Genomic DNA, 56996 nt, shown 5'->3' with positions numbered 1-56996 from the left:
TGCCTGAGCTCGTCGGTGAGCTCCAGTGCGGGAAGTGGGCGATCGCGCGGTGGAAGCACCTCGGCCCGGACGAAGACCTCACCCACTGGCAGGCCGCCGTACGCGAGGCCTGCACCGCCGACATCGACCCGCTGTTCCTCGACATCCCGCGCCGCAGCCTCACCATCGTGCTCAACACGGCCCTTCCCGCACCCGACGATGAGCAGATCCACCTCTCCATCGCCGCCGTCGAAGCCAGCCGCTTCACGGGGCGCCCGATCCGCCCGAAACACGACCGCGACTGTTGAACTGCCACCTAAGGTGGGCGGGGCGAAGCCTGCACGAACAGCGTGGTGAGCATGCAGCTGAGCCACACCAAGCACCGTTGCCGAACTGCCCTCGCTCCGACGTGTGCGTCGCTACTTGAGCACGCTGACCGCGCGGGCGATGACCAGCAGCTACGTCAGCAGCGCCGCGACGCTCTGCACGGCCATCAGCACTTTCGCGCGGGAGGACAGCGGCATCTTGTCGGTGGGGCTGAACGCCGTCGAGTTGGTCACCGACACGTACAGGTAGTCCACCAGCGTCGGCACCCAGTCGGACTTGACGCTGGAGCCCTCGGCGACCTCCTCGACGGTGTCGGCGTTCTCGTCCTGCGAAAACCGGAAGTCGGCCAGCGGCAGGTCGGCACGGCCGGACTGGGTGCGCTTGACCGGGCCACCGCGGTCCAGCTCCCAGTAGGCCAGGCCGAACGCGATCACGTTGGTCAGCCACACCTGGAGCGCCCCCAGCAGCAGCGCCTGTCCGCTGTCGGCCGCGCCGGCGATCAAGTCGTGGATGAGCAGCACCAACGCTCCGAGGTTGGTGACCGCGATGACCAGCACCAGCGTCAAGGACAGGACACGGGAGAGGCGGGTCTTGGGCGAGTGCGCGAAACCACCGGATCAGCTGACCGCTCGACGAGCCGGATCATTGGTGACTGCACAAGGACTTGCTGCACTGTGGTTGCGCGCCTGGTCTGGAGAGAGGTCGATCGCAGCCCAGACGGTCTTGCCAGTGGAGCGCTGCTCCTGCCCCCACGACACGCTCATCGCCGCGACCATCTTGAGCCCGTGTCCGCCGCTGACCGAAGGCGGCCGCGGGCACGCCGGGTCGACGCACGTGTCGTCGACCTCGACACTCAACCAGCCGCGTTTACGCAGCAATCGGGCTTGGCGCGGCGGTTCACCGTGCCGGAGCGCGTTCGACGTGAGCTTGTCGACCACCACGAGCATGTCCATCCGCTGCTCTCCGGTCAGGTCTTGCAGCAACTGGTTCGCCCATGCCCGCACCCTGGACAACTCACTGAGGTCGTCAGCCAGCTCGAGGGCGACCACCCGCAATTGGTCGTCGAGCTGAGTCGTCCAGTGTTCGGTCGGCGTGAAGACCGCCCTTGTCCTCCGCGACGGCCGAGGAGCCTGCTGGTGAGAGGCGGTTACCCGCCCGCCGAGCGACGAACCTTCATCGGCATCACTCACCCTGTCGTGTCGAGTACTGGCTGACTGTCCTCAGCGACGAGAGTGTCCCCAGCGAGGGAGACAACGGCCAGCGTGCGCGATTTCTCGTCACCGCGCGCTTTCGATCGCGGATTCCGCGTTCTTCACCGCCGCGCGGGTGTCACCCATCGCCCTCTACGACCCGGCGGCCTCAAACAGGACGTCCACGGCTATCGACAAAATCCAGCTGACTCAACGCGACAGTGGTGACCATCCGAAAGTACTGGACAAAAGCAGGTCAACCCACCCCGCGTGCGATGTGCATCTTGCACTCGGCACCACCGCGTGCTTACCGTGACTAGGTCGCTACGGGGAGGGACACCATGGGGTTTCGCACGGTACCGGAGGCACTGCGCGCCGCACGAAGATCAGCCGCCGACGCGGTCGCCGAGCTGCGAGCTGTCGACTGCGGAGAGCCCGTCTGCACGCTGGCCGCGGCTATGCCGGGCGGTACGACCGCTGGGTCAGCCCCATCGATGGGCGGGTCGTGGACGACAGCGTTCAAGTCCTGGTGCGTCGACGCCGAAGCCCAAGCCGACAACCTGGCCACCGCAGCCGAGCGTTACCAGGCCACCGACCGCGCCGGCAGCGACGACCTGACCGCTGCCGGATCGTTGCGGGGCCCGCGCTGATGGTGTCGCTCTCCGACGTGAAGCGGTGGAACACCGGCCAGCTCGACGAGATTTATACCGCCATCCGCCGCCAGCTCGATATCCTGGTCCATTCCGGCGACGACTACGGCAAAGCCGTCCCCGTGGACGGCTGGTCCGGGCCTGCCGCCGACACCGCGGCCTCGGCGCACCGGGCGTTGATGGCTCGCATCGACAAGCTCGCCGCCGGGGCCAGCATCGTCGGCAAGGCGATCGCTCAAGCCTCCGACGCCATCACCGGCGTGCAACGCGCGGTCACCAATGCCGAGGAATACGCCCGCAGGTACGGCTACCGCATCTCCGACACCGGCGCGGTCAGCGACATCTTCCCCACCTGCCAGCCGCCGCCGGAGTTCGACCCCGGCGACCGAGCCCGAGCTCACCAGCAGGTCGTCGACGACATCACCCAGGCACTCCGCACGGCCGACGACATCGACCAGGACCTCGCCTCGGTCCTCAAGCGCGCTGAGGAAGGCGAATTCGGCACCGGCGATGAGACGACCGTCGCCGCAGCAGCCGCGGCCGGCACCCTCGACCCCGGCCTCACCCTGCCCGAACCGCCACCGAACGCCACCCCGTCTCAGACCGCGGCGTGGTGGGCCAGCCTCTCCCCCGCCGGCCAAGCGATCCTCCTGCACGACCGCCCGGCCGCGCTCGGCGTCCTGGACGGCCTGCCCGCCGAGGTCCGCGACAAAGCCAACCGGACGATCTTCACCCAGCAATACGCCGACCTGCAACGCCAGCGACAAGAGTTGCGGAACCGGATGGACGCACTCGACCAGTCCGACCCCACACAGCAGAGCGAGTACTTCGACCTCGAGCGCGACGCAGCGGCCATGGACACCAAGCTCCACGGCCTGGACGCGATCAACGAGCGGCTCACCCAGCCCTACCCCGGCCAGCCATCGGCGTTCCTACTGGGCATCGACACCGCCAACGCCGGCCACGCCATCATCGCCATCGGCAACCCCGACCACGCCCAGAACGTCGCCACCTACGTGCCCGGCACCGGAAGCGGGCTCGACGGCTTCGCCACCGACATCCAGCGAGCCGACCTGATGAACCAGACGGCGACCATCCTCAACCCGGTCCCGACCTCGGTCATCACCTGGGCCGGCTACGACGCCCCCCAAAGCGTCATCCCCGACGCCGCCAGCACCAGCTTCGCCGACCACGCCGAACCCGGACTACGGCGGTTCCAGGACGGGCTCGGCGCCAGCCACGACCCGATCCCGGTCAACTCCACCGTGATCGGCCACAGCTACGGCACCACCGTCATCGGCCAGACCGCACGCGACCTCGGACTCCCCGTGGACAACCTGGTCATGGTCGCCAGCCCCGGCATCGGCGTTCAACACGCCACCGACCTGCACCTTGACGGCGTCGCGCCGGACCAGATGACCCACCACGTCTACGCCACCAAATCGGCGATGGATCCAGTTCCCGCGCTGACGAACTTCTACCAGCCAGGCTTGGAAAGCATCGACCCCCTCGGACCGGATCCGACCACGAACTGGTTCGGCGGACATCCGTTCGACTCTGACTTCGCCGCCGGCCACACCGAGTACTGGGATCCCAACTCGGAGTCGCTGCAAGGGATGGCGAAGTTGATAGCAGGTGCATCGCCGCCGTGACCGCGAAGACGCGAGGATACGGGGAGGCTCCGACGACGCTTCGGTGGCTCCTGGTCCTCGTAGTCCTGCTGGCCACCACCGCCGGATGCGGAGACGACCACCCTATGGAACCCTCCCTCAGCCTCGCCGAAGCCCAGCAGGCAGCCGCGAACCAGATCCGCGAAGCCGCCGCCGGAACGTTCCCGCCCGGCTTCACACTGGAAGAGCTCCCGCCGCAGCCGCTGAACTGCACCGACTCCTCCGGCAAACCCACCGGCCAAGTCCTGCTCGGCGTGACCTTCTGGGTAAACGATCTTCCCGGCACCGACAACAACGCCTACTTCGGCGCCCTCAAGGCCTGGTGGGCAGGCCACGGCTGGACGCTCAGCACCGACAGCCGACCGGAGGACATGTTCATCAACGCCACCCGCGACGGCTACCTGATGAGCTTGCGAGCCAACGTCAACCAGCGCCTCGCCATCGGCAACAGCACACCGTGCGTCTGGCGCAACCGCACGCCGGGCACTTCATCTTGATGGCCAGCCCGCTTGAACACAAGCGCGAGCCCGCCTCAACAGCGCTAACTGTCGCCGCACTGGCAGATGCCGCCGCCCCCTCACCGGGCACCGTGCGTCTATCGCTCGCCGCACGTGGTCCATCTTTCGTCATCTGGGAGTTAGGCAGAGGGCAGCTATAGTGGGCAAGACGGCCGATATGACTTGGAAGTCACATAATGACTCCTTTTCCCGACACCTCCCCTACTGCGGCAGCCTCAATGCGCCACGACCTTTCGAGCTAACGGGGCGTGAAACTGCGATTACGGGAGCCCAACGCTGCCACTTCCAACACTCCAACGAAGGCAAACTTACGTATGGCGAGGATTAAATCTGCGCTACAAAATCTCGACACACGAGGACTTCATATGGGATTCGACGTATGCATTGTTACTTTCAAAAACACAGCAGACCGCATTATCAAGTCAATTCGAAATGATGACAGGGTTTATATTCATGACAACAGTCTGAATAATTACGGATTCGCCAAGGGTGCCAATCTGTGCGCACGGCAAGGGACCGGTCCATTGATCTTGTTCATAAATCCTGACGGAGACTTGGCGTCAGGCGTACTCGAAGCATTAGAGCGCGAATTTTCGCAGCCCAACGTTGCAGCCGTAGCCGCACACCAAGGTCCAGCTAGAGAGAAAGCCATTGATAGGATGCGCCGACTCACCAAAGGGATAGAGTGGGTCCCAGCCGCCTGCCTGGCCGTCCGTCGAGAATTATTTGAGGCTGTAGATGGATTCGACGAAAGACTTTTTATGTACGGCGAAGATATCGAAGTTTGCGCAAGACTCGCGAGATTTGGTCTCGTATACACTCACGGAAATGCCATGTTTCACCACGATGCCGACAACCCCCATCGATACACATATCGCATGCAGCACCTGAACTACAGGAATCTACTTACAGTAGGAAATTGGCACACACGCGCGAACTTAATCGGCGTACTATCAGAGATGAAGTCACACGTTCAGAATCGGAAGCTCTTACGCGCAGCTGCTTGCCTAACAGGTATTGCTGCGTTCATCACACGCACCAGACGCTGGAGCATGCGCCCCGTCGAGCAACACCGTGGTTGCGACCGCACAGAGGCCGACCTAAAATGAGACATGACTAGCATCCTTCCCGTCGTCGGCGCCACCGCCGGAATCGTGGCAATCTCGAAGGCTATCTACGATTTCAGAACCAGGGTTCGCAGGACTGTCATTTTTGCGATCGTTCGAACGTCGAAGCTAGGCGATCCGATTGGACTTGCCGTGAAGCTCGTGGCATCGGTCGACATTTTTAACGTGCAAGCCGTGACAGACTGGGTTTTGAGCCGCGGCGGTGTCGCTTCTGGAATAAATGACGCCGACTCCCTGAGCCCGGGCGACACTATAGACATTTTCGTCCCACACAGTCCACGATCAGCCATAGCCCCGATATATGAAGAAGTTGTCAGTGACTACGATGATCTGATCGTTAAAGTGATCTACTCAAAACATGTATCCAGTCACCATAAGGAGACTACGATCATCCGGCCAGGTCTGACTTTCATGGGAGTTAATTAAAGGCAGGAGTCGTGGCATGTTTACCGATAGACAAGATTGCCTCAAAGCGACGGCATCGACAGAATCCGCCATTGCCCAAGTTGAGCGCGGATTAAATTACCCTTCTGCCTATTTCATATTATCTAGAGCGTTACGAGTTATTGAAGGATCAAAATACGCAAGACGTCCGGCTACACAGCATCTCTTGACACGAGGAACACTTGCACTAGCGCGCACCTCTAGACAACTCGACCGAATGCCGAGCGTCACCGCCGGCCATTATCGACTAGCAGCCAAGCTTGCATACCGACTGGGCGATTATCAGATCACCGCGCCAGCACTCTTGGGTCAAGCTCTTACTTGGCAAGAGTCAGATCCAGGCAGAGCCAAGAAAATACTTCTAGACGTAGAACACTTCATCTCAAACCACGCCATCTACGATCAAAGAGTTTCTTGGCGAGTTCGAGTGGCGGGCGTGATGAGAAATTTCGGACAGTTTGATGACGCAGTCCGATACCACCGAAATCAGGTCAATCCACTATTGCACTCCGGACACTTGAATTCCCTGGAATTCTATATTCAACAAAATTCATGGGCGGCGACCCTTATTGAACAAGGAAAATATTTAGATGAAGCATACTATGCCATTGGCGACATCGGACAGCCGATAGACACATTGGCCCTACACGATAGGAATATTCAACTTGTGCGCCTCTACGCGAAAAGCAGAGACTGGCAGCTCGCCGAGCATCACTATCAGTTGGCCTTCAAACTGAACCAGCAAAACACCTATGACGCAACCAAGATAATCGAGTCGCGCCTACTCCTTGAGAAGTCGATCTGATGGGTGATGAGGTAGCGAGCGGCGCTGCGGCCGCAGTTGCACTGCACGCCGATGCGACGGCACATGCCAATGCGTGTCAAAGCCGGAGACGCCTCTCGAACCAGGGCACCACCCTATGGAAGACACGCGTTCTCATGCCGCGCCGTTGCAGGTTGCGGGCGGCCTGGCTCTCGCGGGCGCGATGGTGTGTGCCAGTCAAGACCAGCCGGCCGTCGCCGGTTGAACTCGCGCCCTCGAAAGTACAGTTCGGACGCGTTTCCACAGGGAGGTGCTCGAGCCAGTGCGGTGCGAGCGCGTACCGCAACGGCCCAGGTACTCCGATTCCCCCGGGGGCGACCAAGAGGCTGACGAACTGCGCCAGCAAGCCCGCGCTGACGCTAGCCGATAGCAGCGCGACGTTTTGGCGCTCTTGAGCGGGGTTCCCGCCGCTGTTTCGGATGTAGCGCTCGTCATCGAGGAGTCCGAGCTTGTCCTTCTGCACCGCGGCCGGGTCGAGCTGGCCGTTGCAGACCAGGCACGGTTGTCCGGGCATGATGGCGTGCGTTCGCCAGGTCGCGCCGCGCATGGTGCCGTCGTCGAACGAGTCGATTCCGATGCCGCCGTCCAGTACGGGAATCAAGTCGGCGTAGGCGATCGTGTTGAGGACTCCACGAGCCCAGGGCCGGTCGACGCAACTGATGATCACGTCGTAGTCGAGCGCCGCAGCCAAGCCTTCCGGTTCACAGACACTCGCGTCGAGCTGCGCGAAGTCCGGGCTTTCCGTTGTGGCGGCTCGCATCATGAGGCGATGCGCGACCTCCACCTTGCTGCGCGCGAGCAGAACGTCACCTCGGGTCGCGCCGATCATGCGGTCGAGGTTGACGATCTCGAGGCTGTCGAAGTCCATCACCGCGATGTTCACCAGACCGGTGGCGGCGAGCCGCAGAGCGACGTCGAGCCCGACGCTGCCGACGCCGACCACCAGGACTCGTGTCCGAGCCAGACCGGCTTGGACGGTCTCACCCCAGGACGAGACGGTGCGCTCCTGGCTGGCCGTCGCCAAGGGCGCGGGACGAATCCGGTCATTCCAGGTGATCCGCAAGCTGTCCCCGACCACCCGCACGGATTCCCCGTAGGTCAGGTCGCCCGCGGACGTCCACTGACGACAGGACCAGTCCCCGTTTCCGGCCAGCGTCATGCCGACCAGCGGCAGACCGGTCATCTCGTGCACGAGATGGGCGTACGAACGCTCGGTTTCATAGTCCGGCTGCGACAGTCCTTGCCAGCCGCTGCCACCGGGATGCGAGTGAAGCAGAACGAGGCCGCCGCCAGCGGCGGCGGCTTCGGCCGCGCCCCGCACGATGTAGTCCCCGGTGAAGGACGCGTTTACGTGAACACTTCGCTCGCCGGGCTGGGGCAGCAGGGGCGCCGCGACCAACGCGGTCGTCCGTGTTCGCCCGGTCGAGCGGCGGTAGACAGCGAGACACACGTCTTCCTGGCCGTCTTCACGAAGGAGGTGGCGCTGCAACTTGTGATCAGTCGCAGCGACCATCGCCGCGGATACGCTCACAGCGCCTCCTGCAGGACCGAGCGCACATGAGCAAGCCACGCTTGAGCGGGCTCCGTGGCGTTGCCCCAGTTCTGAATGTCTCGGGAATGGCGAGTCCATCCCGGCAGGGTCTCCGTGGCGTCCGCGTTCGTTCGGGTAAGCTGGATGCCGACCGGCAGGTGCACCCAGTGCGGGGGCACCCCTGGCCAGGCCTGAAGCTCCGCCGCGGCAACACCCGTCCGGACGACCTTCCGCCCCGAGCGAGTCACAGCTTCGACTGAAAACGTGACGACGCCTCCCTCGCGAGCAGCCTCGACTCCACAACGGCCGAGTCCAGCGATGAAGGCGTCGACACCGACAGCCGGGATCGTGGCGGTCATCAGGCGACCGGAGCGACCTGGCGGATCGACACGAACTTCTCGTTCGGATGGACGGCCACGACCTTCGAGTCCTCGAACTTCTCGAGGTTGCCGTGTCCGTGGACCTCCGCGAGGTCGTAGCCGTTCGGATCGAGCCCCGCCAGCCGCAGCAGCTCCGCGGCGGTGACGGGCTGGTTCTGCTCGACCTCGAACGGACGACCATCGATGGAGATCCGGATCTTGCGGTGGGGACGGTCTTCGTCGGCCATCTCGCACCCCTTCCAGTTGTATCAGCAAAGCGACACTAACGAACTAGCACGCTCAGCGTGACACGGAGATCGACACTACGCAAGGTCAACTCGCGACCGGTCGTGTTGCAGCAAAGCTGCGATAGTGGTGTACAATCTGGCTATGGCACCCACGCGCGCGCAAAACACACGTGGCTAGTCCCGGCGAACAGGCAGCGACACCCCCTGAACGTCTGGATGTCGGACAGCTCGCCACTCTGGTCCGGCAGCACCGCGGGAATCAGTCACTCCGGCAGGCCGCGGCTGACGCAGGCGTCAGCTTCAGCACCCTCTCCCGTGTCGAGGCCGGCGCGCAGCCGGACCTCGCGTCCTTCACGGCGATCTGCGCATGGATCGGCGTCCCGCCCAGCCGCTTCTTCACGCCGGTCACCGAACGCTGGGACACCCCGCTCGAAGAGGCCATCTCGCACCTGAACACCGACCCACGGCTCAAGCCGGAAGCCGCGTCCAGCATCGCCGCCGTCATCCGGCAGATGTACGACGTGCTGGCAGAAGAGGTGGAGCCACCCAAAGCCCTCGTCGCATGCCATCTCCGGGCAGCGCCCACCATGCGTCCCGGAGTACCGGACCGGCTGGGGCCGCTCTTGGTCGACATGCACGACGGGCTCCGGAAGCTCGTCGAGGCAGGTGACGTGTGAGCCTGCCGCGCGGTTTCAAGGCCAACGCAGAACGCGAAGCCGCTCGGGTGCGCAAGGAGATGGGGCTGCCCGGAAACGCGGCCGTGGACATCGAGCAGGTTGCCGAGCACCTGCAGATGAAGGTCGTCAGCGCAGACAGGCTCATCGACATCGAGCGCCTCTACGAGCTCGAGCGCATCCAGGCCTTCGCGTTCTCGGCCGCGACCTTCGAGATCGAAGGCCGCTTCTTCATCGTGTCGAACCCCATCCGGACGCCGGGCCGCCTTGCCAGCGACATCGCGCATGAGGTCGCGCACCGCCTGCTCGACCACCAGCTGTCCGAAGTGCGCGAGATCGACGGCATCCCGTTCCGGACCTGCAAGCCGGACGAAGAGGAGCAGGCCACCGCTTTCGGCGGCACGCTCCTGCTCCCCCGCCCGCTGCTCACCGCCGCCGCTTACCGAGGCTGGGGACCCGACGAAATAGCCAAGCAGTACAACGTGACTGTGGAGATGGCCCGGTACCGTTACAACGCGACAGGCGTCGCGAGGCAGGTCAAAGCCAGGTCCGTGTGACCAACGGCCACGTCAAGATCCGTCCGCGCAGGAGTTCGAGCAGCTCCGGCTTCACGACCGTCATGCTCACATTCCGCGGCAGGGACCTGGCATTCGCAGGCGCGTGGCGGTCGCGTAGTTCAAGCACGGCATCGAGTGGCCGGCTTCAGTCGACCTTGCGCGGCCGTCCGCCGCCGGCCCCTTGACCAGGCCGAGCCGCTTCCCACTGCTCGATTTCGGCCCTGCGGTCAGCCGACCAGCCGGGCGTCCGACCAATGACGACGTCTGGCTCCGGAAACGGGTGTGAATCGGCGTAGCGGGAGCGCCAGTTCGCCACGGCGCGGTGGCCGACATCGAACCAAGAACCGATCTCGACCATGTCGGCGTAGCGGAAGGTCGTGCCGGACGGCGCGGCTGGCCCGGTCGCGATCTGCCGCTCGCCGTGTTCCACTCGGCGAAGCTAGCAGGGACGATCGGATGAGCCCGGCCATTCGATCGTCGCGGCGCGTCGGAGTGCCGGCTCAAAGCCTCCGGAGAAAGTCCAGGAGCTTGACACCGTCGTTCACGCTATCGACCCGCCTCAAGAACGCCGCTCGACCTCGAAGTGCTTCCTCGGGCCAATGCGGGTGGGTGAGGACGTCCCCGACGTACAGGACAACCTCGGGACCCAAGCCCCAGAGCAGACTGTTGATCGCGGCGGCTGCGACAGCGAGCTCGTCGGTATCCGCGCCGAACCAGAGCATGCCGGCCGGGTCGTGGCCACGGTCGCGGACGATCTGCGCCGCCGCTCGGAGGAGTCCGCCGGTGCCGACGGTGTCGTCGCAAAAGGACTGCCCGGCCTTGACGTCGCTTACGGCGACCGCAGTCAGGGCGCACGCGACGTCTCCAGGCGTGTACATCTGGGCGTTGACCTTCATCGCCGTCCGCGACCGGAGTGCGCCGAGTACCGGACCGAACAGGTCACAGTCGAACCGGCGCTTGGTGGCCGTCAGCTCGAGCTGACCGGCCCGCAGCGCGGCGTCAGCAGTCCGCTTTATCCGCTGGATCGCCGATTCGCCGGAGTCCGCGAACAGCCAGCCGAGCAGCGGATGGACCCACAACGTCAGATCCGGGCGACGCATCAGCGCGACGACCCAGACCCGGCGGGCGAGGTCGACGAACCTGGCCGGCGACAGCGAGAGCATCACGTGGGCGAGTCGATCGGGGCCATCGATCTGCAGCCCGGCCGCCGCGATCGTCGCGACGACTCCCATGGGAACTCTCGGCTCCCCCGGGTCACCGTCCTTGTGCCAGGCCGAGGCAACCTCGACGGCAACCTTCAGGGCATGCGCTTCCGCGTTGATCGGACCACCTGCGCACCCCCCGCTTGGGCGATGCTTTCCAGCCGTCATCTCGACAGCCTCCGATTCTTGTTGACTTAGTTCTCAAAGTTTGCTTACCGTAAACCATGAGCACTCAGTACACAAGGTTGAGGGGTGAGCCGCGATGACGCCGGAATCCGCGGCTTGGTCTCCCCCGACGCCACGCCAGCTGCCCGCGCTGCGCGAGCACCTGGCCGACCATTTGATGACGTGGCCTGCGCACCTCTACGTCGAGGAGGCCCTACGTCAGGGACGTGGGACACTGCGGCCGATAACCGGTCCGAAGGTCGGAGCCAGCCTGCTGCTGGAGGACGAGCACCGGCGGTTGAGCGGGGCGCAGCTGTTCTACGTCACCGCCGACATCACCCGGCTCGTGCGCCAGGCCGCGCCGAGCCTGCGGGACAAGTGGGACATCCAGCCGTATGACCTCCCGGCGCCGACGGGCTTCATGCTCTTCGCCGAGCCGATGGCCGAGTACATCCGCGAGGACGGCAAGCGCATCGACATCGTCGCCGTCTCCTGGGGCGGGACCGAGCTGATCACCTCCGACACCGGAGGGCTTTGGGTGACGTTCTGGAGCGTCACCGACTTCGCCGCCATCACACGCCTCGGCCGTGCCGCCGGGGCGCGCGCAGCGGAAGCCGAGCTGTTGGCGCGTCAGCAGAATGCGGAACTGACGTGGGACAACGAGCTCTACATGCCCTGGGGATCCACTTCGGTGACGGTCGCTCCCGGCCCAACCGGACTGGCGATCGATCCGACGAACATCGCGGCCGCCGAGACGACGATCGACTGGCTGCAGACCGTGCACGCGGGCTGGATCTTCTGCACACCGAACACCCTGACGGAGACCTCCGAGGAGCACCTCCCTCGAACCCAACGCGTCCGCGCCGAACGAGCTGGGTACCGCGCTTCACCCGTCAGAGTCGTGTCCGTCAGCCGGAAAACGACGCCGGTAGCTGCTCGCAGCGGTGAGCCGTCCGGGCGAAGAGTGAGCGTCCGCTTCCCGGTCGCGCCGTTCATCCGGCGGCAGGCTTACGGACCCGGGCGTCGGCTCCGCCGGTTGACGCCGGTCGCGGGTCACTGGCGCGGGCCAGCTGATGCACCGGTGCAGATCACGAAGAAGGTCAACCTCGTCGACGCTCCGCCGAAGCCTCGGTCTATATGAGCCGCGATGGGTCACCCGGCTCCGGGCGTATTGGCGGGGCGCAAGGCACCCACGGGGCGGTGATCCGCAGGTCCGCGCGGGCGGCATACACGAAGACGTCTATCGCGCGGTCGAGCTGCCGTCGTCCGGACTCGTCATCGTCGTCGAAACCTTTGTCGACCCGGCCACCGAATCCCGGCCGACTCGCCGCGTGGATCTGCCGGATGGTCTCGACCCGCGCTTGCACCGCAGCGCGCAGCTGAATTAGCGTGGCGTTGAGCTGCTCGTCGCAGAAGAACGCGAGCTGCAGGATGGCGTCGTCGATCACCTCCGATACCGGAGACGGGTCGACGGCTTCGCGATCCCGCCAGACCGGCAGGCTGCTCAGCCTGCAGGCGGCGGCCACGACGGCCGGGAACAGCTGGCTCTTGCGCTGCAGCACGACGTACTGATCGGCGCTGTCATCAGCGGTCACGGGAGGTCGTAGCCGAGGTTGCCGGCCACGTCCTCGACGAAGTCCTCGCCGTCGACGTCGGGATCACGGTCCTGAACATCCCACGCGGCGTCGTCGATCGCGTCCCCGCCGTCGCCGGGTGCCGTCGCGACGATGTCCACCAGCTCACGAGCTTCTACGTCGTCGAGATCGAACCGCCGCGCCGCCGAAGTCGCGGCCTGGTCGAGGTCGTGGTCGGAGTACTCGTTCACCATCTGCTCCCATCACACTGGCGTAGCCCGGTCGCAGAAGTCACGGCTTCGCCGCCCCGCGTTGATTCAGAGCTGGGCCAGTGTGCCCATGATCAGCACCGCGGCGACCATCGACGGTCCCATCGGCACCTGTCCCTCACGAAGCCGATACCGGCCGGCGGCGACGCTGACCAGGCCGGCTACGGCGGTCAGCAGGTACGCCGCGACGAGGCCGCCGAGTAGCCACGGCCAGCCGAACCAGCCCAGCAGTGCACCCATGCTCGGCGCCAGCTTGACGTCACCCGGCCCAGGCTGGCCGGTCGCCACGAAGGACAGCAGCAAATGACCGCCCCACACTGAGGCACCGACCAGCGCACGCACGCCGTTTGCGCTGTCCGCCGCAATGAACGACGCGGCGGCGAGCGAGGCAGCTGTCGCGCCGGCCAGCGGGAGGCTGAGCCGATTCGGAATCCTGTGCTCTACGAAATCGACCGCGGCTGCAGGAACGGCCAACAGGCAAAAACAGACACCCACGGGAACCAACGTCAGCGACCAGGTCCCCACTACAGCCGCAGCCGCGCAGGTAGCGAGAACGCACGGAATCCAGGCCAGCGACGGCAAGGGCGCCGTCGTGTTACAGCGCATGAGCATCCATGTGAGGGGCGAACACACCATCGCAACGGCGACGCCCACCAGGTGGATCATCGCGGCGCCTGCTCAAGTGTGAGGCGCACCTCAGCACCTCGGAACGCCGCGCTGTCGCCGGCGGCCGCTCGCCGGTAGTGCCACGCCGGGTGGTTCGAGCACGCCAGCGAACGCCAGCACCGACAGGGCTCAGCCCGCCACCAGCCGGCATGCAGGATCCGCGGCCGAAACCGCAGCCCGGCCGGTGAACGGTCACCGATCGCCGCCTGGGCTCTGACAGCGATTTCGGCGAGCGTCGTGCCGTGCACCAGAAGGTGACCATGAGCTTCCAGGTGGTCAGTGACCCACTCCACGTCCTCGATCTGTTGAGCCTCGGATTCGTGCCGCATGTTTCCCACCTGACCTGCTTCCGATACAACGAAGACAAGCACGAGGGCGGGCCTCACAGATACAGACACGACCGTCGCGTAGCGCACCAGATGCCTCAGCAGCGTCGACCGACCGTTAAGGAATGGCATTGCCAGTCGGACAACGCGCAGAGGTCCTGCTGGTGTCGCCAGCTACGACCAACGAGCTAATCGATCCATACTCGTAGGATTGCAGCCAGAATCGCAAGGACCGCACCAGTTACCACCGCGCTTCTCACAAAGGAGCGCAATTGCATAACGAACACCATACGAGGCGATCTTGTCCGATACTTGGCGGCGGGCAAGAACTGCGCATGCGGAATGGGAGCATTGTCTGCAACAGCTGCGATAAGTTCAACCAGATGATCAATAACGATCGGCCGACGCCGTCGATCCGAAGGGTTCTCCGCAAACCAGAGCAATAATTCCCCAAGCGTTTCACCGGCAGTAAATGGGCGACCAGCACAACGTGAGGTATCCCGAGTAAGAGCCCAAGCAACGCGCGCTACGCGCCGACGCCGTCGTACAACAAGCCTACGCAGCATCAAAAAGCGCTCAGCCGCAACCTTTTCGCGGCCTTCAGATAGATCAGGCCCCAGTTCGAGCAGCAACTCCACACAGAAAAAGGCTGAGGCTAGTAGTCGTCGCCTCGGCCCAAATCGCCAAGCAGCCAGAAACATGCCGACCGCAAGAACTGCCACTGCCAGATTCATCACAGAGAAGATCGGGTTATTAAGGACAGACCCCAACGGCAGTCCGACCAGGAATTTAGGGTCCCGTAAAGCGTAGACTGAGAAGTAAGAGACTATCACCACGAGGAGAGCGTAAAAAATCGACCACGCCATGCCTTCTTTGACCGCATTGGACACTCGCTCCAACTGATGGGGCTCGAGACCGCACGCGAGCAAGTATCGTTCCTCTCGATATAGTCCGTCCTGGCAAGACCTCCGACTGGCCATGACTAATACTTGCCAGCACGCGACAGTTCAAGCATGAACGTTTCCACCCTTCACCATGGAAAGTGATGGCCAACACCTTTCAAGATCGTCTACATCACTTCTCGTCCGCCCGGCACGCGAACCAGACTCACGCATATTGCACCGCGCAGGAGCAGATCACAACGATGACCGCTACGCGTGATCGACGACAACCCAGACCCAGGCCACTTTAGCATCACCAATACATAATTTTGGACGTTACACAACAGCCGTTCGGGCGAATCCGGTGTTACGTTACAGATGTCAGTCGTGTTCGAGCCCCTCGATGTCAAGACGCTGGTTACGCACGAGGGTGAGTATCCACGTGTCGAAATCCTGCAGCACCGCCAGCCGATCAGCGCGCGCGGGCTCGATCCGCGCGCGCTGGCCGCTGACCAGATCAAGGGTCAGACAGTCGTCGTCGATTCCCGCGTCGGCGACATGAAGCGCGCGGCGGCGCACGACTGCGACGTCAAACGTCGCGAGTCCACTTTGCATGGTCGAAAGCGCAACGAGCGGGCGGATCCAGACGACCGCGGGATCGTCGCGGTCACGCCGAGCGTGCCGTGCCAGTGCGGCGCGGAATACCTCGTACCCTCCGTCAACCACGACCAGCTCAGCGCCAGGAAGGTCATCACCGGCCTTTTGCCCGCGACCTGCGAGCAGATCGTTGAACTTGATCCAGTACTCGTGTTTCACAGCGTCACAACCTCCTCGATCGGTTTTCCGGCGATGCTGCTGATGCCCTTGGCGTGCAGAAGCGCCTTGATCTCGTTGCGCTGCGCCGCGTTCTTGCAGAGGATGCGGCTCGGTCCCTCGGCGCCGAGCAGATCGATGCCATCCCCGAACATCACTTCGTTGCTCGCACTGCCGAACTTGGCGATCTTGAACGGATTCCGCGTCAACGGCGCTTTGGCGTACGCGCCGACTTTGGCCGGGTTGATCACGCCGAAAGTGTCGGCGTTGGCGCCGTAATAGTCGGCTCGGGCGAGCAGCCGCTCAGGCTGGTCCCAGACCAGGGCGGGATCGTTCTTGAGCGACGAGGTCTGCCGCACCCGCAGGAACACCGAGCTCGCGCCACCGGTGAGCTTGTCCGAGTCCTCGCTCTTGCCGAGGCCAGTGCCGGTTCCCATCGTCGCGCGCCGCTCGGTGGACGCCAGGACGCCGGTCGTCAGCATCGCCTTCAGCCCGTCGAAGGATGTCGAGTGCGCCAGCGACCGCCCAGCGAGCGCGGCGCCGAGCTGGCCGGCGGAGTTGCCGACGTCGAAGCGCGTCCAGGCGAGCCAGCCCGCCGAGCGCCGGGGCGCGGGGTCGTAGCCGGGGCTCGCGGCGAGCGCGGCGCCGTTGGCGTGGCCGGTGGCCTTGGCGACGGCGTCGCGCAACACCTGCACCTTGGCCGGCAGCGCGCGGGTGTGGGCCTCGAGCTGGATGTCCTTGGCGAACTTGGCCAGCTGCAGGTCGTCCATGCCGACGGCATGGTGGGCGCGTTCGTGGAAGATCTCCTGCCTGACCATGTCTTCGAGGTGGTCTCCGGTGGCGGCCGCGGCCGCCACCTCGGCGTGGCTGCCCAGGCTCTGCGCCGTGACGTTGGCGGCGAGGTAGCTGTACTCGCCCTCATCGCGCGTCATCGGGCGGTTGGCGAGGTTCAGCTGCCCGAGCCGACGAACGAGCTCGGGCCCGTGGCCCTCCCCTGCGGGTGCGATGACCTCGAGCCGGCCGCGCAGGCTGTACTCGGACTTCGCCGGGTCGTTGACGCCGTAGGGGCGGTAGACAGCTTGGTAGCCCTCGCCCAGGTCGATCGCGTACTCCTGGCCGAGGACGTTGGTAGACCGCGCCCCGTCCCAGCTGGCCTGCCCAGTTCCGGCGTCCAAGCTCGGCTTGATCCGCGTCGCGCCGCGCAGTACAGCCACCGCGGCGCCGCCGAACGCCTCGGGAGGCAGCGCCGGGACCATGACGGTGACCAGCTCGGTGCCTTCGTGCAGGAACGGTTTGACATGGTCAAGTGGCACCCCGGCGGAGACCGCGTGCTGCACGGCCTGGAATTGCGCGACGTAGTGCTCGAGCATCGTCTGCTCGACTGGTGACGCGTCGCCGAGGACTTCTGCCAGACCTTCGATGGCCGATTCCGCCGCGCCGATCTTCGCCGCCGTCGTCCCGGGCGTTGCGCCGCCGGCGGTGAGGGTGCCGTTCGCGATGTGGTGGTTGACGCTCTTCGCCGCCGTGATGATCTTCTCGGCGATGTTGTGCTGCTCGTCAAGCGGCAGCCGGCCGACGACATTCTGTTCGACCTGTGCGGGCACCATCTCCGGGCTGATGTTCAGCGCCTCCAGGAGCTTCGCCTCGGCGCCTTCGTCGACGCGGGCGTGCAACACAATGCGAGGACCTTGATCGCCGAGATAGCTGACCAGGGTCGCGGTCGAGGCGAGCAGGTCGGAGCCACCCACCAGGACCGGTTCGCCGTACGCGTGTCCGACGTCCGGCGTCAGTGGAATCGGCGTCACCGGGAGCTGCCCGGGCTCGACAGCTTCCGGCTCGTCGACGACTGGGAGCACCGGCTCGCCGATGTCGACGTCGTTATACACCGGGTCGATCAGATGCTCGGCGCCGCCGGCAGGTGCGATGGCGTACGGGGTGTGCGCCGTCTTGGCGTTGGTGCCCATCAGGTCTTGCCGAGGTGCTGCAGAGCCGAGGCGGAGGCGATCTTCAAGTCGTCGGTGAAGAACCCGACGAAGTCGCGGCGCAGGTTCTGCTTTCGTTCGACGGCGTGGTCCAGGAACGCCTCGGCGATCTGGCCGGTGGTCACGGCGGACTCGGCGACGCGGTGTGTCTTCGCCGCCCGTGTCCGCATCGGCGCGACCCACGGCAGGTTCTGCCCGGCACCGGTGTGGGCGACGGTGTGCAGCGTGGCTCGCCATTCGGCGTCGGGGACAGCTTCGAGCCGCCGGATGACCGAGTGCGCGGCGGCGGGGCTGACCTGCACGCCTTTGCCGAGGTGGCCGGCGAGGTGGGCGTCGTAGACCTGGTGGTAGACGGCCGTCGTGCTGGGCCGGTACCCGAGCTTCAGCGTGTCGTGGCCGAAGTTCTTGAACGCCTGGCCTTGGTCGATCGGCACGAGCCCGCCGGAGCTGGTCCGCAGGACGTTGTCGTGGTGGGCGTCGTGGTTGCCCAGCGCCCAGCTGGTGACGTGCAGCCGGACGATTTCGTCGACGTCGGCCTGCGACCAGCTCGACGCGCTGCCCGACATCGGCTTCGCGCCCGCCAGCAGCGGCTGGACGCTGACCGGCTGGCCGTCGACCTTCGTCGCGTAGACCGGGACGACGGGTAGCCCGGCTCGTGCGGCGAGCCGCGAGGCCGCGGCCTCGGTCTGGGTGACCGCGCCGCCGTACGGTTTGCCTTCGCGTTTGGCGATCCAGGTCGTGCCGTCGGGTCCGGTGTGGAGGGTCTTGGGATGGGTGCCGCCGAGGTTCGCCGGCGTGCCCGGTCCGAAGTCCCACGCCGCGACCGCAGCGGCGTCCATCGGCTTGGGGATGGCGGCGTGGGCGGCCTTGGCTTGCTGCAGGGCGGCGACGAGCTGAGCGTGCTGCATCCCGAACCGGCTGGCCGGTTTGGCGGCCGGCGCGGGACTCGCCGGTTTCGGAGGCGTCGGCGCAGCTGCCTTGGGGCTCTTCGCCGCAGATTTGACCGGGAGTTCCTTCTTGATCGCGTTCACTGCCGCGGGTGAGGCGTTCAGGTGGCCGTGCAGCAGCTTGCCGAGCGTGGACTTGGTGGCCATGGCGGCTTCCGCGGACGTCGCGATGCCCGTGTCGCTGATGAACTTGCGCAGGTCACCGACCTTCTGCTCGGCGGCCCACACGAGGACCTTCGCCTGGCCGGCCTGCATCACGGCCTGATTCAGCGGAGCCGCGACGAACGTCTCCCACGTCGCAGCAGCTGCGTGGACCTCCGCGATCGCCCGGAGCTCTTGGACCAGCGCTCCCGCGTTCGACACGTCGACCGTCCCGGCCTCGAGCACGGCGCTGACGCTGGCGGCGCACGTGGCCGAGCTGGCTAGCAGGGCCGATCGCTCCGCGACCGTGCTGACGAGCTCCTGGCGTTCGACGGCCAGCGTCGACGCGCGCATGAGCTGCAGGACCTGGTGCGCGTCGAGCGTCTGCAGCTGCGCGTCGGTGATCTGTCCCTGGTGCTTCGCTGCGTCCACCGCGGTGCTCAGCTGGACGGCCGTGACGGCACCGAGCAGCTCATCGACGTGGTGGCGTGCCGCCGCCGTGGCCTCGCCGAAGCTGCCGCCCGACTCGAAGTCCTGTGCGGTCGCGATCCGGTTTTCCCACTTCAGCAGCTGCGCGATGTGCTCGGGCTGCGCGCCTCCGGCGTGCTGGGCGACGACGGCCGCGACGGTGTCGAAGTCGTCCTGCACCTCGGCGAGGTCGGCTTCGGTGGCTTGCCAGCTCTCAAACCCTTCCGGCAGCGTCGGCGAAGTCGTCGCGAGGTCCCACTGCCCGAACGTCTTCCCGTTGATCTCCTGGCCGGCGCATAAGGCGTCGTGGCGAGCCTGCGCAAGAGCCTGGATCTTCTTCTTGGCCTCGGCATCGCCCGGGACGGACGGGTCCAGCCACACCGCGAGCGGGTGTGGCGCGTTCCCGGTGAACCCGACCAGCTCCGGGTTCTCGAACCCGGATGCCGCGGCGACCACCTCGAGCTCCTCGGGCGTGAGGCCGGCCAGATATTCGGCGCTGAGCGTTTGCAGCTGCTGTTGGTACGGCTCGGCCGCGGTGTCGGACAGCTGGCTCTCGGCGGCGAGCGCGGTGGCGACGGCGGCGGAGAACACGCCGTAGCCCTCGACCGGGTTCTCCGGCAGGTCGATGGCCGGCGGCCCGTGCGGGTCGCTGGGGTCGATGCCTCCGGCGACGATGCCGGCTACGAACTTGAGGTTCTCTTCCGCGGCGTTCGCGGCGTCCTCGGCGTGCCCGCAGACGGCGGCGAGGTGCTGCAGGAGGGCGTCATCGGTCGATGCGGGCGCGTCACCGGACGCACCGCTGGGGGCGACTGCGTAGGCGGCGTGCCCGGCCTTGGCGTTCGTTCCCATGCCCGCCGCCGGTCAGCGCGCCGATCCGAGGACGTCGTCGACCTGCGCCCGCACCGCGTCGGCGAGCACGCCGCCGAGTGGCTCCACGCTAGCCGCCGGCGCGACCGGCGTCTCGGCCCAGCCGGCGATGCGCTTTGCTACCTCCGCAGGAGACGAACCGCCCAGCCGCTCACGCCAGACCCGGCCGGCTGCGTGCTCCCGCGGGATCCACTCCACGAAGAGCTCGGACTCGTCGATGCCCAGAACACCGACGGGCGAGCACGCGAGCCCGTGCTGCGGTGACCAGCCCAGCAAGACCCAGGTGTGCCGCGACATCACGCACCTCCGGGAGCGACGGTGCCGTGTGGCAGCAACGAGGCCATGAACCGGATCGAGCGGGCGAAAGCGTCGGGAATGCGGGCGTGGATGTCCTGACGTCCGTCCTCGGTCATCACCGCGCCGTGCAGGGCGTACTGCGCCGGGTTCTGGCTGATCACCACGAGTCGCTCGCCGAACAGGTCGAGGGCGGTTTCGATGCGGTCGCGCCGGGACAGTCCGTTCAGGATCACGACGAGGCCGGGCGGGATGTTCTCGGCCAGCCAGGACAGGCCGGGCAGCGCCCAGCTCTGCCAGTTGCTGTTCTCTCGCACGGTCTGGACGTTGACCGCGACCCCGGCCGGCCCGGTCTCGAGGACCCAGTCGGCCAGGCGGCGCAGGTCTTCGAGGCGGTACCAGTAGAGGTTGGGCACGGTCGGGATCCCCGCCGCGGCGAACTCGGCGGCGATGATCAGCGAGCGGCGCATGTTGATGAGGTGCTCGGCGCGGGGCCAGTTGCCGTAGATCGAGTAGTTCGGCGCCAGCACGAGCCCGAACCGCAGGGCGGCGATCCGGGCGACCAGGTCGTCACGGTGGCGAGCGGTCCAGAACGCTTCCACGAGCGGGTCTTCCCCGTATCCACTGAAGACGGTCAGCGTCGTCGATGGCACCTCGAGGATCTCGGTGGCGGTCCGGCCATCACTCCAGCGCGGGTAGAGGGTGTGAGTGCGAGGAGAAAACACCCGCCGTAGCCCGACCGCATACGCCGGCCACTGCACCACCGCGTTCAGCTCGGCGACACTGGAGCCGTCGACCTGCGGGACGAAGGACGGGATCGGCGCCGGCAGCGGCGCGGCGACGGTGAGGTCGTCGAACTCGAGCGTGCCGCCGACGTCACGCATCCACGCGTCGATGTCGGTGCGCGAGCCGCAGCGGATCGGGCACGCCCGGCAGTCCGAGCGTGCACAGCCGCAATAGGCGCAGTCGGAGTTGCAGCCGGAGCACAGCGGCGCGATGGCGACCGCAGGCTCGGCGTCGACGTACCAGGGGCAGCGTCGGCAGTCACACCGCGCGGCCGGCGCGTTGGGCATGCCGAGGAAGGTGCTCATGAGAGTGCTCCCTTGTGGATGACGTCGCCGAGCTGGTCCAGCAGCAGTGCGAGCGAGCCGCGGTCGTGCTCGCCCAGCTCGGCGCCCTGGACGAGCGCGAGAAGCAACTGGCGCAGGGCGGCGAGCGCGCGTTCGACGAGCCGGGCGTCGACGTCGGCGACCGGCGCCTCGGGCTTCGCGCGGAGCTTGTCGGCGCGAGCGGCGTCGGCTTGCTCCTGGACGCGCTCGGCTTCGTCCAGGGCTTGCTCCGCGCTCAGCTCGCTGTCGGCAGTCGCGGCAGCGAGCGCGGAGGGCAGAAGGCGGGTGCGGCCGGTGTTCTTGACCGCAGCCCAGATGTCGGCGGCGGCTTGCTCCCGGCCGCGGCGCAGCTCGACGAACCGGATGCGCGTGTGCAGGGACACCTTCGCCTCGTCCATCTCCTCGGCGACCTCGCGGGGCATCTCGGCAAAGGCGCGCACGAGCTCGCGAGCTTTGCGCGGACTCAGCTGCAGACCCAGCCGGGTCAGGACCTCGGCCCAGGGTGCGGCGCAGCGCTTGTCGGTCCCGCGGATGCGTTCCATCGCCGTGAAGCGGGCGATCGGGTCGTCGATCGCATAGACCTCGGCCGGGACGGCGTGGCCGCCGGCGAGCAGCTTGCCCAGCAGGACGGCGCAGCGGTCGAGCACCAGCGCGGCGGCGAGCTCGCCGGGGCGCAGGCTCTCCCGGGCGAGGTTCTCGACCAGCTGCCAGATCCGCCGTTCCTCATCCGACAACGGCCCCGGGCAGACCACCGCGGGCAGCGCGGCGAAGTGCGGGTTGTCCGGCCGGTTCACTGCACCCCACCGGCACGCGCGCAACCGCCGCTCCCCAGCAGCCAGCTTCATCGCCGGATGCGACCCGTCGCCGGCATCGATCTCCTCGACCAGCACCGGCTGCAGTACCCCGACGTTGGCGATCGAGGAGATCAGGTCCGCGAGGTCGGCCGGCGTGGTGGCATCGCCCGGCAGCCGGCCCTGCAGGTCGGTGAACGGCGTGCCCTCGCCGCGCAACGGCAGCAGCGCGAACCGGCGTTGCCGCAGCCGCGGCGACAGCCCGAACTGCTGCACGACCTCCGTCGGCGCTTCGGTCATGACAGCCTGCCGAACACGCCCACCCACCGCGGGTCACCGAGCAGCGGCACCGCCACCGGCTTCAGCGGGCCGTCGGCCAGCAGCCGGGGCAAGGTCGTCGCGACCAGGTCGACCCGTCCCGCGGCTGTGCTCACCAGCGGCATGGCTTGGGCGTGGGCACGCAGGTCGGCGAGTCGGCGCTCGAGGACAGGGCGCTCCGCGCCGGACAGGACAATGAGGACTCGCGGGAATCGCGGATACCGCTCCCGCCACGCGGGCCGCCGGCTGGATCCGGCCGGCGTGTGGTCGTGGTAGCGGATGTAGCCGGCGAGCTTGCGAGCCAGCCGGGCAACCGGCATCGTCGCGCGGTCCAGCTCGACGAACAGCGTCCGCTGGGTCCGCCGGCGTGCCTCGTCGACGACGTAGTGCAGGACGGCGTCGGCGATCACGACGCCGCGCCGATCCCCCGCACGGTCGCGGAACTGGTGGGCGACCTCCGGTGTCCAGGACAGCGGCCCGCACTCGTCGCCGCGCTCCCGTGCTGTCTCGACGAACGCGAGACCGGTCTCGACGACGTCGAGCGTGTGCTCCTGCAGCAGGTGCGCGACCGCGGTGCCCGGCAGCCGGTACGCGCGGGCGTCGACCGTCCCGGCTGCCTCGACGGCCTCGGCGCCGGTCGGGGTGACGTGCCAGGTGCGGGGCCGGTGTTCCCGGGCGATCCGGTCAGCGAGGCCGGCGCGCCGCAGACCGGCGAGCTTCGCCCGGACGGTGACCGGAGACAGCATCGGAGCGACCAGCCGCCGGACTTGCTCCGTGGACATCAGCCGGTGCCAGTAGAGGACGGTCAGGGCGTCACGCTGGACGACGTCGAGGTTCATGCCGGTCACTCCACGGTCGAGGTCAGGTCGATCCCGGCGCCGCTGCCCCGCGTCGGCGGACGTCCGCGTCGCGGCTGCGGAGCTGGCCGCTCGGCCTGCAGGACATCGAGAATCCGGTCGTCCAGGTCCTCGAGCTCGTCGAGCACGTCACCGATCGGGCGGCGGGCGAGGTTGGCGTCGAGGGCTTGGTCGACGTCGTCGTTCCACTCGGGGTGGAAGTGCTCGGCGAACTCGTCGTCGACGTGCAGGCCGCGGATCTTGAATGGCGTCGTGCGCTGGCCGCCCAGGGTCATGGTGACGACATGGTGGAACTGCTCCAGCTCAGTCACCGTCGCCGGCTGCACCAAGCCGCCGAACTCGCGCGCGACGGTGCGAGCGCCGTCGATCGCGGCGGCCGAGGTCATCAGCAGCGACTGGTTCTGCAGCAGCGCCCGCCGGGTCTCGGCGGCGAGCCGGTCCGGCATCTGGTTCATCGCGTGCAGCGCGACCCGGTACTTACGCAGCTGCTCGAGGATCGCCGCGAGGTAGCCGCGGGAAGCGCCGTCGACCGCCGCGAGCTCGTCGACGAACGCGTCGCACCTGCGCCGCTGCTCCACCGGCGTATCGGCGCGGGAGCGGCCGGCCCGGAACAGGTCGTAGATCATGAACGAAGTGATCAGCTTGTTCGTCTCGCCGGTGCCGCTGGTGCAGACGAACACGATCCGGCCGGTGTCCATCGCGCGGCGGACGTCATAGGTGGTCACCGAGGAGCCGAGGAACGCCGAGAGGGTCGGGCTGGTCCGCAGCCGGTTGATGATGTTGGTGACGACCGTCGTCGCGTCCGGCGCCAGCTTCGGGAACGAGTCCGTCCAGTACCTGCGCACGCTCGGCTTGAGCGCCGGCAGGACCGACTCTCGCCACGCCTCGTCGTCCAGCAGCGTCGGGATCTGGAAGATCGTCGGCGCGCAGTCCGCCGGAAGCCGCATCGCGAGGTAGCAGAGAGCTTCGCAAGCCTTGGTCAGGATCGACTTCGCCCGTGGAGCGGCGTCGCCCCAGCCCAGCGCCGCGGCGAACGAGGTCACGACCGCGTCGACCCGGTCCTCGATGTCGGACTCGGTGAAGTCCTGCATGCTCAGCGGGTTCCAGCCCGGCAAGCGCTTGCTCCGGCCGCGGACGTCGAGGTTGACCTCCCACAGCCGGCCTCGTAGCGCCGGGTCGGAGAGGTAGGGCTTGGCGCGTTGCCAGCCGTCGGCGTGCGGGTCGAGGAACCACACCCCACCGCCGAGCCGGGCGATCTCGATCGCCTGCGCCAGGGCCTCTTCGGTCTTGCCGAAGCCGGCCTTGCCGAAGCGGGCGGAGAACAGGAGCTCGCGCAGGGGCACACCGACCAAGCGCTCGTCGCCGTTGACGTCGGTGACGTAGCCGAGCCGCACCAGCCCCGTCCCCGGCCGGTACGTGGGCACCTCGCGCGGCGCCGGAAGCACCCAACCGCGGCTGCGGGCGATCGCCGGCGACTGGCAACGTCCGGACGGCGGCTTCAGCAGGCCGGCGATCTCGCTGGTCGTCACGAGCGACCCGGGCCGTGACTTCGCCAACCCGGTCCGGAACCGCCGGTCGAACAGCCGACGAAACAGGACGGTGTCCGCACCGAAGTGCCAGCCCAGGATCCGCGGGCCGCGGACTCGCCAGTAGTTCTCGCCGCGGAAGACGTCGAACGCCCCGATCACGCTCCGCAGGTGCGCTTGAGCCCGCCCCGGGATTTCCGAGACACACCGGATCAGGACCTGAACAGCGAATACCGGCTCATCGGTCACGAACTTGTTCGTCACTCGTTCAGGGGCGCGTGTCGCATTTCGTGAACGACCCCCGGCCTGCGCTCGCGCGATCGGCAGGAACTCCCCCAGCAGTTCTGACGCAACATCGGCTACTACGCCGAACGGCCTCACACCGTTTCGGCCGGAATGAGGTTGGACGCGGCGAGCCAGGTGCCGGATACGCGCCGGCGTCAATGGGATCAAGTCGAGACAGACCTGCACGGATTCGCCGAGGTCCACGCGGACGTCACCGAGCGCGTTCGCCAGCGTCTGGAGTGGATCGTCCGGTCGGACTGGCAAGGCACGCAACGGAAGATGTCCCGGGCGCGCGAGCACGAGCTCGGCGCGAGCCACATGCAGGTCCGGCGAAGACGGCTGACGATGCACGGCGGGTTCTCCTCCCACGACGGCGGGATTGAACGGGTTTCAACCTCAGTCACGGGTATGCGTCAACCGTTTTGATGCGCTCGACGAGGGGGTGAAATTTCCTTTCCAGCCGAGTCGTGGATACACTCACCGGCGGAGCGCCGCGCATTGTGAGCCGCCTCTTAGTCGCACATCTACCCCCGAGGAGTACTTCAATGGCCCAGAAAGTCCTCGTCGAGATCCTCGACGACATCGACGGCAGCGCCGCCGCCCAGACGATTCAGTTCGGTCTGGACGGGGTGAGCTACGAGATCGACCTCGCCGATGAGAACGCCGCCGCCCTGCGCGACGAACTCGCCCGGTTCGTCGGTGCCGCACGTCGCGTCGGCGGTCGGAAGGTCCGCGTCGCGACCGGCCAGTCGACCGCGCCCACCGCGTCCGATCGCCAGCGCAATCAACAGATCCGTGCGTGGGCGAACGCGAACGGCTACGAGGTCTCCGAGCGAGGACGTCTCTCCTCCGAGGTGGTCTCCGCTTACGAGCAGGCCCAGGTCGCAGTGCCCGAAGCTCCCGCGCCGCGAAAGCGCTCTCCGCGCAAGAAGGCCGCCGCCTGACGCGGCAAGCGTGGCCAGCAGATCACTGGGGAGAGATCACCGCTGTTGTCCCGTCGGCGGCGAGGAGACATCACCCTCGCCGCCGACAGAGGACGTTTCACCCTCGGACGTCGCCCGCCGGATCTCGACGTCGGGGTAGATGAGCTTGTTGAGCACGCCGGTCACCGACTCGCGCCCCTCCACGCTCATCACCAGCTTCCCGAACTCGGGCTCGGTCCCGAACCGCACCCGCACCCCGACGACCGACTTCGGCACCCACCCGTGCACGGGCCGCACCCGCCCGAGCTGGTGCGCGAACGCGAGCACCGCTTGAGGCGAGGGATCGAAGCCGGCGGTCGGCAGCAGATCGAACCGGACACGGGAGCGGAGGTGGTGGGAACGAAGGTGTCGGTGGAGGACGAATACCGCGATCAGGATCGCGGCCACGGCGGTGGTCACCCACCAGAACGCGCCGCTCGCGACGAGGTCGCCCAGACGGAGCGCCTTCGGCGCGCTGTGTTCCAACATGTCCTGGCGGCCATGCGTGGCGGGGAACATGTCGGCATTCGGGGCCAGCCCCAAATCTCCCGCGCAACCAGCGCGAACCGTATCGCTAGCCAGCCGCGCGGACGCGCTGCCAACGCAAGGGCCAACGATCATTCCGCTCCGGTTTGTCGACATCATCGTCGCTTCGCCTTTCCGCTTGCTCCTGTCATGAGATCAAGACAGGTCGTTCATTCACGTACTTCCATGCAGCGGCGCGAGGCACCGCGACCCGTTGCATCGAGTCGAGTAACTTTTCCGGCAAGATACGGCCATGAAATTTCCTCGGCTGGCTCGTGGCGTTCGCGCTCAGGTGCGACGTCCATGGCTGATCGCAGCAGCTTCCCTGATCGGCGCAGTCGGTTTTGTGCTGCTCGTCCTCGGCCCGCTGTCGTGGTGGCTGACCACCGGCGAAGCACGCGGCCTGCGGGGCAAGGAGCAAGCTGATGCGGTCAACGCCGTCCGGCAGACGGTTCTACTGGCTTTCGCCGGCGCAGCAACCTTGAGCGGCGCGGCCTTCACGGCAAGGTCCTTTGCCTTGACCCGCCGCGGGCAGGTCACAGAACGGTTCCACAAAGCCACTGCACAGCTCGGAGCTTCGACGCTAGAAGAGCGATTAGGTGGCATCTACGCACTCGAGCAAGTGATGAAAGAGTCCCCCAGGGACCACGCCGCAGTCCTCGAGTTGTTGTGCACCTTTGTCCGAGCGCGCTCGTCAGCGCGGACTTTCGCCGACGACGCCGAGCCCGACCCACCATGGCAACGATCAGATGAGCCGCCGTACCCGCCCGAACCGAAAGCTCTGGTCATAGACATCCAGGCCATCATCATCGTCATCGCGCGGCGCCCCGACCGGCCAGAACATCATCGGCCGATGCTGCTCGGCGCCGCACTTCCCCGCCTTTGGGCACGCCATCACGAATTCGAACACCCACCTCGGCTCTCCTGGGTGTATCTGACCCAAGCCGATCTCCGCCGCGCCGATCTGAGGGGCGCCGATCTCACCACGAGCATGCTCAACTACGCAGACCTCCGGGGTGCGATGCTCGGAGATGCTCAACTTCAGAACGCCCACTTGTACCGCGCAGATCTACGCAAAGCCGTCCTTGAACGCGCCGATCTGACCGGTACCACTCTGTCCGGCGCGAACCTTCTGGACGCGGAAGGCATCAGCGCCGAACAGCTTGCTCGTGCGGTGATCGACGCCGACACCGTCTTACCGGCAGAGCTGCAGGACGACCCGTGGGTCGCAGCTCGCCTACGTGTATGTGTGGCAGCACAGGAGGCTGGAGGCCGAACGATACGTCCGGCCCCCACACCGAAGCCGCTTGCCCCGGCGGATTGAATCGCCGTTGACGTCCCGGCCGCCTTCGATCAGCTCTAGGGCGAGACGTAGATCGACTCGTATGGGGAGAGTCCGGTGCCCTCGAAACCGTAGACGACGTACGGTGTCTCGATTTGGTTGTCCGGCGGGAAGACGAGGTAGGCGTTCTCCGGGACCTTGACGAGTCCGCTGCCCGCGGTCGCGATGTATTCGACGACCAGAGTCGTGCCCGACGCGTCGACGTAGTGGGCCGGGAAGCCCCACTGGTTGGTCGCCGCGTTGATCGCGGTCATGAAGGCTGAGGCGTCTCCGGTGAACTGAACAGCGGCGTACCGCTGCGGTGTCTTGACGTAATAGCTCGTCATCTCCGCTCCGATCCTCTTGAGGTAACCGGAGTCGCCGGCAGCCCGGGGCCTGTTACGGGATCGGGCGAGGCGCTGGCATCGCCAGCGGAACCCCCGGGTTCATCACCGCGCGGGCCGGGTGGCGCCGAACGCCTTTCCGATGCTGTCCACCCGAACGGGTTTGCCGAAGTCCGGCGCGTTGATCATCGAACCGTTCGAGACGACGAGCCCGACGTGAGTGATGTGGCTCGGACTGCTCCCGAAGAAGACGAGATCCCCTGGCTGCGCACGATCTGTCGCGATTCGTGGTCCCGCGACGTACTGGGTCTGCGCGGTACGCGGCAGATCGATGCCAGCCGAGGCGTAGGCCGCCTTGGTCAGCCCCGAGCAGTCGAAGCCCCGATCGCCGTTGGCCGGACCGTCACCGCCCCAGACGTAGGGCAGGCCGAGCTGGTCGCACGCGAAGGCGATCGCAAGCTGCGCCGCGTGGTTCGGTGCCTGCACGGCACCGCAGTTGTAGCGCTGCGCCTGTGCGAGCACCTTCTGGACGTACCACTCGGCGTGGTTGTAGGCGAAGATCGCGCCGTGGAGATCCCGGCCGTCGCGGGCTCCGGAGTCGCAGAGGTAGGCCGCGGCGGTGTAGATCGCGTCGTGCGGGTTGTACCGCGACGGCGGACGCGCTCCGCCGGGCGCGATCGGGTGCCGGGCGACGACGCTGTCGAAGGTGGACTGCAGGAACTGCATCGGACCGCCGGCTCCGGCGCTGTTGCTGCCGCTGTGGATGCCGGGCAGCTTGGCACGGCCATGATCGGTTTCGATCTTGCCGATGGCGGCGAGGATCGACCAGTCGAGCCCTGGGCAAGTCTGTGCGGCCTGGCGATAAAGGACAAGGTAGTCAGCCGGAATGTCCGCGACCAGACCGGTCGTGGGCGCGGCTGCGGAGCTAGTGTCGCCTGGCCCGGCGAGCGAGGTCAGCAGGACGACGACGATCAGCACGCAGACCGCGGGCGGCCCGAACAGAAGCAGCGCGGCGAGACAGCCCCAGCGGCCGGGGTGTTCACGGACCTGACCTCGCGCGATCTCGGCCGCCCGCAGGGCGAGTAGCGGGTTCATCGCCCGCTTCCCGGGCTACTGAGCCGATCACGTAGTCGCTGTGCCCACGGCGCGGGCGGCGGGAGCATCCCAGGAGGCAAGGATTCAGCCGCCGGTACGGACGGCTTCGCAGGTCGGCGACTGCCGACCGCGGCCGCCAGATCGGTGCCGGTGAACTCCGGTGCCCGGCTGACCGGCGACGGTGTCGCGGCGGCGACCTCAGCGTCGAGGTACGTCGGCGGCCCCTGCCGCTGCCGGTCTGGGCGGTCGCTGAGCGCGGATAGCGCAGTGGTGGCGGCCTGCCACGCCGGCACTGCACCCGTCGCCGTGCCGAGGTTGCCGGCGTAGACGGCCGAGTAGGCCTTCGCGGCGTCGGCGCGGCGAGCCAGCGTGGCTTTTGCGACACCGGCCTTCGCAGTAAGGGCCGTCTGCGCACGCTGAGCGGCTTGGGGCCACGAGACCGGCGCCCCCACGGTGTACTTGAGCACCTTCCCGCCGGCCTGCCCACCGGCGCGGCCCGCAGTGACCAGGCGATCCTTTAAGCGCCCGACCGGGGCGAAGGTCTCCGCGAACGCCGAGGTCCCGGCCTTCACCGTCCGAGCGAGTCGAGCCGGGCCGGCGGGGACGACCGGCGTCGGCAACGCCTTCGGAGCCCGGCCGGGCTGGCCCAGTCGCTGCAACCGGGAGCTGACCTGGCCCCGGACACGCTGAAGGTTCGCGGCGAGGCGTTTGCGGAACAGGAAGCCGGAGAAGACGACCAGGTCGATCACCGCGAACCGGACGAGCTGGGGACCGAGGTCGGCCAGCATGAGGGTCCGCAGCAGCACGGTCATGACGGCGAGGAAGGCCATGCTGGCCAGGAGCTTGGCGATGGTGGCGGCGACCGAGCTGACCCGGTAGGCAAGCTGGTGCTGCATCGAGGGCACCAACGCGGCGACCAGCGCAAGTGCAAGCAGCAGCCCCTCGAACAGCAGCAGGTACGGGGCGACGACCTGGACGGCGTTCAGGCAGATCACCAAGATCGCGAACAGCAGCATCGCGATCGCATACAGCCAAGCCCCGAGCGCGCGATCGCCGTCGGCGACCTCGTTGTACTTGCCGTAGTCCCCCGGGCAGCCGTCGAGCTCCCGGGCCTTGGTGCTGTCGTCCTTGCCGGACCAGGGCCCGTCGTCGAGGACCTTCTTGACCGAGTACTGACAGGCCCCGGCGATGCCTTTGACGCGGCTGATCGGCGTGCCGTAGTTGAGCGTCTCCCACGGCGTGATCAGCAGGTTGTCGATGAACGCCTGCCCGATCGGCGCGGCCGGATTCCCGGTGCCGCCGGGTTCCTGGCCCATGATGACGCTGGAGACGTCGGCTCCGAGCTCTCGGCTGAGCGAGAGGACGCCGTCGTCGCCGATGAGGACGTCGACGGGGTGGGTGAGGATCGCGATGGCGAGGACGTTGACCGCGATGGCGGACGCGGTTTCCCGCCATGCTCGTGTGGTGAGACCACGGAAGAACAGCAGGCCGAGGTAGCAGGTGGCGATGAGCATCGCGATCTCGCGTAGCTTCAGCTCGCCGATGACCGAGGTCTGCCAGATGCCTTCGAGATCGCGGGCCGGTGCTTTGATCCAGTCGAAGACCTGGGTGGAGGCGGCCCATTCGGTGAACCAGACCGAGAACCCGACCGCGTATTTGCCGACGGCGAAGCCGATGTTGCCCAGCCACAGCCAGATCGCCGGCATCGGGTTGTCCAGCAGCGATGGCAAGTTGGCGAAGAGGTCGTAGTTGTGCAGGTCGCGGCCGTACCCGTCGTCGATGCTGAAGATGCCGCCAAGGTGAACGTGATGACCGGGGTCGTCCTGCAGCGGCAGCGGCGGCGCGTCCGGATCCGGCTGCGGCGACGTTGGCTGATTGCCGGGTACCCACAGGCACGTCGGATACGGCTCGCACGGGTCCTGCGGGCGCGGCGTGGTCGGAAACGGCGGTGAACCCGGCGGATTCGGCGGCAACGGAAGCGTTTGCGCCATCCCGACGTGCGGCAAAAGCAGTCCGATGAGGACGATCACCGTGACGAGTGTGAGCACGCGGGTTCCGCCAGTCGTGCGCTTCATCGCCAGTCGCCTCCAGTCGCTGTGTCCTGTTGAGACACGGCGCGCGGAGCGACGTTCAATGCGCCTGGTGGCCCCGGGTGACGGTCGGCGTCGTCAGGACGGCGTCCGGCAGCGCGCGGTACGGCTGGGTGAGGACCTTGACCTTGCCGACGCGGCCGGCGTGGTCACGCACGAGGAACTCTCCCGCCCGGGCTCGGCGCTCGTCTTCGCCGCCGGCTGGGTTCAGCGGGGCCAGGTCCTTGGTGACGATCTCGTGATAGCGGGCGTCAGCGGGGTCGACGCCGAGCCAGGCCAGGCCGTTGCGGGCGAGTCCGTTGTCGCGGTGGCGGCCGAGGAACCGCACGGCGATCAGGCCGCGCAGGACGTCGTCGCCGAGGTCCTGCGGTGCATGCGACCCGAAGGCGGCGTCGGCGCCGTGCTTGCGGCCATCGCGGACGAACTCGAGTGCGATCTGCTGGCCCTCCGGGGTGCCGGTGACGTTGTAGGCCTCGTCGCAGATGAACTCGCCCCAGCGTCCAGGCGTAAAGCAGATCTCCTTGGCGATTGCGGCGATCAGAAGGTGGAAGGCACGGCCGAACAGCTTGCGCGGCGGGATCCTGGCAGCCATCCGCTCGTTGCTCATCTCCAGCGCGCTCGGCAGCGGGATCTCGTTGGTGCAGAACACGACCATGTCCGCATCGAACAGGTCCACCGGCGCGAGATCGGGGTCGAAGATCGGGCGGGTGATCGGGTCGCGCCGTAGCCGCTCGAGCCGGTCAGCCAGTGCGCGGGCCGCCGGGTCGCGGCCGCCATGCTTTCGGAGCGTGTCGACAAGTCGGTTACTGGAGGCGCCGGGCTGGCCGCTGACGTCGTCGAGGCCGCGGCCGAGGGCGTCCCGCTCGGCGGAGTTGGACTCCAGGTCGAGCCAGGACGCGAAGAAGGTCTCGGCGATGCCGGTGCTGGACTTGCCTGCGGTGCGGAAGACGCGCAGCGGGTCGCACGAGTGTCGGAGCTCAGCCGCGGCAGGGCGGTCGTCGAGGCTGGGGTCGATGATGTCGACGATCTGTGCATTCCCCGGCAGCGCGCCGGCGACCGGCACCCATTCACGACTGCGGGTCCGATCGATGACAATGACGCGGCCATCGAGCATCAGCCGCACGACCGCGGCGACGTTCTTCAACACGACCGACTTGCCGGCGCCGAGCTCGCCGATCACGGCGATGCCGCCAGAGGAGTCATGCGTCGGCCCGTAGGTCGGATCGAGCAGGAACGGGGCGATGGCGCCGCCGTCGACGGTCAGCCCGAACAGCGCGCCAGCCGGATCCCCGAAGTCGGTCGCCGACACCGGCAGCAGCATCGCGGCGTCGGTGGCGAGGAGGTTCTGGCTGCATTCGCGCACCACCATCGGCGTCCGGCTGCCCGGCAGCAGCGCCTGATACAGCTGCCGCTGGCCGCCGAGCGGACGTTCCCACCGGTACTCCCCGCCCAGGAACGCCTGCCGCAGCGCTTTGGCGCGGGCGTCGGCATCGCGGGCGGTGGCGCCCCAGACGCACGCGACGACGCCGACTTCGAGGTCAATCTCGGTGGAGCTGGCGCCGAGGCGGGCGTTCTTGTGCTGGATCTCCTCCTGCGCCGAGACGACGTCCGCCGGGACGCCCGCGGTGTCGCCGGCGTGCTCCTCATCCTGGCTCATCAGATCCCGGGTCCGCCGCCGGTTGACCGCCCGAGCGTCCTCGTTGGAGCGGGCGGTGATCCGCAACGCGTAGTCAACGCCGAAGCCGATGTCGGCCAGCCGCGCGAGGATCTCGTGGCCGGGGAAGGTGAACGCGCGCGGCATCTCCGCCAGGACGAGGTAGGCCTGGTAGCTGGTGATGGCGCCGTCGTCGTGCGGGGTCACGCACTTGACGAACCGGCGGTTCAGCAGCCCGAGCGGTCCCCAGCCCTGCCGGTCCGCGGGCGGGTCGGTGCGGCCGCCCTCGTCGAACACACATGAGCGCAAGGTCGTGATCCGGGCGCGGCCACTCCCCCGTCGCACGGTCGCGCCGGTGTTGTGCACTGCGGCCGCGCGGTCGAGCTCTGGCTCGTCGACGCCGCGGACCGGTGCGCGGCAGAGCCACCACAGCAGCTCGGCCTCTGTTGCCGGCCGCATCGGGATCGCGCCCCCCAGCTCCTGCGCCGCTACCCGAGCCCGCTCTCGACCGGCTGCGACCGCGGCTGCTGACGCCGGTCGAGCTGGAAGACCGAGCTGGTCGCCCAGCGCTGCGCTCGTCGCGCGGAGCATGGCCTGGGTGGCTTCTTTCCAGCCGTGCCCGGACAGGGGCTTGGCGAGCCAGTAGCTGCAGCCGAGGACGTCAAGGGTGTCGAGCTGGTCCCAGGCGTTGTGGACGGTCTCGGCCCAGTGCGGGTTCGCGTCGAGGTTAATGCCTTGGAGGCAGCGTTGGACGATCGCGTGGGCGTGGACTTGCTCGCACAGCGAGGCGATCATGACCTCGCCCCGTAGGGACTTCATCAGCGTGACGGTGCGGTCGTAGAGCTCGCGCAGCTGGCGGCCGGTGGAGCGGGCGCTTTCGTGCGGCAGCAGCCGCCACACCGCCCACGTCGAGCCATCGACGCAGAACAGCAAGTTGCCCGCCACATCGGTCACCGGCCTTTCCATCACCGCTCCCGGGCCTGGGCCAGCACCAACTGCAACGGCGAGGCCGGTGTCTGCTCCACATCCCTGTCCGGCAAGTGCACGTACAGGCTGGTGCGGGTCCGTTCGGGTCGTGCCGGCCGATACGGACGACGGCCGAGCGTGCCGGCCCTTGGCGCGAGCAGGTGGGCGCCGAGCCCGACCAGCCAGCCCAGCGGCGTCCGCGACTCGATCCGGGCGCGCCGGAGGAACACTGCCGACAGCGGCAGTCCCCAGCGGGCCGGACCGAGCCAGTCCAGCAGCGGCAGCTTCCACACCACGACCAGCAGAACGAGGAACAGCGCGCCTTGGGTGACGGTGTAGGGGCCGCCGGGGAGGTAGCCGCCGTCGCGGCCGGGCATCCGCCCGAACATCCTCGGAAACCGCCGCGACCGTGTGTAGGAGCGGCCGACCAGCACGTCGCCGCGGCTCTTCGGCGCGCTCAATGGGTGAACCAGGCGCCGAACATGCCGGCGACCCCGTCGAGGTTGAGCAGGATGCCGAGGAAGATCGCGGCGATTACCCCGTACTTGATCGCTCGGGTGAAGTTCCCGCGGGTACCGATCAGCAGCCCGATCCCGCCGACGATCGCCGCCAGCAGGATCAGCCGGCGGACGGACTGGTCACCCCAGGCCAGGTTGGTGTCGACCCAGGACTTCACGTCCGCAGCAAGCACGATCATCAGACGTTCTCCTCGGCCTCAGCGGCCCGCGATCAGCGGCGCCGGATCGATGCGATTGATCTCCCACCGGCCCGCCCGCGCGATCAGCGTCAGCGCGTAGTCGACCGGGGTGTTCTGGCCGGTGGCGTCCCATCCCCGGGCATGAGTGAGGCTGTGGATAACCGTCCCGTCGACCGGCCGAGCGGCCTGACCCGGCTCGAACTTCTCGTGCGTGCGCACCTCGGCCACCTGCACCGCGGCAAACGGCGCCGGCTTCGGCAGCCCGAGGCTTGCTCCAGGGCTGACGAACCGGTCGAGCTGGCCTTGCCCCGCCAGGTAGGCGCCCAGAAACCCCGCGACCGACTGTCCGATCGGACCAGCCGGATCGGTGACCTCGTCGTAGGCGAGCACAGCAACGCCGAGCGTGCCGGGGCACGCGACTGGCGAGGGCAGCGAGGTGGCGACGTAGGCATCGCCGGTCCCGGCCATCGCGACCTGCGCGCACAGCAGCGACGCCCTGCGCTTGCCGTCCGGCTGCAGCACCAGCACGTCCCCCACCACCACGACCGACCACACACCAGGCGCCGGGGACGTCGCCGAGACGACCGCGGTGTCGACCGGAACCTGCGTTCCTGCCGCACGCTGGGACTTCATCCCCGGCGGGTAGAAGACCTCCAGCTCGGCGGAGTCGTCTCGGGTCGCCGAGAGCCAAGCGCGCACGTACATCTCCGCCCAGCCCTCCGGCGAAGCGGCCGGCGCGGGTGCGCCGCCGTCCCGCAGCGGCGGCACACCCGCTGGCTGGAGAACGACCAGTCCGGCGATGGTCAGCAGCGGACTGGCCAGCACGGCCAGCCACGCCACGACCCGGCCGACCCGGCGAGTCGCGCCACGGATCGCGGACTCGGCATCTGCGTCCGGCAACAGCTCATCCAGCACTCCTCCGCCAGAGCGGCCGCGACGACCAAGCACGACACGACCTCCTCCGCCGGTTCCGGTTGCTGCTCGAAGGCATGCACGCCGGGCCGCGGTCTGATTCAGCCGGCCCGAGGAAGCTCGTGGCCTGGGTACTCCGCCGCGGCTTCGGCCAGCTTCTCGAAGGCGCGGCGGCGGTGAAGGGTGATCGTCGGTTGGCTGAGGCCGATCAGCGTGCCGATCTGGCGGTCGGTGGCCACGCCGTCGCGGCCGGCCGGATCACCGAAGTAGCGGGTAATCAGGATGGCAGCGGAGTGCTCGTCGAGCCGCTCCTGCTCGACCGCCCACGACAGCAGCTCGAGCAACTCCTCCGAGGCGTCCACCTCCGCCGGCACTGCCGCCAACGGCCGGTGCACCTGGTCATCGTCGATGCTGACGACGTCCGCGGCGGCCTGCCCGTGGTCGACACCAAAGTCCCGCTGCGCAGCTCGCTGCGTCTCCCGCACGAGGTTCGCCGCGACATGATGCCGACGTCGCAGCGGGTAGCAGCGAGTCTGCTCCCACAGGTGCCCGATCACCGCCGCTTGGATGTCGCGGCTTTCCTCGGACGCTGACACGCCTCCGCCGGTCACCCCGCGCCGGATACCGACCGCGATACCCGCTGTGCGAGCCGCCCGGATGACGCGGCCGACGATACCCGGAACAGCCGGCAGCATCGCGTTCACGACGATCTCGGCCGCGGTGACGCCCGCGCCGTCCGGGCTTTGCGGCGTGCGCCAGGAGAGCGTGCAGCACCTCGTCGTGGCGGGCGTAGTCGCGAGTGGACAAGAGGTCGGCCAGGCTCTGGTGGCACATGATCGCCGACAGCGTCGGCTCCTCGGCGGACCACTCGAGCAGGGCCTGGTCGAATCGCGCCAATCGCGGGATTGCCGGAATTGGACCTGCAGCATCGTCAACGGGCTGTTTACAGTCGATCGGATGGTCATGGGCCGTCTCCTTCGCTCAGATGAACAAGATCCGAGCGAGCTTCCGAGGTGGCGCTCGCGCTGCTCCTGGCCCGCGCGCTTGCCCTGGCTGGGGAGCAAGCTGTAATTCACACGGTTGGGCGAAGGCGGGGCCACAGCACCACGTCGGTCCTGGGTGGCCCACCACGGACGTCGGCAAGGCCGCCCTGATGCCGCCGAAGACCCAAGCGTCAGTCGACGTGACGAAAACAGCGCCGGAACTCCACAGCGGTGGCCACCCCCAGCGCCACTCCGCCGTAGACATCGTCGGGCCAGTGCGCCGCGTGCGCGGCTGGCTATAGCAGACGATCGCCGCGAGGGTGTCACCCAAAATCCAGCCGACTGCCGCAAGATGGTGACAGCCGTAGCGCGTGCAGCGACAATTGTCGCGTGCTTGGAGGGGAACGACGGCGACCGCGGGCGCTCCGTAAGAGCACGACCCGCCGGAAGGTCACGAGCGCGGGGCCTCCCGACGGCCGACCTGCGGAGCCATTGCGTGGATCACGGTCATGCCGCTCACTTCAGCGAGCAGGCCTCTCGCTGCCGCTCGCCCGCGGCCGAGCCAGCTCAGCATTGCCCAGCCAGCAGTCCCCCGTGAGCGGCCATGCTGACGGCGATGATCAGGAGATTGAGTGGCGACTTCTTGGCAAGTCATTGACGTCGATCTCACCGCGGCCGCCGGGCTCGGCTTCCTGCACCACGCACCGGAGTTTCTCGATCCAGCCGGATACCAACCACGACGCGAACTGCAGATTCGACGTCATCCCAGCCAACTGGAGGGAGCGCCCAATTCCTGGTGGGACCACCAGCCGGTTTGGGAAGGCCGGCGCTGCACCGACCGACCGAGGTTCGGTTGCCAGTCGCCAACGCCAGCAATCAATCTGCTGGACCCGGACCGCGAACACATCCCCACGCGAGCCCGACCAGCGCAGACGCAATCTGACCTTCAGGGGCGCGGCCTGCCCGCCGCGCCCCTTCCGGCCAACGTTCAGCCGATCCGCGGATCAACCAAACCCACGATCGAGCCGATGATCGCTTGCATCTCCACCGGACGGAGGATGAACGCAAGCGTTCCTAGCGCGGCGAGCGTGACCACGAAGATCCCGCTCACTATAGTGAATCGCATGGCTTCGCGCGCCGCCTTCGGCTCACGAAGCACAAAGAGCAAAAAGGTCCACATGTTCGCTGGCCCTCGACACGACGAATTCGCCGCACTGGAAGACCGACGTCTTCGGGGACCTCGGGTAACGGTAGCCAAGTAAGTCCTCTCATCACGGGAACCGGCGTCGCACACGGACCTGCACCTCGCGCCTCTGCAAGAAGCCCGCGCACATTTGGAGTATTACCCTTTCCGTGCGTAAGCGCCAACAGTGTGACACTTGGTTGATTTGCCCCCTTTAGAGTGAAGATCACTCCAGCGGCAAGACGCTCCGTGAGATTCACGCGGGAAATCCTCCAGCCGGGCGGTAACACCTGATCCGCTTTGAGGATTAATCGCGAACTCTCACACGAAGAGCGAGAATGATCTTGCGAGTCCCCCTAGACGGCCTAACTATGTGATACGTGTCACTCTCTGGGCTGGACACCGCCAATTTCCTGTCGAGCGGTGCCCAGGTAGACCACAACAGGCCGAGGTCAGGCGTTGCCGCCATCGAATTGGGCGGCCTTGCGCGCTGCAGGAGGTTCAGTCAGACGGATAGAGGTCCAGTTGCGCAGCCGAATCATTGAGTTCGCGAGCCTCGGACAGGAGCGTCTCAAGCCGATTTCGGTCGACGCTCCAGCCGAACAACAAGCTCGCATGCCCCAGAAGAGTCAGCATCGCGATCACGGCCGCCGAGCCAACCAAGTCACTTAACGGACCTGGCGACAGCTTCGTGTGGAACCCAGCCCTCTGAGAGTCGACACGCCGGACGTGGAGGCCAGCCGTTCCATAAGCGCCGTTGACCGACCAAGTCGCAAAGCTCATCTCCACGGCCAGGCTACGATAGATGAACGAACTCTGCGGATCAGCGAGTCGACTGGGTACCGTTACGTTTTGAGCCTCGGCAGTGGCGAGCACTTCCGACTGCCGCGCAGCGACATGCTCAGCGTCAGCGCCGAATCCTGAAATCGCCTCAAGCGCCTCACGCACAGCCACACCGAAGCGCGGGCCATCTAAGTTTGCCATCTGCTCGAAGCGAGCAGCGACCATAACCAATCCATGCAGAGTCGCAAAAGCCTCGATAGGCAAAAATGAGACGATCAGCTGTCGAACTGCCTGAAAGAGCGACGTCCCCTGTCCGAATAAATTGAAGGCGAATAAAGATGCTTGCGTGTGAGATCGCCCCACTCCGCTCCCCACCGCCAAGTCCACCATCGGAATGACTGCATCGAGCAGCCTCTTGAGCGGTGAGGCAGACTCTCGCTCGACCACGATCTCTTCATCACTAATCTGCGCCGGAGCTTGACCACTCTCAAGGCGTCCGTGAACACCTAGTCGTTCTATCCGAAAGCCGATGTCGGGATGCGTTCGGACAGTCATTTTTTCCCGATGTGTAATCGTGAAGGCCGATCCCTCACGCATGACCGAGTCAACTCCCGAACTCCACACGAGTCGGGGGTAACGTTCCCCTTCCTCGGCGGGATCCTCTGCAGTCCCCGTCAAGTGTCCGCGCACAACCTTACGCAGGGATTGAACGTCCATAGGGCCGACATCGTTCAGCTTTTCCGCGATCCCCTTCGGGAGATCAAGCAAGTCCACGATAGTTCGCCGAACGTATTGAAAGGTCTTGTCAGCGCAAGCGATGGCATGTTTCGCAACGGCGTTCAGCTCCAGGATCCCGTGTTCAAGGCCGTCACTCGCCTTTTTCGCTGTTCGGTAAGTCGGCGCATCACCGCGAAAGATAACAGTCGATCGTATCCGCGCCCCCAGAAGTTCTCGCCACCTCGGATGATTCGGGTCATCCGTTACGAGGCTATGTTCATTCGCTATCTCTTCTTCTGAAACATCCGTGCGCGCGATGATTTTGCGAATTACAGCCTTGGTCAGATTCTCGGCAGCGATCCACAGATAGTTCAGCGCAAGCCACTCGCCGCCGATGTACCACTCACGCAACGCCAGCTCGTAGTGACGCAGCGCTCTGCTGATGCGCTCGTTGTCGGCCGCACCCATGAACGCCAGGCAAACCGCATCGAGGTGTGACACCTCGAGGCTGCGCCCCGGGGGCACGGGACCACGCTCTTCCGCGATGAAGACTTGAAGATAGTCGCGCTCACCACCGGAAGCGAAAGTCTCGTACGCAAGCACCACCTCCACCAGCCCGACGCGGACGTTCGCGACGAATCCGACCAAGTTGGCGATGGGTCGAGCAACATTCGGGAATTTGGCCACCGCCTCGTCCAGCGAAAGAGCGTGGCCACGCACCTCCACGACCAACTCGCGTGGCAGCTTTTTGCCTTCGTCGTCGACCCAGCGGGTAAACGCGCGAACCCGAAGGGGCTGAGAGTCGATCTCAGGCGCATACACGGACAGTTCCCAGCCGCCCTCAGGGAGGAATCTCGCTGAAGATGTCGCTTGAAGCACGACGGTGTAATCGCTTCCAGCGGCGTCCGAGGTACTCAGTTCAGACGTCGGACCGGCCTGCGGCTGGTCATTCGTGCTCATAATACGAAGACGTCCGAGATTCCCCGGGCGTAACACCGGGATCGCAGCCCCCCGGCAGGCCACGTCACGCCTCGGCCGCCAGCAGGAGTTCGAGCAGCCCCGGCGAGCGCGCGCGTATTCAGCATCCAGAGCGCACCGCCCCGATGCGCACACCACGGGTCGGCACGAGATGGTCGAGCGCCTCCCGCTCCAGGATCCCCGGTGACGCTCTCGTGGTAGCCGATCCCTCGCGCCGGGCTCGGCGCGGAGGACGGCCGCGAGCGCGTCGAGATTCGTCACCTCCGGTGCCCGGTGCGCACAGACTCCGCCGCGGCGGCCATCGACAGCAGGTGTACGTGATGGTCGTGCAGGCCCGGCAGCAGCGCGCCGCCCTCTGCGTCGAGGACAGTCTCACCCTGCCGCGAGCTGAATCCTCCCAGCTCCGTTACGGCTTCTCCGCCGACCCGGACGTCGACGAGCCGCCCGTCGACTTCGGCGCGGGTCATAAGCACGGCAACCCCCGCTCCTTCAGGAACCGGTTGGTGTCCGCGCCAAGCGCCGGAGCCGCCTCCGCGGGCCGGCGTGCCCACGATTCGACGGCGTCACCTGGCTCCTCGGACGGCGTCGGGATCATGGTCGAGGCGATCACGTCGCGCAGCGAAACGTCTACCGGTCAGGTCCCGCCCACAAGGCGGCAGGCGTACGCGTCGAGGGCGACGCGCACGCCGATCACCAGATCGTCGATCGCGTCGCCCCAGGGCACGGGCGTTCCGTCAGGCTCGAACGCCAGCAGGCCGCCCGCTAGTGCCGTGTCGTCGTCGGAGCCGACCGCGTTCGACCATGGCCCTAGGCGCCCGTAGGCCGTGATGCTCGAGGGTCATTTCACCCCTGATCGAGCGGCTTCATGGCCACCCGCCCCACGGGCACGGCCCGAAACGGCTCATCATCGCAACCAACCGTGATCGGCGGCCTTCTTAAATCCGCCGTCAATGGCCGAGTTAGACGTAGGCGGTGTGGTCACGAAGGCCCCGACGAGCAGGTATATTCACGGTATCGGAGACGGTTCTGTGGGCGGCCACGCCCATCTGTAACGAAGTTGTCGAATTTCAGCCTCTCGGCGTAACACCGGCGCGAACGCAACGACCTTACCGCCGGGAGGGTGCCCTATGCCTGACACGAATCGCCTGCTTTTCCGGATGATCAAGGACGACGACGGTTTCCTGATCACCGCCGCGCTCGTCGACGAACGCGGCGTGGAGATCGGGCAGCAGTGGTGGGAAAGATCGCTGAGCCGGGCCGAACTCCCGGTGCTTCCCGACCTCGGCAACGCTGATCAAGCGGCGATTACGCACCTCGGTCTCGAGCTTCGGTCCTTGCTGACCGGTGGCGGGCTGCGGCCGGCCTGGGCGCAGGGCGTGGAACGGGTGGTTCTCGACATAGCGGCCGACGAACTCGCCGAGATTCCTTGGGAATTCCTCGTCAACCAGCAGGACAAAACCCCGTTCACCCGGCGTCGCGGAGCGGCCGTACGGGCCCGGGTGCCCTACCGGCACGTGCTCGACGAGGTGGACGTGCCGATCAACGTGCTGGTCATCGTGGGTGACGACGACCCTACGGGCGTGGATGCCCAGGGGGAGATCGAAGCGATCTACCGTGGCCTACGGGGCGCTCCGTGCTGTTGGCACGTGGAAACGATCGTCAAGCCGAGCGAGCGGCAGTTGCGCGACCGGTTCGAGGACGTCCGGCCGCAGGTTCTGCACTTCATGGGACACGGGCACACGACACCGGACGGCGCCGCGCTCCGGGTCATGGCGGAGAGCGGCGAATGGGACCTGAACGCCCGGTTCGTGTCCCGGGCGCTGGGCGACAACGCCGATCTGCGGCTGGTCGTGCTCAACGCCTGCCGCACCGCCGCAGTCACGCCGGCGATCAGGGGGCTGGTGGAGGGCTTCTTGGCCGAGGCCTCGGCGGTCGTTTCCACGCAGGGTGACGTGACGTCCCCGGCAGCGATCGTGTTCGCCGAACGGATGTACCGGGAACTGGCGCACGGAAGAGCCGTCGATGTCGCGGTCGCGGCCGCCCGCGACGACGTCCAATTCGCCCCAGAGCTGCCGGAATCCGCCTGGGGCCTGCCGGTACTGCACCTTGCCGATGCGCCGGAAACCATTTTGCGCCATACCAAGAAATGGCAGCTCGACGAGGTCGTCGTCAGGTTCGACGAACTGGCCGAGGTCGCGAGCCTGGTCGATCGCACGGCGATCCGCCGTGACGTGCACCGGCGCGACAGCGGACTGATCCTCGTCACCGGGGCGAACAAGGTGGGCAAGAGCCTGGTGCTGCGCTCGTACTTGCTCACCAAGGTGGTCGGCGGCGGATCGGCGGTTTACGTCAGCCTCCGAGCGAACACCAGTACCGAGGACTTCATCCGGGAAGTCGTGAACCAGGCCGGACGCTGGCTCGATCAGTGGGCGACCGGCCCGTGCACCGAAACGCTCGATGCGTTGTCGGGTGCGGTAACGGGACCGGTCACCCTGGGCTTCCGTCCCGAGGACGCGTTCCAGGACGTCTACCCGGACTACAAGATCCTGCAAGCTTTGCTGCGGAAGCTCACGGAACGCGGCCCGCTCGTCCTGGTACTCGACAACCTCAGGCAGGTCGAGAACCTCGAACCGCTGTTCAAGGGCCTGTTGCGGCCGGCCGCGCTCCGACAGCTCGGCGGGGTCCGGATCGTGGCGGCGATCGACCCGAGCGACCTGCACGGTCTGGTCGCTGAGGAAGCGCTGAACCCTCGGGCGATCAGGGTACGGCCGTTCCGGACGAAGGACGCGGAGATGCTGGCCCGGGAGCTGGTTGCACGAATCATGCCGGAGCGGATCGATGACGACGTCCGGGACCGGTGGCAGCAGGTCCGGACCGGGATGCTCGAGTGGGCCGGGCTGCTGGCAGCCCAGGAAGGTGAGTTCCTCCCGGTGGAGCTGCAGCTGCGCCGGGACACGTTGCTCCAGGAAGCGGGGTTGAAATGACCTCATGGACGACCACGCCTCGACCGGCGCGCCGTGACCGCGAGCTCGCACTCCAGCTGTTCGGCACGTTCTCCGGAGAGAACCGCGCCACCCTCGCTCGGGCAGCGCTGCTCCGGATGTTCGACGAAACGACGTACCGGGCCGTGCTGCGCGCCGCGGGCGCGGTGGATCTCCGGCGGCTGCACGAACTCGGCGGCGTTGAGCTCCTGCCCGGGGGCGACGGGCAGCACCGCATCCACAGTGGACTGCGTGACGTCGCCTGGGCGTCGTGGTACACCGGGGCGGCCACTCGAGATGTGCCGGCCGGACTGCGTGCGTTCGCGCGGCAGATCGCCGGCCATTCCGATGTCCCGGCGGCGGACCGCTTGCGCGCACTGCTGTTGATCGACGAAGTGCTCGCGATGGACGCGCTCACAACCGAGTTCGAGGCGTGTGTGCGGCGCATGGACCTCGCTGGCTGCCGCAACCTGCTCGACGCGCTGGGCGACCCGCTGCTGCGCCCGCACGTGGGCAAGCGGCTGCTGGCCCGGTGCAACGAGCTCACGCGCGTGCTCACCGCGCGAGAACTGCACCGCAGCGCCTTTCTCAGCGCGGCCCGCTACCTGCACCGACCTGCCCTCGAAGCCGAGCTCGACCGGCTGCTCGGCGGCGGACCGCACGTGCTGCGGCTGGTCGGGTCCGGCGGTTACGGCAAGACGACCCTGCTCAGGTGGTTCATCTCGCGCCGGTGCGTGGAGCTGGGGATTCCGTGCGCGCTCATCGATCTCGACGTGGTCGACTCCGTCAACGCAGTCCGGTACCCGTTCCTGATCGCCCTGGAAATCGCCCACCAGCTCAACGGCCAGCTGACTGGTGCGCCGTTCGAGGAACTGCTGCGCGAGCACGGTTCGTTCCGGCGGTTGCTGATCCGGCAAGCCGGTGCTCTCGGGCCGGCGGATACGCCGACCCTGGGGACGGAGACCTCACAGGTCAGCGCCGAGGAAGTGCGGGAACGATTCCTGGCCGTGTTCGCCGATCTGTCACAGGACGAGCCGATGGTGATCGTGGTGGACACCCTGGAAGAAGCCGCCCTCCAGCAGGACGGCGATGTCGACGAACTTGCACGCCTGCTGGTGGAGCTGCGCAGCAAGGACATGGTGCGGCTGGTCCTGTCGGGCCGGCACACGCGGACCGAGGAAGGAATCCGGGGATTCCGGCGACTAGCCGCGTCGACACCACAGTGCCAGGTCGAGGCGTTCAGGAGTGACGAGAGCCGGAAGTACCTGGTGTCGACGCGTGGAATCGAACGCGACGACCTGGTTTCCGCGATTGTCCTGCGCGTCCACGGGGTCCCTTGGCAACTAGCGCTCTACGCCGACGTCGTCAAGCGGTACCCGACCATCACGGTCGCTGCCCTGAAGGGACTGGATCCGGGCGTGGCGTGGGCGGTCGACCGGGTGGTCGCCCGGATCCGCAGCGGAGTGGTCCAGTGGCTGATCCGGTACGGATCGATCCCCCGCCGGCTGAGCCGTGAATTCGCCGAAGAGGTACTCCTGCCGCGAATCATCGAATCCATGGCCGGTTCGGACCTCGACCACCCTGCGCGGGACCCGGTTCCCCCGGACGCGGCTCAGGTGTTCCCCACGGACGTATTCGACGGCGACTTCGACGCGGCCTGGAACCGGCTGGTCGGGTACGCAGCCCGGTCGTCGTGGATCTGGCTCACCCCGGGTGCACCCCAGACGGTCGAGTTCGAGGTGCCCCTGCGGGAAGCGATGCGCACGCTCGTCCGGGCGCAACCAATCCACGACGTGCTGCGTCGTGATGCCATCCGGTACTACGAATCCGTCGCAGAGCGGAGTGCCGACTGGGTGACACCGACCATCGAGGCGATGTACCACCGCTTCCGGCTCGACGGCATCCCCGCCGCCGAGCAGTGGTACGACGCGGTGGCCCGCGCCTGGCGCGACAACCGGCCGGACTGGGTCGTTCGGCTGAGCGAGGACCTGCTCGGCCGGGACTACCTCGACGACCGCGAACCGGTCGAAATGCGGCCGGGTCTTCCACTCGTCGAAGACGAACTGGTGTCCGCCGCCCACGCCGAGCGCGCCTGGGCACTGGCCACCATCGCGCGAAACCGGAACGCCTCCGGCGACGACCTACTGTGGAGCAAGGTCGAACGAAGTATCGCCGCGGTAGCAAATCTGCCGGTCGCACCCGGCCCCCGGCTCCGGCTCACCGCCGCGGACGCTGCGCTGTCGATCGCCAGGAACCGGCCGGACGCCGCCGCCCGGCTGCTGACCGAGGCGGACCTGCGGGGCATCGGCCCGGAGGAGGCGGCCATCCTCGACCGCCTGCTCGCGGACGCGCTTGGCGCTAGGGGGGATCTCGACGGCCGCCGGATGCACCTCATCGCCGCGCTGGACCATGCACCGTCGCTGGAATCGACCGCTGAGATCCTCGAGCAGCTGGCGGAGTACGAACTCACGGTCGGCCACATCGACCACGCCGAGGCGAGGTCCGAGCAGGCGATCGGCCTGCACCTGCCAGTGTCGGAGGCCGCCGGTCTGCGACGTCTGCGGGTCCGGGTCGCGATGGACATGGGGCGCCCGGCCACTGCGCTGCGGCTTGCCGACGCAGGATTCGAGCAGGAGCGGATCACGGCGTTGCTCGCTCTGAGCCGCGCGCCAGAGGCGGTGGACCTGTGCACAAAAGCGATGAACGAGGTCGCCGACCGCAGCCGGCACGCTGAGCTTCTGGTGCTTCGCGGCCTGGCGTCGGCCGAACTGTTCGACGTCGACCGGGCGCTGGACGACTTCCTGCGAGCCAGATCCGAGTACACCCAGGCCGTCGACAACGAGCGAGCGGGGATGGCCTGTGTCCGGGCGGCCGAGCTGATGCTCCGGAAGATCGGGAACCTCCGCGAAGCCGAACACCTGCTCGACGAGGCAATGGGCATGCCGCTGCACCGGGGTGGCGACGCATGGGGGGCCGTAATGCTGTTGCACGCCGAGCTCGACGGGCTGCGGGGCAACCGGGACTCCGCCGCTAGACGTGCCTCGTCGGTCCTCGACCGATTGGACGACACAACGCCGCCGAGACGGTTCGCGAACGTCGTTGTCGCCGCGCTGCTGGCGGCGCCGACGTTGGCGGAGAGGTGGCTGCCGGCGCTTACCGAGCGGCTCACCCGGATCACCCCGCCGTCCGCCCGGCTCGCTGCGTTGGGCGCCCTCGACCGTGCTCCCTGGACGCCGTGGGGCGCCCAGCTGGCCGCTGTGGTATTCGAAGGCTTCGACGACGACGTCGAAGCACAGCCGGGCGAGCCCGCGGACCAGGCCTGGCTCGACCTGCGCCGAGCGCACCTCCACCGCGTCGCGGGCCGGGAAGACCGCGCTGTCCGGCTCGCCACCGCAGCCACCGAGATACTGGGCAAGGACGCGTTCCTCGCCCGGTGGCGGCTTCTCGAGCTGGTCACGCAGTGCCGTCAGCCCGATCGCAAGGCGGCACCGGATCCGCTGTGGGAGACCGACTTCGCCCTGCTCAGTGCCGTGACGAAACTGTCTCACGCCGATCTGATGTTCGCGGACACCTCCACCCACCGCATGAGATTGGTCCTGGACCAGGCAGGCCGGGCTCTCGATGAGGGTACGCAGCGGCCGACCCGCTGGCGATGGCGGATCCTGGAGCTGCGACAGCGGCTCGCTTCCCGGGAGGGGAACGCCGAACTCGTGGAGCACTACCGGCGACGTGCAGAAGCCGCACTGGTCGACATCGGTCAGCGGGAGCAACACCGAGGCGGCGACCTCTCGCCCGACCTGCACCGCGTCCGCCCGGAAGTGCGGCTGAACGTCGTGCTGGAGCCGGCCGGCGCGCTGGTGGTCTTCGCCGACGGGCGGGAACTGCTGCGACTGCCAGCCCGACACGACCTGGTCGCCGCGGTCCGCCAGGAGGTCGATCGGCGTGCCAAGTCGCCCCTCGTCCGGTGGACCCGTGAGGCCACCCGCCGCTCATCGCTGCTGGACGTCCGGCGGCTACTGCGCGCCGGCTCGACGACGGGACGGTTCGACCTGCGGATCTCTGCCGATCCCCCGCTCGCGCAGCTGCCGTGGGAGTTGCTGACCTTCTCCGGGACGCACTTGAACGAGTTGCCTGACCTCAGGGTGATGTACCGCAGCCATGCCGCGTTGCGTGGTGACCAGATCCGCGTCCGGGTGCTTCAGGAGGCGTTGCTGGAAGCGGGCGCCGAGTTCGCCCCGGGCCCGCTGGACGGCTACCTCGGCCAGGAGACCCAGCGCGCGGTGACCCTCCTGCAATACCGGAGCGGGCTCACCGTGGACGGCGTCGCCGGCCCGAAGACCTGGAAGTCCCTGCGCGAGCGCACCATCGCTCGCCGGGCGCCGCATGTAGTGGTCCTGGAGCGCGAACCGGGAACCGAATTCTCCTCCGCACGGGGGTACTCCCCGGTAGGCGCCGACGACCTGGCGACGGTGTACGACCAGGCGGGCTGGGAGGTCCAGACGCTCCGTGGCGGCGACCTAAGCATGCTGGATATCGCTGTCCCGCCGGTACCCATCGACATACTGCACGTCAACGCTTCGATGGATGTCAGTGGCTCCGTCCCCTACCTCGACTTCGGCTCCAGCGACCTCGGCTGGTCGCTTGAACGCTCGGAGGACGTTCCGGTGACGGCTCTCGATCACGCGCTCTACCAAATTTCCTTACGCGGCCACACACCCTTGGTGGTGCTGGACATTGCCGCGTCACCCCGGGTGACGAGCGAAACCGTCCGGCAGCTTCTGCTGCGCAACGATTTCGCACACCAGCTCCTCGCACTGGGCAAGGCGCATTCGGTTCTGGTCACCGGGCTCGCCGCCGGTCCGGACGCGGCGGAGGCCCAGGCCCAGCTGGTGACCGCGCTGAGCAGACCGGGCGGCACACCGGCTGACGTCATCGAGGAGCTGCACGCCGGCCCGGGCGATCACCTGCGCAGGACCGCGTTGTTCACCGCACTGCGCCCCGACCTGATGCCGCGGATCTCACCCGAACGGCAGCGTCTCCGGTAGCGCCAGGCATCGCTGGATCTCGGTGCGGACGCGCTCGTCACCGAAGTAACCACAATGGGAAACCGACGGTTCCGTGACCGCGAACGGATCGGCGACGACGAACTTGCCCGCGTTCGACATGCCGGTGAACGGGACGACGAGGTCATTCCCGCTCGCGAAGAGCGCGTCGACGATCGTGTCGAGCGTCCGCTGCGCCAGGGAAGCGTCTTCCGCCGGCTCGTAGTCCGACGTGATCGCGTGCACTGCGGCCATCTGCGCATCGGCGTCGTTCAGGGCCCGCAGCGCTTCATCGGCGGGGTCCATCGCGGCCAGACCGTCCAAATCGGACAACGCACCGACCGCGAGCTGTTTCACCACCTCGAACACGCCGGGCAACGCGACCCCTCCGGCGGCGTCGGGGATGAGGGACAACAAGTTGGTGAACGCATCGACGAGAGAGCTGAGGTTCTCCGGGCTCGCCAGCTTCGTCCCAGCGTTCGGCGAAGCCACTTGCACGAGCCGCCGCATGCGGATCCGGTCGGACGCGGGCTGGCGGACCAGCTGCCGGGCGACCAGCCCGCCGCGCGAGTGGGTCACGACGTCGACTGTCGACACGCGATCGTCCGGCAAGCAGTCGAGCAACCAACGGGCGTTCTCCGCCGGTGTGGTCGCCACCGTGGGGTGGTCGAAGAGCAAGAGCCGACCGCGGTAGCCCGCGTGCCATTGCGCGAAGTCCGCATGCAGCCCTGTGAACGCCGCGGACGTGCTGAAGGTGCCGTGGACGAAGACCAAGTACGGTCCGGCGCCGAGCTGCGCCAGCCGGTCGGTGTCGACGGCGGCGCCTGCTGTGCCGTCTGGGTTCGCCGTCCTCAGCATGTGTGGGCGATGACGGCCTTCCCACCACCGAATGCCCCACTCGGCCAGCTGACCGGCCACGAACTCGACTGGGAACCGGAGCACGTGGAGTACCTTGCTGATCCCGAACCCGACGAGGCCGCGCCGGGCGAGCCCCGCCTCGGCCCCGCCGATCCCGAACCGGTCGGCCGGAATGTCGAACCGCTGCTTGCCGGCCGCCCGGCGCCCGTCGACGGTGTCGATGCGGGGCAGGTGCCAGCGGGCATGCCCGGTCGCAGTGTCGACTTCCAGGATCACTTGTCCCTCGTCGCCGCGTGCGGGTGCGGCGACCTCGAGCTGCAGGTGCGGAACCGACGGCGCGGCGCCACGGGTCTGGATGGCCGGAGTACCCGGGCGAGCACTCAGCCGCGGCAGGCCGACTGTGGTGTGCAGTCTCATCTCCGAGCTGTCGAGGGCATCGCCGAGAAGCTCGGCGACCTCGGCCGATGTGCCGGCCTTTCGGAGATAGGCCTGCGGCGCGTGTGCAGCCGCTTCGCGCGCTGGGGCTCGCGTGTCGCGGGCCCGTTCGGCTCGGCGCGCCTCGCCGCTGACATTCACGGCCCGCAGGCGGACGCCGTTGCCGAGGTCGACAGCGCTGCCGGCAGAAAAGTTCACCATGGTCGCTTATCCCTTCCACGTGATGGCCAGCAACGGATGTCCGAAGAAGACGTAGGCAAAGGGTGTGCTCTCGCCGTCGTCGATGCCGCCGCAACGCTGCCGGCGCAGGAACGACGCGGGAGAGCCGACTGCGGTGAAGATATCGGTGTAGAAATCGTCGGCGATCCTGCCGGCGACCACGTCGTCGACCTTCCACAGGGGAGCCACCAGTCCGCTGACGCCGATCTTGATCAGGGCCGCCGCCATGCCGGCATAGGTCCCGAAAACCTCGCGTCCCTGCGCCACCTGGCATGCGTTGAGGAACACGAGGCGCACGGGGCTGGTCTCCACACCCTCGACATCCTCCGGTGCCAGGTACTCCTCACCGTCGATCATCAGCAGGCCGTCCTGATCGCCCGCAGCGTCGAAGTTTCCGTGCAAGGCCACGTGGAGCACGTCCGCCGGGATCTCACCCGCCAGCGTCCTCAGGATCCGCTCGATGGTGGGTGCGACTTCCGTCGCGCCATATTTCGCCATGAGTGCGCGGCCTTCGGCTTCTGCGGCAGGCAACGCGATCCCGTCCGGGTACGTTCCGAAGACGATCGCCATCTTGTCCGCTTCGAAGGCCGTAAGCGGTGCAGGAGCACTCCTTCGGCCGAGGTAAGGCCACCGGCCGAGGATCGCCTGCGCACCCAGCCACGGGCGGTCCGGCGTCCACGGGACCGGCACTCGCGCCAGTTCCCAGGGAATGTAAGCGTCTTCGGTGACGAGCAATACCGTCGGCGGACCGCCGACGGCCTCGGAGGCTGCGCGAAGCGCGTCCCAAATCAGCTCGTGCACGAGGTCGCCGATCCGGCCGGCCACAGTCCTCAAGTAGTACTCGAGCGTAAATCGTCCTTCCCGCTGTTCTATCCCGCTGATGAACCTGCGGATGGTCTCGGCGGTCGTACCGTCCAGGTCGACGACCAGGGCCTCTTCGTCGCCGGCGACCTCCGGGTGCGGCGAACGAACGTGCCACAGCCATCGCCGTCCGTCCCGATCGGCGCCGCGTGCCAGGTAGAGCTCGACGTCGGCGCGGGAGGCGCCGGCATCGAACGACCACTCGACGCTCCGGGTTGTGACCGTCGTCCCGGCTTCCTCATCCTGCCCGGCCCTGGCGGCCACCCGGATCTGCCGCGACGCGGTACCGATGGGCTGTCCGCCGGCGGCGAAAACCGCCGTGATCATGCGGAACTCCTGCAGCTCGGGGCCCACGACGGCACACAGGCGCATCACCGCGTACGGGTGGGGATCCTCCGGCGTCACTTCGATCACGACGGTCGAAGCAGAACCGCCGAGAATGGCGAATCCGTCGTGGAACAAGGTGACAGCCAGCGTGAAGGCCGCCCACGTGACCCGGAGGGGTCCCGATGCGACAAGCGTGCTGTCGAGTTCCGGCGAAAGCCCGATCCGCAGCTCGAAGGTGTCACCGGGCTCGACGCTCTTCGGGCCTTCGAGCAGCGGATATGCGGTACGCACCGCGGGGCTCGCCACGTCCGCCCTCTTGGAATCAGCCCAAGACCGTTCACCGCGAGTTGCCGCCCTGATCGGGTATGCCCTCGCGAAGATCTTGAAGAGGACTGGGAGGGGGGCTGGAGTCCCCGGCGCGACGATGCGCGCTTCACCCAACCCGCTACCCGATTCGGACAGCCACCGAAGGACGTTGAGCCGGTGTGCGGGGCGTTCGACGGCACGCCGCACGGCGAGGAGCACATCCCTCGGCCGGACCAAGGACAACAGCCCACCGGCCCACACCGGATCGGCGCAGGTCACCACGGCGACCGGGCCGACCAGTCGCGCCGTGACCGCCCGCACGCCGTCGTGGGTCAGAGCGGCAACGACCAGACGCAGGCGATAGGTGCCCTCGCGGAGCCCGGCGATCGTGGCCGGGGTACGCGGCTGCTGCAGCAGCGTGTCGAGCAGTTCGGTGAGCAGGTCTTCACCATCGGCAGTGACCAGTTCTCGCAGTGGCGAAAGATCTACCGGAAATCCGGCCGGTCTGAGAATTGTCCGAAGGACTTCGAGGACGAGAGGAGTGGGCTCGGCTATGCCGGCCGACTGCACTTTCCCTGAAGCATCCGAAGGCACCTCTTCGAGCGCAACGACCGCACGCTCCGCCGCGACGCGGCACAAAGCGTCCTCGTCGTTCGCCGCGATCTCTCGCAGGAACCGCATATCGGCGTCATCGGCCCGCGCGGCAACCATGCCGAAGAAGTCGCGCACCGGCGCGCGCTGTTACACCGGCCGCCTTGTCGCACGCGTTGCCGTTGCGGCACCTAGGGACTGTTCGGTGCCCGGTCGGAGACCGATTCGTTCATCCGACCGGCCATACTCTGACGACACAATCTTTTCACCGAAAGGAGGTACCCAGACTGAGCTGGTCGCGCTGCGCGAGGAGCACGACCTCAGCGGTCACCAGCCCGAAGCCCCCCGCCACCTCCCAGGTCACCACGTCGGGTGCGCACGTAATGTGAGGCGGCTAACGGAGCATCGCGGGTATGAACGTGTTGGGCTGCCACTCGGCTGCAACGTCGACGAAACCGGCTCATCCACCATCGCGCCCTGTGTGTCATGCCACCCGGACCAGCACGGCGGTCGCTGGGTCGACGGCGTGGGCCCATGCCAAGGTCGGCAGCTCAGCGCCGGATAGTCCAGCGAGCTCCAAGGCGGCTTGCCCCGAAAGGTGAGCGGACTTAATGGACTGCCCGTTGGCGACGGCGGCGTAAAATTGTGCGGCATAGACGATGGCGTCCCCATCCTCGATCTCGTCGGCCATGCCAATGGCAAACGGGGCTACTTGTTCGACAAGATTGTCGATCTGAGCTGCGGAGTTGCAAGAGTTCAGAAGCACCAGCAGCGGCGGGTCATCGGTTGCCTTAACCGCCGCGGCGAACGCTCGGGCGGTAACTATGACGCCTTCGTGGTTCTCGTCGAGTTCGTCCTCGAACTCGATCAGGTCGTCGTCGCTGTGTCCGGAGAAGTGCACGACGTGAGGACGGAACTTGCTGATGCCGTCCAGTAGGTCGCCCGTGGTCGCGGCCGGACGCACGTCGAGCTCGATGTAGTCGCGGTGCAGTGCGGATTCGACTGCGGCACGGATTCGCTTCTGCTCTCGTCCCACACGCAGATCTCCACCGGACGCGGCGCCGAGAATCAGAACACGCAGCTTCTCCTGTTTGGGGATGGGCAACTCTCGTAGAGCGGTGTCCACGATCGCCTCCGTCTGACTCATGCGACGCTCCAGCGCCGAGGTTTCGGCAGCAGCTCGACGAGCGGCCTGCTGTTGATCGCGCTGGCGCCGCCGTTCGGCGGCATCAGCTTCGGACTGCTCAGCTTTGGCGAGTTTGCTCTGCAGGTCCGCCTCGGCCTTGGCGTAGCTGCTCGCTTTGTCTTGCCAGCGGCCGGCCTCCTTGCCAGCTGCCGCTGCTGCGTCCTCGGCACGTCCGGCCTCACGCAGCTTGCTGGACCGGGTGACGTCGCTCGCAGCCTTCCCTGCCGCCATACGTGCTTTGGCCGCTGCAGTGCGCTTGCCGGTTTCTTTGGCCCGGCACTCGCCTGCCTTCTTCTCGGCGGCGATCCGTTGCTTGCGCTTGCTCTCAAGCTGTCTGCGATACTGACTCGCGCTCACCCCGACCTGTCTACCAGGCACAAATAGACCACCGCCAGGCGGATACCCGATGTCGGACCTGTCAGGTCCGGCGAGCTACCCGGCACCGCCGGACCCAACGCCAAAACGGAGGTCAGAAGAGGTGCCCGCGGCATCAAGCCGTCGTACAAGTCCTGGCGCGACCGACCCGAGCTTGGAGCCGTCGCTGCCTGCCGGTCACGGTTCTACAGGGTGAACCAGTCGGCTGGAACCAGGGCTCCTTGGCCGTCCCGCCAACGTTGAATCACTGCGGAGCTGAAAACTGGCTGCTCGAGGTCGGCGTGTTCCATGGCAATCACCTGCAGCGATCCATTCGAGGCGCTGATGGTGTCGGCGATGGTCTGATAGACGCGCAGGAGGGCGGTCCTGTCGGATTCTTGGAACGGCTGCAGGGCCGTTCCCTTGTAATCGGCGGGAAAATAGACCTGCGAGGGCTGGTCGAGGATGAGAACCTGAGGCACCGGCCGGTCGTGATCGGTAAACCACTCGTGCAGGCTCAGAATGGTCGCCAGGTGGTAGCCCAGCCAGTTCTGGCCGCCTCCCATCTCCTTCAGGGGGACGGGGCCGGCGGGGGTATCGGCGACGATACTGAGGTGCCGAAGGTCAAGGCGCACGGGGGCGTATGAGTGTTCGAGGGCGAGCGCCCGAGCTTTATCGGAGATTTTCTGGTTGATCAGCGACAGGCTGCTGTTAACCCGATCAGTTTGGACATCGTCGCCAAGCGCTTCCTCCAGACCCTCGATGGCGGCGCGCATCTCCTCGCGAAGGTCGGGCGTACGAGGGCCGGAAGCGTAGCGTTCGGCGTTCTCGAGGAACATGCTGATACGTCCGCTGACGGATGCAGCGCGCAGGGTGGCGTCGTGGTAACGCGACGCTGTGCGCATGCCCGCTTCGAGGGCCTCTTGCTCGTCGCGGTTTGTGGCCATAGCCTGTCGGATTTCGCGGAGGATCTCTTCCTGTTCGGCGATCAGCGCCTGGATGTGGGGGGTGTCGTCGCTGACGAATAGGACACCGGCGTTGAGGTCGTCCAAGTCGGTGCGCAGCGCGGCGACAACCTCGTTCACGCCTGAGATGACGCTATTGCACACAGGACACTGGTTCGTCGACGCTTCAGGGCTGATGTCAAGCAGGGTGAGGGAGGTGAGGCGTTCGCGGTGGTCAAGTGCTTGAGCCATGAACTCGCTGCGTTCACCCAGCGCAGCCTTCAGGTCGGTGAGTCGGGCACGCGTCTGCTGGAAGGCGCCCCGGAGCCGGCCTCGTTCCTGGATGAGGGCCTCCAGCGGATCGTCCGTGTCGACCGGTACGTCGGGCAAGCCGGGCAACGGAGCAACGCTGGCTGCATTGAGAAGCTGGAGGGCTTCATCCAGCGTGAGGTCCTCCGTCGCCTGGGCTTCAAGTAGCGAGGTTTCGATCGCTTCCCTGACCAGCGCCCGCGCCTGTCCAGGAGCGGGAGTAGCGGCCTCCTGCTGCTGGAGGGCCCGCTCGTGGTTGCGCAGGTCAATCTTCATCTGCCGCAACTGTGCGCGCTGGACAGCCTGATCTTGGTCGACAGCTCCGACGAAGTACGGAAACACATCACGGATGGCCCTCGGGCCGTACTCCTGCCCCTGGGAGTGAAACAATTGTTCGGGGTTCGCTATCTCCATTTGGGCCTGGACGCAGAAAAACAGCGCGTGCCTAATGGAAGGGGACATCGTGTTGCCCCTCGTCGTCGGCAGACGGATCGAGAGATCGATGCCGGTGAAGTTGGCCAGGACATTACGAGCGGCGTCGATAGTGAAGGTGAACTGCATGTCCTCAATCGCGAGCGGAGCGGCTCCCTGCTGCTGAAAAGCCAGGCACATCCGCGGGAAGGGCGTGGTGCCTCGTTCCGACGCCGGCCGGGCAACGAACAGCTGCCGGTCGCCGACGACGATCTGGACAGCGAAGATGCTAACGCGCTCGCGCAAAGCTCCCGCGCTGATCGGATAGCCCCTGCTAGCCATGCAGTAGTCGGTGACACCCCAAATAGAACTTTTCCCGGTCAGGGAATCGCCAGTGACGATATTGAGTTCGCCGAGGTTGAATCTCAGTGTGCGTACCTGGCCCGGCTGTTTGCCGTACAAGGTCAAGGACTTGAGCTGCCAGGTCACGGGCGTACTCCAAGCAGGGTAAGAACTGTGGTGGTGGGCCCACCACTGGGCAGCCACCGGCCGAGCATGTGGGCGGTCTTCTGGATGGCGGCGGCCTCAGGTGAGCGTCCCCGGATTGTCGCCGGGATCGACCCGGCACGGAGGTCAAGTATCGATGATTCTAGAACGAGGACATCGGTTTGCAGGGCGAATAGCAACCCAGGGCGCACGACACTGAGGAGCCCGGGGGCATTGGCGGACATGTGGACCTTGACGGCCTCGTTGTTCTCCGCCCACTGGGTCATGCTGGCGGTGGCGCGGGGCAGCAAAACTCGGATCGCGGGTTGCAGCGCCATGACGGCGGCTGTGACGACGAGGGGAAGCGGGCACCCGGTCCGATATACCTGATGGTGCCCTTGGACGACGCGGGCACACACCAGAGCGATGAACACCGGATTGTAGAGAGCTCGCTCCTCCCTGCTCCACTCGATGGGAGCGCTCATCCGCCCGACACCGGCTCCAACAGGGCCATGAGGCGCGCTTGGAAATCGGGGTGCCAACCGACTCGAAGGTCGTCGGCGAGGATCTGGTACGAGCCCTTCGTCACGAACGGCTCATCACATCCGGGCCTGATGCGGAACCGGGCCTCTTGCTCAACCCACCGGTAGATGGCCCTGGCTTCGCGGACCTTGTCCTCTTCAGCAGCCTGTTCTCCCAGCTCGTCGCACAGAACATCGAAGCGGGTCGACCACTCCTCAACCAGGCGGCGCTCGTACCTGCCCAGCTCTCCGGGCCGGAGTAGGTTGTCGTTGGCCCCCCCCCCCCCCCGGGGGGGCGCCCCCCCCGAAAAACTGGCCGCCCCCGCCGCGAGGAAAAACAAAAACAATAAAAAAAAAAAAAAAAAAAAAAAAATATG

At 66.9% G+C, this 56996-nt stretch carries 53 protein-coding genes (1 of these 53 running past the window's edge); 15 read left to right on the top strand and 38 right to left on the bottom strand.

Features of this window, described 5'->3' with window-relative positions; translation table 11 throughout:
- Positions 1–287, top strand: the 3' portion of a protein-coding gene (locus AB0N03_RS09070) for a hypothetical protein (RefSeq protein ID WP_364367696.1). The gene continues 37 nt to the left of window position 1, outside the view; only the last 287 of its 324 coding nucleotides appear in the window; its start codon lies beyond the left edge, outside the window; it ends in the stop codon at positions 285–287.
- Between the two features lie 150 nt (positions 288–437).
- Here the strand turns inward: AB0N03_RS09070 and AB0N03_RS09065 are convergent, their stop codons facing one another.
- On the bottom strand, positions 438–872 hold the full coding sequence (locus tag AB0N03_RS09065; protein ID WP_364367693.1) for a hypothetical protein: 435 nt from the start codon (positions 870–872) through the stop codon (positions 438–440).
- A 51-nt stretch (positions 873–923) separates the two neighbouring features.
- Positions 924–1496, bottom strand: a complete 573-nt coding sequence (locus AB0N03_RS09060) for an ATP-binding protein (protein ID WP_364367691.1) — start codon at positions 1494–1496, stop codon at positions 924–926.
- 341 nt (positions 1497–1837) lie between these two features.
- Here AB0N03_RS09060 and AB0N03_RS09055 point away from each other — a divergent pair, with 341 nt between their 5' ends.
- The 6 genes from AB0N03_RS09055 to AB0N03_RS09030 all read left to right on the top strand — a co-directional run bounded on the left by AB0N03_RS09055 (position 1838) and on the right by AB0N03_RS09030 (position 6710).
- Positions 1838–2146, top strand: coding sequence for a hypothetical protein (locus AB0N03_RS09055; protein ID WP_364367688.1), 309 nt, complete (start codon positions 1838–1840; stop codon positions 2144–2146).
- Positions 2146–3798 (top strand): alpha/beta hydrolase, encoded by a 1653-nt coding sequence (locus tag AB0N03_RS09050; protein WP_364367685.1) that lies wholly within the window; start codon positions 2146–2148, stop codon positions 3796–3798. Before AB0N03_RS09055 ends, AB0N03_RS09050 begins: the two co-directional genes overlap by 1 nt.
- On the top strand, positions 3795–4313 hold the full coding sequence (locus AB0N03_RS09045; RefSeq protein ID WP_364367682.1) for a hypothetical protein: 519 nt from the start codon (positions 3795–3797) through the stop codon (positions 4311–4313). Before AB0N03_RS09050 ends, AB0N03_RS09045 begins: the two co-directional genes overlap by 4 nt.
- Before the next feature lie 386 nt (positions 4314–4699).
- Positions 4700–5443 (top strand): hypothetical protein, encoded by a 744-nt coding sequence (locus tag AB0N03_RS09040; RefSeq protein WP_364367679.1) that lies wholly within the window; start codon positions 4700–4702, stop codon positions 5441–5443.
- 3 nt (positions 5444–5446) lie between these two features.
- Entirely contained in the window at positions 5447–5887 is a 441-nt protein-coding gene (locus tag AB0N03_RS09035; protein ID WP_364367677.1) for a hypothetical protein, read from the top strand.
- A 16-nt stretch (positions 5888–5903) separates the two neighbouring features.
- Entirely contained in the window at positions 5904–6710 is an 807-nt protein-coding gene (locus AB0N03_RS09030; protein WP_364367675.1) for a hypothetical protein, read from the top strand.
- Between the two features lie 76 nt (positions 6711–6786).
- On the opposite strand, the gene AB0N03_RS09025 is transcribed toward AB0N03_RS09030, so the two are convergent.
- From AB0N03_RS09025 to AB0N03_RS09015, 3 genes are read right to left on the bottom strand one after another with little or no spacing between them, the layout of a single operon-like run.
- A complete protein-coding gene (locus AB0N03_RS09025; RefSeq protein WP_364367672.1) occupies positions 6787–8259 on the bottom strand; it encodes a ThiF family adenylyltransferase in 1473 nt (490 codons plus the stop codon).
- Positions 8256–8618: a hypothetical protein gene (locus AB0N03_RS09020; RefSeq protein WP_364367669.1), complete on the bottom strand. Its 363-nt coding sequence runs from the start codon at positions 8616–8618 to the stop codon at positions 8256–8258. The genes AB0N03_RS09025 and AB0N03_RS09020 overlap by 4 nt, the downstream gene beginning before the upstream one ends.
- Positions 8618–8866, bottom strand: coding sequence for a multiubiquitin domain-containing protein (locus AB0N03_RS09015; protein ID WP_364367666.1), 249 nt, complete (start codon positions 8864–8866; stop codon positions 8618–8620). Before AB0N03_RS09015 ends, AB0N03_RS09020 begins: the two co-directional genes overlap by 1 nt.
- A gap of 170 nt (positions 8867–9036) precedes the next feature.
- On the opposite strand from AB0N03_RS09015, the gene AB0N03_RS09010 reads away from it, so the two are divergent.
- Positions 9037–9543, top strand: coding sequence for a helix-turn-helix domain-containing protein (locus AB0N03_RS09010; protein ID WP_364367663.1), 507 nt, complete (start codon positions 9037–9039; stop codon positions 9541–9543).
- The gene (locus AB0N03_RS09005; RefSeq protein ID WP_364367660.1) at positions 9540–10097 is read left to right on the top strand and encodes an ImmA/IrrE family metallo-endopeptidase; all 558 of its coding nucleotides are present in this window, start codon (positions 9540–9542) and stop codon (positions 10095–10097) included. Before AB0N03_RS09010 ends, AB0N03_RS09005 begins: the two co-directional genes overlap by 4 nt.
- A gap of 145 nt (positions 10098–10242) precedes the next feature.
- Here the strand turns inward: AB0N03_RS09005 and AB0N03_RS09000 are convergent, their stop codons facing one another.
- Together AB0N03_RS09000 and AB0N03_RS08995 are read right to left on the bottom strand one after the other, a co-directional pair.
- Positions 10243–10527, bottom strand: a complete 285-nt coding sequence (locus tag AB0N03_RS09000) for a hypothetical protein (RefSeq protein WP_364367659.1) — start codon at positions 10525–10527, stop codon at positions 10243–10245.
- Positions 10528–10597: 70 nt separating this feature from the next.
- A complete protein-coding gene (locus tag AB0N03_RS08995; RefSeq protein ID WP_364367657.1) occupies positions 10598–11467 on the bottom strand; it encodes an N-6 DNA methylase in 870 nt (289 codons plus the stop codon).
- Positions 11468–11561: 94 nt separating this feature from the next.
- On the opposite strand from AB0N03_RS08995, the gene AB0N03_RS08990 reads away from it, so the two are divergent.
- The gene (locus tag AB0N03_RS08990; RefSeq protein ID WP_364367654.1) at positions 11562–12605 is read left to right on the top strand and encodes a hypothetical protein; all 1044 of its coding nucleotides are present in this window, start codon (positions 11562–11564) and stop codon (positions 12603–12605) included.
- Here the strand turns inward: AB0N03_RS08990 and AB0N03_RS08985 are convergent.
- The 13 genes from AB0N03_RS08985 to AB0N03_RS08925 form a co-directional block, all read right to left on the bottom strand.
- On the bottom strand, positions 12598–13059 hold the full coding sequence (locus AB0N03_RS08985) for a hypothetical protein (RefSeq protein ID WP_364367651.1): 462 nt from the start codon (positions 13057–13059) through the stop codon (positions 12598–12600). The genes AB0N03_RS08990 and AB0N03_RS08985 overlap by 8 nt on opposite strands.
- Entirely contained in the window at positions 13056–13292 is a 237-nt protein-coding gene (locus tag AB0N03_RS08980) for a hypothetical protein (protein WP_364367648.1), read from the bottom strand. The genes AB0N03_RS08985 and AB0N03_RS08980 overlap by 4 nt, the downstream gene beginning before the upstream one ends.
- A 63-nt stretch (positions 13293–13355) precedes the next feature.
- The gene (locus tag AB0N03_RS08975; RefSeq protein WP_364367645.1) at positions 13356–13973 is read right to left on the bottom strand and encodes an A24 family peptidase; all 618 of its coding nucleotides are present in this window, start codon (positions 13971–13973) and stop codon (positions 13356–13358) included.
- On the bottom strand, positions 13970–14302 hold the full coding sequence (locus tag AB0N03_RS08970) for a hypothetical protein (RefSeq protein ID WP_364367642.1): 333 nt from the start codon (positions 14300–14302) through the stop codon (positions 13970–13972). Before AB0N03_RS08970 ends, AB0N03_RS08975 begins: the two co-directional genes overlap by 4 nt.
- Before the next feature lie 185 nt (positions 14303–14487).
- Positions 14488–15189 (bottom strand): hypothetical protein, encoded by a 702-nt coding sequence (locus tag AB0N03_RS08965; protein WP_364367639.1) that lies wholly within the window; start codon positions 15187–15189, stop codon positions 14488–14490.
- A 372-nt stretch (positions 15190–15561) separates the two neighbouring features.
- A complete protein-coding gene (locus AB0N03_RS08960; protein WP_364367636.1) occupies positions 15562–15996 on the bottom strand; it encodes a hypothetical protein in 435 nt (144 codons plus the stop codon).
- Positions 15993–17957, bottom strand: a complete 1965-nt coding sequence (locus tag AB0N03_RS08955; RefSeq protein WP_364367634.1) for a hypothetical protein — start codon at positions 17955–17957, stop codon at positions 15993–15995. The genes AB0N03_RS08960 and AB0N03_RS08955 overlap by 4 nt, the downstream gene beginning before the upstream one ends.
- On the bottom strand, positions 17957–20380 hold the full coding sequence (locus AB0N03_RS08950; RefSeq protein ID WP_364367631.1) for a hypothetical protein: 2424 nt from the start codon (positions 20378–20380) through the stop codon (positions 17957–17959). Before AB0N03_RS08950 ends, AB0N03_RS08955 begins: the two co-directional genes overlap by 1 nt.
- A gap of 12 nt (positions 20381–20392) precedes the next feature.
- Complete coding sequence (locus tag AB0N03_RS08945) at positions 20393–20695, bottom strand: hypothetical protein (protein WP_364367628.1); 303 nt, start codon at positions 20693–20695, stop codon at positions 20393–20395.
- Positions 20695–21783 (bottom strand): DUF4417 domain-containing protein, encoded by a 1089-nt coding sequence (locus AB0N03_RS08940; RefSeq protein ID WP_364367625.1) that lies wholly within the window; start codon positions 21781–21783, stop codon positions 20695–20697. The genes AB0N03_RS08945 and AB0N03_RS08940 overlap by 1 nt, the downstream gene beginning before the upstream one ends.
- The gene (locus tag AB0N03_RS08935; protein ID WP_364367623.1) at positions 21780–22892 is read right to left on the bottom strand and encodes a ParB N-terminal domain-containing protein; all 1113 of its coding nucleotides are present in this window, start codon (positions 22890–22892) and stop codon (positions 21780–21782) included. Before AB0N03_RS08935 ends, AB0N03_RS08940 begins: the two co-directional genes overlap by 4 nt.
- Positions 22889–23749, bottom strand: coding sequence for a replication-relaxation family protein (locus AB0N03_RS08930; protein WP_364367620.1), 861 nt, complete (start codon positions 23747–23749; stop codon positions 22889–22891). Before AB0N03_RS08930 ends, AB0N03_RS08935 begins: the two co-directional genes overlap by 4 nt.
- A 5-nt stretch (positions 23750–23754) precedes the next feature.
- Positions 23755–25455: an ATP-binding protein gene (locus AB0N03_RS08925; protein ID WP_364367618.1), complete on the bottom strand. Its 1701-nt coding sequence runs from the start codon at positions 25453–25455 to the stop codon at positions 23755–23757.
- A gap of 234 nt (positions 25456–25689) precedes the next feature.
- Here AB0N03_RS08925 and AB0N03_RS08920 point away from each other — a divergent pair, with 234 nt between their 5' ends.
- Both AB0N03_RS08920 and AB0N03_RS08915 read left to right on the top strand, forming a co-directional pair.
- Positions 25690–26004, top strand: coding sequence for a hypothetical protein (locus AB0N03_RS08920; protein ID WP_364367615.1), 315 nt, complete (start codon positions 25690–25692; stop codon positions 26002–26004).
- Between the two features lie 119 nt (positions 26005–26123).
- On the top strand, positions 26124–26522 hold the full coding sequence (locus tag AB0N03_RS08915; protein ID WP_364367613.1) for an Lsr2 family protein: 399 nt from the start codon (positions 26124–26126) through the stop codon (positions 26520–26522).
- Between the two features lie 36 nt (positions 26523–26558).
- Here the strand turns inward: AB0N03_RS08915 and AB0N03_RS08910 are convergent, their stop codons facing one another.
- A complete protein-coding gene (locus AB0N03_RS08910; protein ID WP_364367610.1) occupies positions 26559–27083 on the bottom strand; it encodes a hypothetical protein in 525 nt (174 codons plus the stop codon).
- A 235-nt stretch (positions 27084–27318) separates the two neighbouring features.
- Here AB0N03_RS08910 and AB0N03_RS08905 point away from each other — a divergent pair, with 235 nt between their 5' ends.
- The gene (locus tag AB0N03_RS08905) at positions 27319–28389 is read left to right on the top strand and encodes a pentapeptide repeat-containing protein (protein WP_364367607.1); all 1071 of its coding nucleotides are present in this window, start codon (positions 27319–27321) and stop codon (positions 28387–28389) included.
- Positions 28390–28424: 35 nt separating this feature from the next.
- Here AB0N03_RS08905 and AB0N03_RS08900 read toward each other — a convergent pair whose 3' ends face one another.
- The 11 genes from AB0N03_RS08900 to AB0N03_RS08850 form a co-directional block, all read right to left on the bottom strand.
- Complete coding sequence (locus AB0N03_RS08900) at positions 28425–28733, bottom strand: hypothetical protein (protein WP_364367604.1); 309 nt, start codon at positions 28731–28733, stop codon at positions 28425–28427.
- A 102-nt stretch (positions 28734–28835) separates the two neighbouring features.
- On the bottom strand, positions 28836–29825 hold the full coding sequence (locus AB0N03_RS08895) for an NlpC/P60 family protein (protein ID WP_364367601.1): 990 nt from the start codon (positions 29823–29825) through the stop codon (positions 28836–28838).
- The gene (locus AB0N03_RS08890; RefSeq protein WP_364367599.1) at positions 29822–31900 is read right to left on the bottom strand and encodes a hypothetical protein; all 2079 of its coding nucleotides are present in this window, start codon (positions 31898–31900) and stop codon (positions 29822–29824) included. The genes AB0N03_RS08895 and AB0N03_RS08890 overlap by 4 nt, the downstream gene beginning before the upstream one ends.
- A 55-nt stretch (positions 31901–31955) precedes the next feature.
- Positions 31956–34523: an ATP-binding protein gene (locus AB0N03_RS08885; protein WP_364367596.1), complete on the bottom strand. Its 2568-nt coding sequence runs from the start codon at positions 34521–34523 to the stop codon at positions 31956–31958.
- A gap of 11 nt (positions 34524–34534) precedes the next feature.
- Complete coding sequence (locus tag AB0N03_RS08880; protein WP_364367593.1) at positions 34535–34912, bottom strand: hypothetical protein; 378 nt, start codon at positions 34910–34912, stop codon at positions 34535–34537.
- Positions 34913–34992: 80 nt separating this feature from the next.
- Positions 34993–35232: a hypothetical protein gene (locus AB0N03_RS08875; protein ID WP_360669511.1), complete on the bottom strand. Its 240-nt coding sequence runs from the start codon at positions 35230–35232 to the stop codon at positions 34993–34995.
- An 18-nt stretch (positions 35233–35250) separates the two neighbouring features.
- Positions 35251–36132 carry a conjugal transfer protein gene (locus tag AB0N03_RS08870; RefSeq protein WP_364367590.1) on the bottom strand — a complete coding sequence of 294 codons (882 nt, stop codon included), beginning with the start codon at positions 36130–36132 and terminating at the stop codon, positions 35251–35253.
- Between the two features lie 113 nt (positions 36133–36245).
- On the bottom strand, positions 36246–36848 hold the full coding sequence (locus AB0N03_RS08865; RefSeq protein WP_364367587.1) for a hypothetical protein: 603 nt from the start codon (positions 36846–36848) through the stop codon (positions 36246–36248).
- 1267 nt (positions 36849–38115) lie between these two features.
- The gene (locus tag AB0N03_RS08860) at positions 38116–38307 is read right to left on the bottom strand and encodes a hypothetical protein (RefSeq protein WP_364367584.1); all 192 of its coding nucleotides are present in this window, start codon (positions 38305–38307) and stop codon (positions 38116–38118) included.
- A gap of 504 nt (positions 38308–38811) precedes the next feature.
- Complete coding sequence (locus tag AB0N03_RS08855; RefSeq protein WP_364367582.1) at positions 38812–40770, bottom strand: hypothetical protein; 1959 nt, start codon at positions 40768–40770, stop codon at positions 38812–38814.
- 275 nt (positions 40771–41045) lie between these two features.
- Entirely contained in the window at positions 41046–41261 is a 216-nt protein-coding gene (locus AB0N03_RS08850; RefSeq protein WP_364367579.1) for a hypothetical protein, read from the bottom strand.
- Positions 41262–41915: 654 nt separating this feature from the next.
- Between AB0N03_RS08850 and AB0N03_RS08845 the strand changes: the two genes are divergently transcribed.
- Positions 41916–43772, top strand: coding sequence for a CHAT domain-containing protein (locus AB0N03_RS08845; protein ID WP_364367576.1), 1857 nt, complete (start codon positions 41916–41918; stop codon positions 43770–43772).
- Positions 43769–48814 (top strand): peptidoglycan-binding protein, encoded by a 5046-nt coding sequence (locus AB0N03_RS08840; RefSeq protein WP_364367573.1) that lies wholly within the window; start codon positions 43769–43771, stop codon positions 48812–48814. The genes AB0N03_RS08845 and AB0N03_RS08840 overlap by 4 nt, the downstream gene beginning before the upstream one ends.
- Here the strand turns inward: AB0N03_RS08840 and AB0N03_RS08835 are convergent.
- The 6 genes from AB0N03_RS08835 to AB0N03_RS08810 form a co-directional block, all read right to left on the bottom strand.
- Positions 48788–50305 (bottom strand): alpha/beta hydrolase, encoded by a 1518-nt coding sequence (locus tag AB0N03_RS08835; protein ID WP_364367570.1) that lies wholly within the window; start codon positions 50303–50305, stop codon positions 48788–48790. The genes AB0N03_RS08840 and AB0N03_RS08835 overlap by 27 nt on opposite strands.
- A gap of 6 nt (positions 50306–50311) precedes the next feature.
- On the bottom strand, positions 50312–52546 hold the full coding sequence (locus AB0N03_RS08830; protein ID WP_364367567.1) for a CHAT domain-containing protein: 2235 nt from the start codon (positions 52544–52546) through the stop codon (positions 50312–50314).
- Positions 52547–52892: 346 nt separating this feature from the next.
- The gene (locus AB0N03_RS08825; protein ID WP_364367564.1) at positions 52893–53951 is read right to left on the bottom strand and encodes a hypothetical protein; all 1059 of its coding nucleotides are present in this window, start codon (positions 53949–53951) and stop codon (positions 52893–52895) included.
- 203 nt (positions 53952–54154) lie between these two features.
- Positions 54155–56101, bottom strand: a complete 1947-nt coding sequence (locus AB0N03_RS08820) for a DUF3732 domain-containing protein (protein WP_364367561.1) — start codon at positions 56099–56101, stop codon at positions 54155–54157.
- Positions 56098–56583, bottom strand: coding sequence for a three component ABC system middle component (locus tag AB0N03_RS08815; RefSeq protein WP_364367558.1), 486 nt, complete (start codon positions 56581–56583; stop codon positions 56098–56100). Before AB0N03_RS08815 ends, AB0N03_RS08820 begins: the two co-directional genes overlap by 4 nt.
- Positions 56580–56996: ABC-three component system protein (locus AB0N03_RS08810; protein WP_364367555.1), on the bottom strand; the 417-nt coding region annotated here is incomplete at its 5' end. The genes AB0N03_RS08815 and AB0N03_RS08810, both read right to left, overlap by 4 nt.

This window comes from Amycolatopsis sp. NPDC051061, from assembly GCF_040682935.1.
Classification (GTDB): domain Bacteria; phylum Actinomycetota; class Actinomycetes; order Mycobacteriales; family Pseudonocardiaceae; genus Amycolatopsis.
The sequence above is the reverse complement of the archived record's forward strand: the minus strand, read 5'-3'. Positions and strand labels throughout refer to the sequence as shown.

Excerpts from the sequence above, each read along its gene's own strand:
- AB0N03_RS09055 (WP_364367688.1), top strand. The coding sequence starts at position 1,838 with ATGGGGTTTCGCACGGTACCGGAGGCACTGCGCGCCGCACGAAGATCA.
- AB0N03_RS09050 (WP_364367685.1), top strand. The coding sequence starts at position 2,146 with ATGGTGTCGCTCTCCGACGTGAAGCGGTGGAACACCGGCCAGCTCGAC.
- AB0N03_RS09040 (WP_364367679.1), top strand. The coding sequence starts at position 4,700 with ATGGGATTCGACGTATGCATTGTTACTTTCAAAAACACAGCAGACCGC.
- AB0N03_RS09035 (WP_364367677.1), top strand. The coding sequence starts at position 5,447 with ATGACTAGCATCCTTCCCGTCGTCGGCGCCACCGCCGGAATCGTGGCA.
- AB0N03_RS09030 (WP_364367675.1), top strand. The coding sequence starts at position 5,904 with ATGTTTACCGATAGACAAGATTGCCTCAAAGCGACGGCATCGACAGAA.
- AB0N03_RS09020 (WP_364367669.1), bottom strand. The coding sequence starts at position 8,618 with ATGACCGCCACGATCCCGGCTGTCGGTGTCGACGCCTTCATCGCTGGA.
- AB0N03_RS09015 (WP_364367666.1), bottom strand. The coding sequence starts at position 8,866 with ATGGCCGACGAAGACCGTCCCCACCGCAAGATCCGGATCTCCATCGAT.
- AB0N03_RS08995 (WP_364367657.1), bottom strand. The coding sequence starts at position 11,467 with ATGACGGCTGGAAAGCATCGCCCAAGCGGGGGGTGCGCAGGTGGTCCG.
- AB0N03_RS08990 (WP_364367654.1), top strand. The coding sequence starts at position 11,562 with ATGACGCCGGAATCCGCGGCTTGGTCTCCCCCGACGCCACGCCAGCTG.
- AB0N03_RS08980 (WP_364367648.1), bottom strand. The coding sequence starts at position 13,292 with ATGGTGAACGAGTACTCCGACCACGACCTCGACCAGGCCGCGACTTCG.
- AB0N03_RS08975 (WP_364367645.1), bottom strand. The coding sequence starts at position 13,973 with ATGATCCACCTGGTGGGCGTCGCCGTTGCGATGGTGTGTTCGCCCCTC.
- AB0N03_RS08970 (WP_364367642.1), bottom strand. The coding sequence starts at position 14,302 with ATGCGGCACGAATCCGAGGCTCAACAGATCGAGGACGTGGAGTGGGTC.
- AB0N03_RS08955 (WP_364367634.1), bottom strand. The coding sequence starts at position 17,957 with ATGGGCACCAACGCCAAGACGGCGCACACCCCGTACGCCATCGCACCT.
- AB0N03_RS08950 (WP_364367631.1), bottom strand. The coding sequence starts at position 20,380 with ATGGGAACGAACGCCAAGGCCGGGCACGCCGCCTACGCAGTCGCCCCC.
- AB0N03_RS08945 (WP_364367628.1), bottom strand. The coding sequence starts at position 20,695 with ATGTCGCGGCACACCTGGGTCTTGCTGGGCTGGTCACCGCAGCACGGG.
- AB0N03_RS08940 (WP_364367625.1), bottom strand. The coding sequence starts at position 21,783 with ATGAGCACCTTCCTCGGCATGCCCAACGCGCCGGCCGCGCGGTGTGAC.
- AB0N03_RS08935 (WP_364367623.1), bottom strand. The coding sequence starts at position 22,892 with ATGACCGAAGCGCCGACGGAGGTCGTGCAGCAGTTCGGGCTGTCGCCG.
- AB0N03_RS08930 (WP_364367620.1), bottom strand. The coding sequence starts at position 23,749 with ATGAACCTCGACGTCGTCCAGCGTGACGCCCTGACCGTCCTCTACTGG.
- AB0N03_RS08920 (WP_364367615.1), top strand. The coding sequence starts at position 25,690 with ATGAGGTTGGACGCGGCGAGCCAGGTGCCGGATACGCGCCGGCGTCAA.
- AB0N03_RS08915 (WP_364367613.1), top strand. The coding sequence starts at position 26,124 with ATGGCCCAGAAAGTCCTCGTCGAGATCCTCGACGACATCGACGGCAGC.
- AB0N03_RS08905 (WP_364367607.1), top strand. The coding sequence starts at position 27,319 with ATGAAATTTCCTCGGCTGGCTCGTGGCGTTCGCGCTCAGGTGCGACGT.
- AB0N03_RS08900 (WP_364367604.1), bottom strand. The coding sequence starts at position 28,733 with ATGACGAGCTATTACGTCAAGACACCGCAGCGGTACGCCGCTGTTCAG.
- AB0N03_RS08895 (WP_364367601.1), bottom strand. The coding sequence starts at position 29,825 with ATGAACCCGCTACTCGCCCTGCGGGCGGCCGAGATCGCGCGAGGTCAG.
- AB0N03_RS08890 (WP_364367599.1), bottom strand. The coding sequence starts at position 31,900 with ATGAAGCGCACGACTGGCGGAACCCGCGTGCTCACACTCGTCACGGTG.
- AB0N03_RS08880 (WP_364367593.1), bottom strand. The coding sequence starts at position 34,912 with ATGCCCGGCCGCGACGGCGGCTACCTCCCCGGCGGCCCCTACACCGTC.
- AB0N03_RS08875 (WP_360669511.1), bottom strand. The coding sequence starts at position 35,232 with ATGATCGTGCTTGCTGCGGACGTGAAGTCCTGGGTCGACACCAACCTG.
- AB0N03_RS08860 (WP_364367584.1), bottom strand. The coding sequence starts at position 38,307 with ATGTGGACCTTTTTGCTCTTTGTGCTTCGTGAGCCGAAGGCGGCGCGC.
- AB0N03_RS08855 (WP_364367582.1), bottom strand. The coding sequence starts at position 40,770 with ATGAGCACGAATGACCAGCCGCAGGCCGGTCCGACGTCTGAACTGAGT.
- AB0N03_RS08845 (WP_364367576.1), top strand. The coding sequence starts at position 41,916 with ATGCCTGACACGAATCGCCTGCTTTTCCGGATGATCAAGGACGACGAC.
- AB0N03_RS08840 (WP_364367573.1), top strand. The coding sequence starts at position 43,769 with ATGACCTCATGGACGACCACGCCTCGACCGGCGCGCCGTGACCGCGAG.
- AB0N03_RS08835 (WP_364367570.1), bottom strand. The coding sequence starts at position 50,305 with ATGGTGAACTTTTCTGCCGGCAGCGCTGTCGACCTCGGCAACGGCGTC.
- AB0N03_RS08815 (WP_364367558.1), bottom strand. The coding sequence starts at position 56,583 with ATGAGCGCTCCCATCGAGTGGAGCAGGGAGGAGCGAGCTCTCTACAAT.